Source organism: Bacillus sp. FSL K6-2865 (assembly GCF_040311405.1).
Classification (GTDB): Bacteria; Bacillota; Bacilli; order Bacillales; family Bacillaceae; genus Bacillus; species Bacillus velezensis.
Genome location: NZ_CP152036.1, coordinates 4090418 through 4136039 on the forward strand (window position 1 = coordinate 4090418; position 45622 = coordinate 4136039).

At 44.4% G+C, this 45622-nt stretch carries 48 protein-coding genes; 14 read left to right on the plus strand and 34 right to left on the minus strand.

Annotation, left to right across the window (positions count from 1 at the left end):
• The first annotated feature begins 128 nt into the window (after positions 1 to 128).
• The 5 genes from NYE42_RS20175 (at position 129) to NYE42_RS20195 (ending at position 6288) form a co-directional block, all read left to right on the plus strand.
• Positions 129 to 1058, plus strand: coding sequence for a manganese-dependent inorganic pyrophosphatase (locus NYE42_RS20175; protein WP_004393053.1), 930 nt, complete (start codon positions 129 to 131; stop codon positions 1056 to 1058).
• A gap of 183 nt (positions 1059 to 1241) precedes the next feature.
• Entirely contained in the window at positions 1242 to 2159 is a 918-nt protein-coding gene (locus NYE42_RS20180; protein ID WP_332888649.1) for an EamA family transporter, read from the plus strand.
• A gap of 347 nt (positions 2160 to 2506) precedes the next feature.
• A complete protein-coding gene (locus NYE42_RS20185) occupies positions 2507 to 3928 on the plus strand; it encodes a glycoside hydrolase family 68 protein (protein ID WP_015240964.1) in 1422 nt (473 codons plus the stop codon).
• Between the two features lie 61 nt (positions 3929 to 3989).
• On the plus strand, positions 3990 to 5546 hold the full coding sequence (locus NYE42_RS20190) for a glycoside hydrolase family 32 protein (protein ID WP_105322169.1): 1557 nt from the start codon (positions 3990 to 3992) through the stop codon (positions 5544 to 5546).
• 79 nt (positions 5547 to 5625) lie between these two features.
• Positions 5626 to 6288: a GntR family transcriptional regulator gene (locus NYE42_RS20195; RefSeq protein ID WP_007409865.1), complete on the plus strand. Its 663-nt coding sequence runs from the start codon at positions 5626 to 5628 to the stop codon at positions 6286 to 6288.
• 77 nt (positions 6289 to 6365) lie between these two features.
• On the opposite strand, the gene NYE42_RS20200 is transcribed toward NYE42_RS20195, so the two are convergent.
• From NYE42_RS20200 to NYE42_RS20210, 3 genes are all read right to left on the minus strand, one after another.
• Complete coding sequence (locus tag NYE42_RS20200) at positions 6366 to 6875, minus strand: DinB family protein (protein ID WP_015240966.1); 510 nt, start codon at positions 6873 to 6875, stop codon at positions 6366 to 6368.
• A 50-nt stretch (positions 6876 to 6925) separates the two neighbouring features.
• Complete coding sequence (locus NYE42_RS20205; RefSeq protein WP_327942052.1) at positions 6926 to 8143, minus strand: MFS transporter; 1218 nt, start codon at positions 8141 to 8143, stop codon at positions 6926 to 6928.
• A 158-nt stretch (positions 8144 to 8301) separates the two neighbouring features.
• Positions 8302 to 9174 (minus strand): LysR family transcriptional regulator, encoded by an 873-nt coding sequence (locus tag NYE42_RS20210; RefSeq protein WP_007409874.1) that lies wholly within the window; start codon positions 9172 to 9174, stop codon positions 8302 to 8304.
• A gap of 126 nt (positions 9175 to 9300) precedes the next feature.
• Here NYE42_RS20210 and NYE42_RS20215 point away from each other — a divergent pair, with 126 nt between their 5' ends.
• Positions 9301 to 9879, plus strand: coding sequence for a LysE family transporter (locus NYE42_RS20215; RefSeq protein ID WP_012118916.1), 579 nt, complete (start codon positions 9301 to 9303; stop codon positions 9877 to 9879).
• Positions 9880 to 9963: 84 nt separating this feature from the next.
• Here the strand turns inward: NYE42_RS20215 and NYE42_RS20220 are convergent, their stop codons facing one another.
• The 5 genes from NYE42_RS20220 to NYE42_RS20240 form a co-directional block, all read right to left on the minus strand.
• Entirely contained in the window at positions 9964 to 10332 is a 369-nt protein-coding gene (locus tag NYE42_RS20220; protein WP_033574272.1) for a DUF1304 domain-containing protein, read from the minus strand.
• Positions 10333 to 10362: 30 nt separating this feature from the next.
• A complete protein-coding gene (locus tag NYE42_RS20225) occupies positions 10363 to 11001 on the minus strand; it encodes a nitroreductase family protein (protein WP_004393039.1) in 639 nt (212 codons plus the stop codon).
• A gap of 13 nt (positions 11002 to 11014) precedes the next feature.
• Positions 11015 to 11476, minus strand: a complete 462-nt coding sequence (locus NYE42_RS20230; RefSeq protein WP_172437936.1) for a MarR family transcriptional regulator — start codon at positions 11474 to 11476, stop codon at positions 11015 to 11017.
• A 111-nt stretch (positions 11477 to 11587) separates the two neighbouring features.
• Positions 11588 to 12466, minus strand: coding sequence for a YitT family protein (locus NYE42_RS20235; RefSeq protein ID WP_040238671.1), 879 nt, complete (start codon positions 12464 to 12466; stop codon positions 11588 to 11590).
• Positions 12467 to 12649: 183 nt separating this feature from the next.
• The gene (locus tag NYE42_RS20240) at positions 12650 to 13102 is read right to left on the minus strand and encodes a MarR family transcriptional regulator (RefSeq protein ID WP_007409879.1); all 453 of its coding nucleotides are present in this window, start codon (positions 13100 to 13102) and stop codon (positions 12650 to 12652) included.
• A 119-nt stretch (positions 13103 to 13221) separates the two neighbouring features.
• On the opposite strand from NYE42_RS20240, the gene NYE42_RS20245 reads away from it, so the two are divergent.
• Both NYE42_RS20245 and NYE42_RS20250 read left to right on the plus strand, forming a co-directional pair.
• On the plus strand, positions 13222 to 13653 hold the full coding sequence (locus NYE42_RS20245; protein WP_342497171.1) for a GNAT family N-acetyltransferase: 432 nt from the start codon (positions 13222 to 13224) through the stop codon (positions 13651 to 13653).
• 323 nt (positions 13654 to 13976) lie between these two features.
• Positions 13977 to 14843, plus strand: a complete 867-nt coding sequence (locus NYE42_RS20250) for a DUF1259 domain-containing protein (protein WP_352426681.1) — start codon at positions 13977 to 13979, stop codon at positions 14841 to 14843.
• Between the two features lie 209 nt (positions 14844 to 15052).
• Here NYE42_RS20250 and NYE42_RS20255 read toward each other — a convergent pair whose 3' ends face one another.
• Together NYE42_RS20255 and NYE42_RS20260 are read right to left on the minus strand one after the other, a co-directional pair.
• Positions 15053 to 15454 (minus strand): carboxymuconolactone decarboxylase family protein, encoded by a 402-nt coding sequence (locus NYE42_RS20255; RefSeq protein WP_007409882.1) that lies wholly within the window; start codon positions 15452 to 15454, stop codon positions 15053 to 15055.
• A 104-nt stretch (positions 15455 to 15558) separates the two neighbouring features.
• Positions 15559 to 16467 (minus strand): LysR family transcriptional regulator, encoded by a 909-nt coding sequence (locus tag NYE42_RS20260; RefSeq protein ID WP_015418635.1) that lies wholly within the window; start codon positions 16465 to 16467, stop codon positions 15559 to 15561.
• A gap of 118 nt (positions 16468 to 16585) precedes the next feature.
• Between NYE42_RS20260 and NYE42_RS20265 the strand changes: the two genes are divergently transcribed.
• The gene (locus tag NYE42_RS20265) at positions 16586 to 17371 is read left to right on the plus strand and encodes a 3-hydroxybutyrate dehydrogenase (RefSeq protein ID WP_007409884.1); all 786 of its coding nucleotides are present in this window, start codon (positions 16586 to 16588) and stop codon (positions 17369 to 17371) included.
• A gap of 254 nt (positions 17372 to 17625) precedes the next feature.
• On the opposite strand, the gene NYE42_RS20270 is transcribed toward NYE42_RS20265, so the two are convergent.
• Positions 17626 to 19074: a PLP-dependent aminotransferase family protein gene (locus NYE42_RS20270; RefSeq protein WP_352426682.1), complete on the minus strand. Its 1449-nt coding sequence runs from the start codon at positions 19072 to 19074 to the stop codon at positions 17626 to 17628.
• 135 nt (positions 19075 to 19209) lie between these two features.
• Between NYE42_RS20270 and NYE42_RS20275 the strand changes: the two genes are divergently transcribed.
• A complete protein-coding gene (locus NYE42_RS20275) occupies positions 19210 to 20121 on the plus strand; it encodes an EamA family transporter (RefSeq protein WP_352426683.1) in 912 nt (303 codons plus the stop codon).
• A 150-nt stretch (positions 20122 to 20271) separates the two neighbouring features.
• Positions 20272 to 22341, plus strand: coding sequence for a thioredoxin domain-containing protein (locus tag NYE42_RS20280; protein ID WP_352426684.1), 2070 nt, complete (start codon positions 20272 to 20274; stop codon positions 22339 to 22341).
• Here the strand turns inward: NYE42_RS20280 and NYE42_RS20285 are convergent.
• Positions 22338 to 23234 carry a CPBP family intramembrane glutamic endopeptidase gene (locus NYE42_RS20285; RefSeq protein WP_064115180.1) on the minus strand — a complete coding sequence of 299 codons (897 nt, stop codon included), beginning with the start codon at positions 23232 to 23234 and terminating at the stop codon, positions 22338 to 22340. The two genes, NYE42_RS20280 and NYE42_RS20285, sit on opposite strands and share 4 nt — an antisense overlap.
• A 214-nt stretch (positions 23235 to 23448) precedes the next feature.
• On the opposite strand from NYE42_RS20285, the gene NYE42_RS20290 reads away from it, so the two are divergent.
• On the plus strand, positions 23449 to 24780 hold the full coding sequence (locus tag NYE42_RS20290; RefSeq protein WP_007615061.1) for an MFS transporter: 1332 nt from the start codon (positions 23449 to 23451) through the stop codon (positions 24778 to 24780).
• Positions 24781 to 24812: 32 nt separating this feature from the next.
• Here NYE42_RS20290 and NYE42_RS20295 read toward each other — a convergent pair whose 3' ends face one another.
• From NYE42_RS20295 to NYE42_RS20350, 12 genes are all read right to left on the minus strand, one after another.
• Positions 24813 to 25193 carry a VOC family protein gene (locus NYE42_RS20295; RefSeq protein WP_039253120.1) on the minus strand — a complete coding sequence of 127 codons (381 nt, stop codon included), beginning with the start codon at positions 25191 to 25193 and terminating at the stop codon, positions 24813 to 24815.
• Positions 25194 to 25249: 56 nt separating this feature from the next.
• A complete protein-coding gene (locus tag NYE42_RS20300) occupies positions 25250 to 26188 on the minus strand; it encodes a LacI family DNA-binding transcriptional regulator (protein ID WP_012118935.1) in 939 nt (312 codons plus the stop codon).
• 62 nt (positions 26189 to 26250) lie between these two features.
• Positions 26251 to 27009 carry an exodeoxyribonuclease III gene (gene xth / locus NYE42_RS20305; RefSeq protein WP_039253116.1) on the minus strand — a complete coding sequence of 253 codons (759 nt, stop codon included), beginning with the start codon at positions 27007 to 27009 and terminating at the stop codon, positions 26251 to 26253.
• Positions 27006 to 27563, minus strand: a complete 558-nt coding sequence (locus tag NYE42_RS20310; protein WP_342497175.1) for a methylated-DNA--[protein]-cysteine S-methyltransferase — start codon at positions 27561 to 27563, stop codon at positions 27006 to 27008. Before NYE42_RS20310 ends, xth begins: the two co-directional genes overlap by 4 nt.
• 11 nt (positions 27564 to 27574) lie before the next feature.
• Positions 27575 to 28141 (minus strand): bifunctional transcriptional activator/DNA repair enzyme AdaA, encoded by a 567-nt coding sequence (locus tag NYE42_RS20315; RefSeq protein ID WP_342497176.1) that lies wholly within the window; start codon positions 28139 to 28141, stop codon positions 27575 to 27577.
• A gap of 192 nt (positions 28142 to 28333) precedes the next feature.
• Complete coding sequence (gene rpsR / locus NYE42_RS20320) at positions 28334 to 28573, minus strand: 30S ribosomal protein S18 (RefSeq protein ID WP_004392983.1); 240 nt, start codon at positions 28571 to 28573, stop codon at positions 28334 to 28336.
• 43 nt (positions 28574 to 28616) lie between these two features.
• Complete coding sequence (gene ssbA, locus NYE42_RS20325; RefSeq protein WP_004392979.1) at positions 28617 to 29135, minus strand: single-stranded DNA-binding protein SsbA; 519 nt, start codon at positions 29133 to 29135, stop codon at positions 28617 to 28619.
• A gap of 39 nt (positions 29136 to 29174) precedes the next feature.
• Entirely contained in the window at positions 29175 to 29462 is a 288-nt protein-coding gene (gene rpsF, locus NYE42_RS20330) for a 30S ribosomal protein S6 (protein WP_004392977.1), read from the minus strand.
• A 111-nt stretch (positions 29463 to 29573) separates the two neighbouring features.
• Positions 29574 to 30674: a redox-regulated ATPase YchF gene (ychF, locus tag NYE42_RS20335; protein WP_004392975.1), complete on the minus strand. Its 1101-nt coding sequence runs from the start codon at positions 30672 to 30674 to the stop codon at positions 29574 to 29576.
• 126 nt (positions 30675 to 30800) lie between these two features.
• Complete coding sequence (locus NYE42_RS20340; protein ID WP_033574261.1) at positions 30801 to 32804, minus strand: molybdopterin-dependent oxidoreductase; 2004 nt, start codon at positions 32802 to 32804, stop codon at positions 30801 to 30803.
• A 46-nt stretch (positions 32805 to 32850) separates the two neighbouring features.
• Positions 32851 to 33057, minus strand: a complete 207-nt coding sequence (locus NYE42_RS20345) for a DUF951 domain-containing protein (RefSeq protein ID WP_004392973.1) — start codon at positions 33055 to 33057, stop codon at positions 32851 to 32853.
• Positions 33058 to 33142: 85 nt separating this feature from the next.
• Positions 33143 to 34168 (minus strand): hypothetical protein, encoded by a 1026-nt coding sequence (locus NYE42_RS20350; protein ID WP_088005468.1) that lies wholly within the window; start codon positions 34166 to 34168, stop codon positions 33143 to 33145.
• Between the two features lie 143 nt (positions 34169 to 34311).
• On the opposite strand from NYE42_RS20350, the gene NYE42_RS20355 reads away from it, so the two are divergent.
• Both NYE42_RS20355 and yyaC read left to right on the plus strand, forming a co-directional pair.
• Positions 34312 to 34815, plus strand: a complete 504-nt coding sequence (locus NYE42_RS20355; RefSeq protein WP_039253102.1) for a GNAT family N-acetyltransferase — start codon at positions 34312 to 34314, stop codon at positions 34813 to 34815.
• Between the two features lie 174 nt (positions 34816 to 34989).
• Entirely contained in the window at positions 34990 to 35604 is a 615-nt protein-coding gene (gene yyaC, locus NYE42_RS20360; protein ID WP_004392969.1) for a spore protease YyaC, read from the plus strand.
• A 29-nt stretch (positions 35605 to 35633) separates the two neighbouring features.
• On the opposite strand, the gene NYE42_RS20365 is transcribed toward yyaC, so the two are convergent.
• The 10 genes from NYE42_RS20365 to rpmH form a co-directional block, all read right to left on the minus strand.
• Entirely contained in the window at positions 35634 to 36485 is an 852-nt protein-coding gene (locus NYE42_RS20365; RefSeq protein ID WP_004392966.1) for a ParB/RepB/Spo0J family partition protein, read from the minus strand.
• On the minus strand, positions 36478 to 37239 hold the full coding sequence (soj, locus tag NYE42_RS20370) for a sporulation initiation inhibitor protein Soj (protein WP_007409899.1): 762 nt from the start codon (positions 37237 to 37239) through the stop codon (positions 36478 to 36480). The genes NYE42_RS20365 and soj overlap by 8 nt, the downstream gene beginning before the upstream one ends.
• A gap of 298 nt (positions 37240 to 37537) precedes the next feature.
• The gene (gene noc / locus NYE42_RS20375) at positions 37538 to 38389 is read right to left on the minus strand and encodes a nucleoid occlusion protein (protein ID WP_007409900.1); all 852 of its coding nucleotides are present in this window, start codon (positions 38387 to 38389) and stop codon (positions 37538 to 37540) included.
• A gap of 121 nt (positions 38390 to 38510) precedes the next feature.
• Positions 38511 to 39230 (minus strand): 16S rRNA (guanine(527)-N(7))-methyltransferase RsmG, encoded by a 720-nt coding sequence (gene rsmG / locus NYE42_RS20380; RefSeq protein ID WP_007409901.1) that lies wholly within the window; start codon positions 39228 to 39230, stop codon positions 38511 to 38513.
• Positions 39231 to 39243: 13 nt separating this feature from the next.
• Positions 39244 to 41130, minus strand: a complete 1887-nt coding sequence (mnmG, locus tag NYE42_RS20385) for a tRNA uridine-5-carboxymethylaminomethyl(34) synthesis enzyme MnmG (RefSeq protein ID WP_007615086.1) — start codon at positions 41128 to 41130, stop codon at positions 39244 to 39246.
• A 16-nt stretch (positions 41131 to 41146) separates the two neighbouring features.
• Positions 41147 to 42526, minus strand: a complete 1380-nt coding sequence (mnmE, locus tag NYE42_RS20390) for a tRNA uridine-5-carboxymethylaminomethyl(34) synthesis GTPase MnmE (protein ID WP_007409903.1) — start codon at positions 42524 to 42526, stop codon at positions 41147 to 41149.
• Positions 42527 to 42815: 289 nt separating this feature from the next.
• Entirely contained in the window at positions 42816 to 43457 is a 642-nt protein-coding gene (jag, locus tag NYE42_RS20395) for an RNA-binding cell elongation regulator Jag/EloR (RefSeq protein ID WP_052828068.1), read from the minus strand.
• On the minus strand, positions 43454 to 44203 hold the full coding sequence (gene spoIIIJ, locus NYE42_RS20400; RefSeq protein ID WP_007409906.1) for a YidC family membrane integrase SpoIIIJ: 750 nt from the start codon (positions 44201 to 44203) through the stop codon (positions 43454 to 43456). The genes jag and spoIIIJ overlap by 4 nt, the downstream gene beginning before the upstream one ends.
• 160 nt (positions 44204 to 44363) lie before the next feature.
• Complete coding sequence (rnpA, locus tag NYE42_RS20405) at positions 44364 to 44714, minus strand: ribonuclease P protein component (RefSeq protein WP_004392944.1); 351 nt, start codon at positions 44712 to 44714, stop codon at positions 44364 to 44366.
• A 153-nt stretch (positions 44715 to 44867) separates the two neighbouring features.
• On the minus strand, positions 44868 to 45002 hold the full coding sequence (rpmH, locus tag NYE42_RS20410; RefSeq protein ID WP_003178075.1) for a 50S ribosomal protein L34: 135 nt from the start codon (positions 45000 to 45002) through the stop codon (positions 44868 to 44870).
• Positions 45003 to 45622: the final 620 nt, after the last annotated feature.

The following is a 45622-nucleotide window of genomic DNA, read 5'->3' on the forward strand; positions in this document are numbered from 1 at the left end:
TCCCCACCTCTCAACAAAAATGCTTCTTTTTCACATCAATTTTTAAGGTTTTGAAGATTACACCCTCCTCAAGACGTGTTAAACTATAAAAAGATTGTTTACACTACAAAAAAGGACAAGGAGTTATTATGGAAAAAATTCTTATTTTCGGACATCAAAACCCAGACACAGATACCATTTGCTCTGCCATTGCCTACGCTGATCTAAAAAATAAACTCGGCTTCAATGCTGAGCCCGTCCGCCTCGGACAAGTCAACGGCGAAACACAATACGCGCTTGATTATTTCAAGCAGGAAAGCCCGCGTTTGGTGGAAACAGCCGCAAACGAAGTAAACGGCGTCATCCTTGTTGACCACAATGAACGCCAGCAAAGCATCAAGGATATCGAAGACGTTCAGGTTCTTGAAGTTATCGACCACCACCGTATCGCCAACTTCGAAACAGCGGAACCTCTTTACTACCGTGCTGAGCCGGTCGGCTGTACGGCTACGATCTTAAACAAAATGTACAAAGAAAATAACGTGAAAATCGAGAAAGAAATTGCGGGCCTCATGCTGTCAGCAATCATTTCCGACTCTCTGTTATTTAAATCTCCGACTTGCACGGAGCAAGATATCGCAGCGGCAAAAGAGCTTGCTGAAATTGCCGGCGTAGATGCGGAAGAGTACGGCTTAAACATGCTGAAAGCGGGCGCCGACTTAAGCAAAAAAACTGTGGAAGAACTGATTTCTCTTGATGCGAAAGAGTTCACGCTCGGCAGCAAAAAAGTCGAAATCGCCCAAGTCAACACAGTTGATATTGAAGATGTTAAAAAGCGGCAGCCGGAATTAGAAGCGGCTCTTTCAAAAGTAATTGCTGAGAAGAACCTTGACCTGTTCCTTCTCGTGATTACGGATATTCTGGAAAACGATTCCCTTGCGCTTGCCATCGGTGATCAAGCGTCAAAAGTGGAAAAAGCATTCAACGTGACTTTAGAAAACAACACGGCTCTTTTAAAAGGCGTCGTATCCAGAAAGAAACAAGTCGTTCCTGTTTTAACAGACGCGATTGCAGAATAACCAACACACCCCGGAAACCCGCCGGGGTGTTTTTTTATTGCTCATTCATCAGACGGCCGTTTCGTAAGCGCTTTCCCCCGAAAATCATTTTGACGGAATTTAATATACAATATATAATATATCACATGGAGGACGTTCATTTCCTAATTATTGTTAGTTACTATCACAACGTCAGAATCGGGGGTGTCTATCCTGGAAAAACACGCTGCTCTTTCTTATTCACGAACAACAGGCATTTGGCTTGTGCTGACAGGAGCTATCTTATGGGGGGTCTCGGGAACGGTTGCCCAGTATCTGTTCCAGCACCGCCATTTTAATACAGAATGGCTGACTTCGGTGCGCCTTCTGGTGTCAGGGGCGCTTCTGCTCGGCATCGCGTACCGCAAAGAAAAAGGACGGATATGGGCTGTCTGGAAAGACAGACGGGACAGAATTCCCCTTCTTTTATTCGGGATTTTCGGAATGTTAGGCGTTCAATACACCTACTTCGCGGCAATTGAGTACGGCAACGCAGCCGCTGCTACCGTTCTTCAGTATTTAGGGCCAGCGATCATTACATGCTTTTTAGCGATTCGCGCAAAGAGAATTCCTTCAGCAAAAGAGCTCCTCGCCGTCTTATTGGCGGTTGCCGGCACATTCATTTTGGTCACGCACGGGAATGTCGGAAGCCTGTCCATATCCGGTCTGGCCGTCTTTTGGGGCATCAGTTCGGCGTTTGCACTGGCGTTTTACACCCTTCAGCCGCATCGTCTGCTGAAGAAATGGGGATCGGCCATTATTGTCGGATGGGGCATGCTGATCGGCGGAGCCGCCCTCAGCTTGATCCGCCCGCCCTGGAAATTTGAAGGCGAGTGGTCCTTTCCTGCATATGCCGCGATCGTGTTTATCATCATTTTCGGAACGCTCATCGCTTTTTATTGCTACTTGGAAAGCCTGAAATATCTGAGTGCCTCTGAAACCAGCCTGCTCGCCTGTGCAGAGCCGCTGTCGGCAGCTTTTTTAGCTGTGATCTGGCTGCATGTTCCCTTCGGAATATCAGAATGGCTGGGTACTTTGCTGATTTTAGCCACCATCGCTTTATTATCTATCAAGCAAAAATAACCTCTCTTTTTTAGAGAGGTTTTTTCCTAGGCCCAGAGCACCCCATAGTCTCAATTACCCATATATTAAAAGGCCTTTTTTCATTTTACTATCATCCAAAAGAGGAAAATAGACCAGTTGTCAATAGAATCAGAGTCTAATAGAATGATGTCGACAAGTAAATCATGCAGGATTGTTACTGATAAAGCAGGCAAGACCTAAAATGTGTTAAGGGCAAAGTGTATTCTTTGGCGTCACCCCATACATATTTTAGGTCTTTTTTTCTGTAACAAACCTGCCATCCATGAATGCAGGAGGATCGAATCGGCAGGTCGCAAAAAAAGGTACATACAAAAGGAGACATGAACATGAACATCAAAAAATTTGCAAAACGAGCCACAGTTCTAACTTTTACGACTGCACTTCTGGCAGGGGGAGCGACTCAAGCCTTCGCGAAAGAAAATACCCAAAAACCTTACAAAGAAACGTACGGCGTCTCTCACATCACACGCCATGATATGCTGCAGATCCCTAAACAGCAGCAAAGTGAAAAATACCAAGTGCCTCAATTCGACCAATCAACAATTAAAAATATCGAGTCCGCAAAAGGACTGGATGTGTGGGACAGCTGGCCGCTCCAAAACGCTGACGGAACAGTAGCTGAATACAACGGCTATCACGTCGTGTTTGCTCTTGCCGGAAGCCCGAAAGACGCTGATGACACATCCATCTACATGTTTTATCAAAAAGTCGGCGACAACTCGATCGACAGCTGGAAAAACGCGGGCCGTGTCTTTAAAGACAGCGATAAGTTCGACGCCAATGATGAAATCCTGAAAGAACAGACACAAGAATGGTCCGGTTCTGCAACCTTTACATCTGACGGAAAAATCCGTTTATTCTACACTGACTTTTCCGGTAAACATTACGGCAAACAAAGCCTGACAACGGCGCAGGTAAATGTGTCAAAATCTGATGACACGCTCAAGATCAACGGAGTGGAAGATCATAAAACGATTTTTGACGGTGACGGAAAAACATATCAAAACGTTCAGCAGTTTATCGATGAAGGGAACTATACATCCGGCGACAACCATACGCTGAGAGACCCTCACTACGTTGAAGACAAAGGCCATAAATACCTTGTATTCGAAGCCAACACGGGAACAGATAACGGATACCAAGGCGAAGAATCTTTATTTAACAAAGCGTACTACGGCGGCAGCACAAACTTCTTCCGTAAAGAAAGTCAGAAGCTTCAGCAAAGTGCTAAAAAACGCGATGCTGAATTAGCGAACGGCGCCCTCGGCATCGTAGAATTAAACAATGACTACACATTGAAAAAAGTCATGAAGCCGTTGATCACTTCAAACACGGTAACTGATGAAATCGAGCGCGCGAATGTTTTCAAAATGAACGGCAAATGGTACCTGTTCACTGATTCACGCGGTTCAAAAATGACGATCGACGGTATTAACTCCAACGATATCTACATGCTTGGTTATGTATCAAACTCTTTAACAGGTCCTTACAAGCCGCTGAACAAAACTGGTCTTGTACTGCAAATGGGTCTTGATCCTAACGATGTAACGTTCACTTACTCTCACTTCGCAGTGCCGCAAGCCAAAGGCAACAATGTCGTGATCACAAGCTACATGACAAACAGAGGCTTCTTTGAGGATAAAAAGGCAACATTTGCGCCAAGCTTCTTAATGAACATCAAAGGCAAGAAAACATCCGTTGTTAAAAACAGCATCCTTGAACAAGGACAGCTTACGGTTAACAACTAATAACAACAAAAAGAAAATGCCGATACTTCATTGGCATTTTCTTTTATTTCTCAACAAGATGGTGAATTCAATCATGGCACGAAAATGGCCCGTTGTAATATTGATCTTTTTGGGTGCGTTCCTGTTTGTCGGCTTACTGCCGAACAAAAACCACAATTCCTCTGACACAAACACGGAGCATAAGAAAGATTACCGGGCGGCGTATCATTTTACGACCCCGGACAAATGGAAAAACGACCCTCAAAAGCCCATTTTTTTCGAGGGGAAATATCATTACTACTATCTTTATAATCGGGATTACCCGAACGGCAACGGCACAGAATGGCGGCACGCCGTATCAGAGGACTTGGTGCACTGGACAGACGAAGGCACGGCTATTCCGAAATACACCAACGAAAACGGCGATATATGGTCCGGTTCTGTCGTCATTGATAAACACAACACCGCGGGCTTCGGCAAAAACGCGCTGGTCGCCGTCACAACGCAGCCGACAGCCAAAACAAAAGCCCAGGAACAATATTTATGGTACAGCACGGACAAAGGAAAAACGTTTACTTCCTATAGTGATCAGCCCGTGATGAAAAATCCGGGAACTAAGGATTTCCGGGACCCGAAAGTGATCTGGGATGAACAGGATGACAAATGGGTGATGGCCATGGCCGAAGGCGAAAAAATCGGTTTTTATGAATCACTCGATTTAAAAAATTGGACATACACGGGCGGTTTTATCACTCAGCAGATCGGCCTCATCGAATGCCCCGACCTTTATATGATGCGTGCAGATGACGGAACACCCAAGTGGGTTCTGGGCGCAAGCGCAAACGGCAAACCCGCAGGCAAACCGAATACGTACGCGTATTGGACCGGAAACTTTGACGGGAAGGAATTTTCCGCCGATCAAGAAGAACCGCAATGGCTCGATTACGGCTTTGACTGGTACGGCGGCGTCACATTTGAGGACGGTAATAGCGAAGATCCGCTGACAAAACGCTATGCGCTGGCATGGATGAACAATTGGGATTATCCGAATGAAACACCGACACTAAAAAACGGCTTTAACGGCACGGATTCTATCGTCCGTGAAATCCGCCTTCAGCAGCAGGACGGCGGCACATACAGCCTTGTGTCAGAGCCGGTTGAAGCATTGAACCAATTAACCTCTTCAACTGACAGCATAGAACACAAACAGGTGAACGGTTCAGAGACACTGCCGATCAAAGGTGATACATATCAGCTTGATATGGATATCGCTTGGTCAGATATCAAAAATGCAGGCGTCAGACTCAGAGAATCAGCAGACCAAAGTCGGCATATTGATGTCGGTATTTCGGCAGAAGACGGCTATGCCTATGTGAACAGATCGTTTACAGACCAGCCTGATAAAACCGGTGCATACGCCGAAAGCAAAGCCCCATTTGACGGAAACAAAGGGCGCGTCCATCTGAAAATTCTCGTGGATAAAACAAGTATTGAAGTATTTGCAGACGACGGAAAAACCGTTTTGACAAATGAAGTGTTCCCAAAACACGAAGATCAGGGAATCACGCTCTTTTCTGAAGGCGGCTCCGCTGACTTTCAGCATATTGAGATGAAGCATCTCGGTTCGATTCATTCTTAGACGTCCCTCTTCATTTCTAACCAGCGCCCGGACTGTGGTAAAATGCAAATATGTATACTACGATTCATGAGGTGTTCCATTGGATAATCAAAACAAAGAACCTGTGCTGAAAAGAACCATCATGCGGGACGAAGTGTATCGCACACTCAGAAACTGGATCATAACGGGCAAGCTCAAACCGGAAACAAAGTTAAAGGACAAGGATTTGTCGGAAACATTGGGAATCAGCCGCACCCCGATACGGGAAGCCTTATTGCGGCTGGAAGATGACGGCTTGGTGATAACAAAAGCGAACAGATGGACGCTTGTCGCTCCGATTGAGTTAAAAGAAGCGGAAAACTTGTATTCCATCGTCTGGACGCTTGAAAAACTCGCATTGCAGCAAGCTCTCCCGCATGTGGACGATGCCGTGATTCAGGAATTGAAACAGCTGAATGAAAATCTTCTTCAAACAATGAAAGACGGCGATAAACTGGCCATCCTGGAAGCGGACAATGCATTTCACCATCGCATCATTCTGCTTGCGGACAACGCCGAACTTCACAAATTGCTAGTAAGCCTGAAAGTCAAAATTCAGAGAATGGAAATCCGCTATTTCAGTGAAAACGGCGCTTTAAACAGATCATATAATGAACACTCTGATATCATTCACGCATTAGAACAGCAAGATGCCGCCGCTGCTTTTACAGCGCTTGAAGCGAATTGGAAAAACAGTTTAGAACGGCTGCAGAACATGGCATAGCAAATAAAAAAGCCAAATCACTCATATGATTTGGCTTTTTTACGGATATCACAAGACAGCCGCGTTGGCTGTCTTGTTTACTTATTGTTTATATATAAATACATACCGTAATCCGTCGGCACAGAAGCATACCCCATCTGTCTGAGCATGGCTGTTATATTCCCGCGATGATACGTTCCGTGGTTCACAACATGGAGGATCATATCGGCCGCTGCGGTTTTCATGATGTCACCTGACGGATGCTCTATTTCAAGAGGGAGACTGATATTTTCTTCCTTTTGCAAAAATAATTGATACCGGTCTGATAATTCCGAGAACATATCTTCCAGCTCTTCTATCTCTTTAGACAAGATGTCCTCTTTTTGCTGTTCAGCTGATTTCAGGGTATCCTCCAGACGCTCTCCGGAGAACACATCAAACCACCCCTTATCCGACAGATACACATGAGTCAATACACCGGCTATCGACGGAAAGACACTTTGAATCTCCTTACGATACACATCCTCCGGAAGCTCTTTAAGCCGGGTGAATATTTGCTGATTTGCCCAAAGATGATAATCATACAATTGCAGTGCCAGATGTCCCACATTACCCTCTCCTCTCTCGATATAGAACGTACGTTCTTCATTATACTACACTACATGCGGCTTTGTACCATCTTCTTCATTCGCAGCTGAGAAAATCCGATAAAAGCCGAAATTAATAAGAGGAGGCCTGCGCCAATATAAATAAACCGCACGCCGAATACATCCGAGATAACCCCCGTTCCGATAATAGAAAACATAAAAATGAACTGAACTAAAGCTGATCTCGCCGCTAATATATTGACCCGTGTCTTTTCGGTCGTGATGTTTTGAAGGAATGTTTCCTGCGTGAGATCTCGTAATACACAAGCCGGCCCCATACACAGCACCAGAAAAAGGGCCGTAACGGCGCTTGTGATCAACCCATAAATAAACGTGAACATTCCATATGCCAAGGCTCCCGTCAGCATAAGCGGAATGAGATGATGCTGAAACTTACCGGATAACTTATAGATGATCAGTCCGCCGATCATCGTCCCTGCATAATAGACTCCGTTGACATACCCCCACCAAGCCTCTCCTTTATGAAGGACGTCATGCACATAAGTCAAGGACACAGACCCAATCCATATCATGCCTGCCCACGATTCGATCACATCCATCACAATGAGAACCCTGAGCTGTTTTTGCTGAAATAAATACACCCAGCCGCTTGCCGCATCTGCAAAAAGGGAACGTTCCCTGACTGCTGCCGGCGCACACAAGCGTACTTGAAGAAACAGAATGATGCCCAAAACCGAAGAAACCAATAACATGACAGTGACGATCATTGTATCGCTCTCTCCCAAGAACGCTATGATGACGCCGCCCAGAGACCACCCCGCAAACTGAACGGTCTGATCCGCCGCAGATAATAAACCGTTCGCTTTCGCCCTTCGATCAGGAGGAATGATTTCCCCAATCAGTGCGCTTTTTATCGGAGCAAACCATCCGTTGCAAAAAGAAATGCCTCCGATCAGACAAAACAGCAGTAAAAAGAATGCGGTCGAACCGGTTTGGATGACAAAAAACAAACAGACTAACAGTGTGATCTGTATCAATTGAGAACTGATTAACAAAGACCGAAGCGTGAACCGGCCGGTGACCAGCGGCAAAACGGCGCTGCCCAATACGCGACATACAATGCTGACGAACGTCATAAGAGAGGCCATCGCCGTCGAACCGGTTTTTGTAAACAAAAACAAGATGACAGCCATCGTATAAAGTGAAAACCCCAAGTTGATAGCGGTCTGGCTGTATAAAATAGCGTAATACGCTCTCTTCATATTCATCTTCTCACTCCCTGATTATGTAAATCATACCATATTTGCTGATCAGCTCTCTTTTTTTAAAAAAGGTAGGTATGGAGTCAAAGCTGGCTGACATCGAAAATGTCATTAAGATTCCGGACAAAAACAAAAGCCGATGCGCGCAGGCATCGGCTTTCAAATTAACCTATCATCTCAAGAACAAGCGACACAAAAGCTTCAGCGGCCGGAAGCTGCCATTTTTTCTTTTTGACCAGCATATGAGAATAAAGCCGCTCGAACGGCTCAGACTGCTGAAGAATTTTCAGCTTCCCCGCTTTTACCTCTTCTTTTACCGTAATATAAGGTAAAACGGAGAAACCGAGTCCGCTCATCACCGTCTGCTTAATGGCCTCTATGCTCCACAGTTCCATTGTTTGTAAATGACTGATATCATGCTTGACGAGAAATCGTTCAAACATAGTCCGATAGCTGCATCCTTCTTCATTTGTAATAAAAAAGTGCTTGCCGCTTTGTTGATAGTCGTCAAAATGTTCCGGTGCGTCACTGCCCGCCACGAGGACGATGCGTTCCTCCAATAAAGAATGATGTATGCATTTTTCCATTTGTATCTCCGGATACACCATAAATGCGATATCCACGCGGCCGCTTACTAATTCCACCTGATTCTGCCCGCATGTTCCGTTGCTCAATATGATATTGACGTTCGGATACTTCATTGAATATTCTCTGATAATCGGCCCCAGTCTGGAAATGGTCAAAGACTCCGGCGCCGCAATTTTTAAAACGCCCTTCACCTCGTGAATGCTTTGCATATTTTTGATCTTGTCATGGGCGGAAAGTAAATCCTCGGCCAACGGTATCAGCTCTCTCCCTAAAGGCGTCAGTTTCAGACGCCTTTTTTCGTACGTAAATAATGCGCCGCCGATCTCCTGTTCAAGCGCCTGAATATGAGTCGTAATCGTCGACTGCGTGTATCCCAGCTTCGCCGCGGCCCCTGTATAGCTTCCCTTATCTACAATGGCCTGAAATGTAATAAGATGTCTGATCTCCATATGAATTCACCTCTAAGATGCATCGAAAAAATCAATAATGCGATTTTATTTTTCAATTTTATTTATACCTATTCTTATCATACAATAAAAAACGGCTCCATCACATTAGCAAATGAAGGTGATTTAATGAGTATCATAGCTTTTCTTTCTTATGTCCTGATGACATCTATTACGCCCGGGCCGAGCAATATTTTAATGATGAATGAAGCGCGCAGAGCCGGCTTTATCGGTTCATGGCGTTTTAACGGCGGAATCCTGACGGGATTTGCAGTGCTCGGCATTCTCAGCGGTCTGTTTACCATGAGTGTCTATCATTGGATTCCCGTCGTGGAACCTTACTTTAAAATTGCCGGAGCCGTCTATTTGCTCTATTTGGCTTGGCAGATCTCGCTGCCCAAAACATCAAAAGGCGATTCTGAAAAAACCCGATCGTCTTTTCTATCGGGATTTCTGTTTCAAATGATCAATATAAAGAGTATTTTATTCTTTTTAACCTTAATGAGCGCTTTTATATTGCCATTTCAGCACACGTATCCATTGATTGCGTTCTGGCTCGCGTCGGCTATTCTCCTGGGCTGGGCGGCTTTACTGCTGTGGTCGGCGTTCGGCTCTGTTTTTAAACATCTCTTTGAGAAACACGATAAAGCGTTTCGCATCGTGATGTGTCTGCTGCTCATCTATTCTGCGGTAAGCATTTATCTGTAATTCAAAAAAGATCCGCCTAAAGAATGATTTTCAAAACAGAATAAAAAAAGAGGGCTCCCATTCCGGAAGCCCTCACTCCGTCTGCTACGCCGCTAAAAGAAAAATAAGCGCTAAAACAGCCGGAAGTCCTTGTTTTACGATAATTGATTTGTTTGAAGTAAAGCCTCCGAAAATTGCCGCGATGACCACACAGATGACGAAAAACATTTGAATCATATGGCCAATCGGATCAGCTCCGAGGATCAGCCCCCAAATGAGGCCGGCAGCCAGAAATCCATTATACAGACCCTGATTTGCAAACATGACCGCTACATTCCGATCACCTTCTAAATGCTTCGGCAATTTGAAGGACCGCTTAGCTGCCTTCGAATTGATAAAAAACATTTCAAGTATCATGATAAATACATGTTCTAAAGCTACAATTCCGACGAAAACAGCTGCAATCATGTCCACTGTCCCTCTCCCCTCAGCTTCACTTCAACCTTATTTCCATTGTGCGATTGTTTCGATAGGAAGACGGTAGGAAGCATATCCTTCGTCTGCCGCTTTTCCGATTGATAGCAGCATGACCGGTACATAACGCTCTTTATCCATTCCGAAAACCTCGGCAATCTTTTCTTTATCGTAGCCGCCGATCGGGTTTGTGTCATAGCCGTGCGCGCGTGCCGTAAGCATCAGCTGCATGGAAACGAGTCCTCCGTCAATCAGAATCGTTTCACGGTTCACTTGCTCCGGCAGTTTTTCAAAATGCGCCGTCAACGCAGCGATTTGTCTGTCTTTTACTTCCTGCGGCATGTAGCCCAGTTCGACCGCTTTTGAATAAATTTCTTCTAAATAGTCATCACTGTTCATATCTGCGAAAACCGCGATCACCGCAGATGATGTGCTGACTTGTGTTTGGTTAAAGCTGGCAAGCGGCGCGAGTTTTTCTTTTCCTTCAGGGCTGTCAATGACGAGAAAACGCCACGGCTGCGCGTTGACTGAAGACGGTGCTGTCGTTGCTTCTTCCAGGATTTGAGTCATTTCTTCTTTGCTGATTTTCACAGCCGGATCGTAATTCCGAATGGAACGGCGGCCTTTCATAATGTCCATAAAGTCGTTTGTTTTCAGTTCTGTTTTCATGTGTAAAACACTCCTATGCTTTCATATTTTCTATATTATTCTGCATCTGTGACAATACGTTTTTTAACATACTGCGTTCTTCCGCGCTGACACCGGCAAGCATTTCCTTTATGAAACGCTCCTTCTCCTTTTTGGAAGCCTCAATTCTCTCCCGCCCCTGTTCAGTAAGCCGGACAAGTATAATTCGGTTGTCCTCGGGCTTCCGCCTTCTCGTAACCATTTCTTTGGCTTCAAGCTGTTTCAAGTGTCGCGTAACAGCTGCACCATCAATATTCACCTTTTTCTGAAGATCGCTTTGGCTGATCTCGTCGACGTAAAAAAGCACGGCGAGAAGCTCAAGGCGGGATTGGCTGATTCCGGTGCACGCTTCAAACTTCGTGCCGATCACTTTATGCAGTGATTGGAGCTGATATAAAATCTCGCCTTCCTCTGAACAACATGCTGTCAAAACCCATCCCCACTTTCTTTTGCGCAATTAATTGACTAGTCAATGTTTGATATATCAATAATATACAGCCGTCATTCTATTTTTGCAAGTTTTTTCTCCTTTTTAAAAAAAAGCTGCCGATTAACGGCAGCTCGCTTCTTAATGATTATGGACTTTTCTGAAATTACTGCCTTTTACTTCTGCGACATCATATACCGTCACAAAGGCTTGTTTATCAATGTCATTAATAATTTCTTTCAGTTTGGTTTCTTCTAAACGGTTGATGACACATGTGATTTCTTTGAATTTTTCATGGGAAAAACCGCCGTATGCTTCTTTATAAGTGGCACTCCGGCCTAATTCCTCACGAATGGTCTCTACCATTAATGCAGGCTCATTGGTGATAATCTGAAATGTTTTAGAACCGCTTAAACCTTCCTCAACCACATGAATGACCTTAGACGCAATGTAGTAAGCAATGACGGAAAGCAATGCGCCTTGCAGCCCGAATACAAAAGAAACAAAAATAAACACAAACATGTTTAAAAATAAAATGAGGTCGCTCGTGCCAAACGGCAATTTCCGTGACAGAAGCACAGCCAGCATATCAATTCCGTCTAATGCGCCGCCGTTGCGCAATGCCAATCCCATTCCAAAGCCGATAATAATCCCGCCGACAACGGTGATTAACAGGGTGTCTCCCTCGATGATAGCAGGAGTGTGATGGAAAAAACTCGTGCCTGCGGCAAGTGAGATAATGCCGATAATGGATAGAAACGCAAAACCTTTCCCGATTTGCTTATATCCCAACCAGACAAACGGTATATTGATCACCGCAATTAAGATCCCAAGAGGCAAATGAAACAGCTGTGAACAGACAATGCTGAGTCCGGTTACACCGCCGTCAGATACACTATTCGGAATCAATACGGTTTCCAGTCCATACGCGGCAATAATTCCGCCGATGATGACCATGATGGCCCGTACGATTGATTTCGCTCTGATTTTCTTACGTCTTTGTTTTTCGATTGTACTCATATCATTCCCCGCTTCAATTATTTTTTCTTATTTAAATATACCATAATTGATACTTTTCGTTAAAAATAAGCCTATCGGCTATGTTGAAGCAGGAACCGAGGAAGGAGATGTCACAGATAACGTATCCATTTATGACTTTAATCATTCACAACGCAATCATTCACCAAAAGGAATTAATGACCATTAATAATCTCTTTTATTCCCCTTCTTCACAAATTCCCAATCATGTTCTATATTTTTTCTCACCCGCTGAAGAAGGCTGAAAATGGTTTCTTTTTCCTCAGATGTAAAGCCGGACAGGGCTACCTCCGCAGAATGCTCTCCTTCTCTTTGCAATAACGGATAAACCTTTCTCCCTTTTTCAGTCGGAAACAGTTTTTTTATTTTTTTATTTTGATCATCAGGACGCTTTTCAATAAACCCTTGTATTTCCAATTTTTTGATTGCTCTCGCCGCTGTTGTTCGGTCAACTTTAATCATTTCCGCCACTTTTTCCTGTATCACTCCCGGGTTTTCACATATCCGCACAAGATAGAGATACTGCCCTTTTGTTAAGTCTAATTCCTTAAATTCAATATTGCTGATGGAATCCAGTGCCCGTGCGATCATGCCGATTTCCCGCAAAATATCAGTCATATCTTTTCAAACCCTTCATTTTTTGTTGCATTTGCAATATAATTATTTTATCGTTACTTCTATAAGACCACAAGCAAGCCGTGCAGTCCAGACTAACATGTGAAAAGGATTGGTTGATTATGATGATAAAAAGAATAACAACGGAAATTGATTTGCAAGCAGCGTTTGAGATTAGAAAAGCAGTATTCATTGAGGAACAGCAAGTACCTGAATCCGATGAATTTGATCAGTTCGATACGCTTGAGGATCAGTGCGGGCATGTCTTGGTTTATCATGAAAATCAGCCTGCCGGCACAGGACGCGTCCGCATTGTAAACCATACAGGCAAGCTCGAACGAATCTGCATCCTGAAGCCTTACCGTAAATACGGGTTGGGCAAAGTAATCATAAGCGAATTAGAAAACATGGTAAAAGAAAAAGGCATCACCCAATGTAAACTGCATGGACAAACACATGCGGAAGGCTTTTATCACAAACTGGGCTATCAGACAGATTCACCGGAATTTATGGAAGACGGCATCCCGCATGTCTTGATGACAAAAGAGCTGTGAGCTGTCACTGAATGAGCAGCCAAACGGCTGTATGAATTATTTACCGAAAGCCTTGTATAAAGGCTTTTTTTCATATTCTGAAACTCACAACTCAAAGGTATGTGTGCTCAGCCGGTGCTTGCACAAATGACCGCCACAAAAAAATCAAAGCTGGAATAAAATTACTAATTTAAGCTTTTAATCTATTAAAAATTAACAGTTAAAGAGATTACATAAAAGGCTGATTCTCTCTAATGTGGACTGCTGACGCGTTACATTTTTTCTATCTTCACATATCTTTAATACTACGTACGTTATAAATAGATTCCAGGAGGAGATATGAAGTGGAAGAAACGAGTATGGAGCCATCACGGCTCTGCAAAGAATTTGCTAGAATTCTCAATTCAACGCCCAGTGTCGTAAACGGCGTATGTACGGCGACAAGAACTCGAAGCAACATTCATCCGGTGGTACTCGGAAGAAGAGCCGAGGCATTTCCTTTTATTCCTCAGGCCTTTTCATTTGAAAGCATGGATCGGGAAGGCAGAGCTTTATGTTTAGGTGAGACTGTTTTACTGCAAGAAGAAGTGAACCCGTTAATGAGTGAGCTGCGCAAATTCGGTATCATCGTAACTGCCGTTCATAACCATTGGCTGTTTGATAAACCGCGTCTGATGTTTATGCATTTTGAATCAATTGATAAACCTCTCAATTTTGCAAGAAAAGTGAGAGAGGCCCTGAGGGTTTTAACTACTAAAACTGTGCGTGCGGTACCAAAAACTGACGGGGAAATGATTGAACGGCATGGTCTTTGTGACGAATTCAACGATATTCTAGGCGGAACCATGCATACGTTTGAAAATGGTATTTGTACAGTAATGAGATCACGAACGAATATAAAACCAGTAGTACTGGGACGGCCCGGAAGATCATTCTTGCTCATTCCGCAAATGTTTTCATTTGAATCAATGACAAAAGACGGCCGTGCTCTCTGCAGCGGAGAAACTGTCATTCTGCAAAAAGAAATCAATCCATTTATCAGCGTTCTTCGGAAACATGATCTGATTGTAACGTCACTTCACAATCACTGGCTGTTTGATAAACCGAGACTGATGTATATTCATTTCGAAGCGATTGATAAACCTGTCAACTTCGCCTTAAAGGTGAGAAATGCTTTAAAAGTGCTTACTGATAAAGAGGTCAAAGCTTAGCATGTTTTGAAGTATCAAAAAGCGATTAAAATGATCGCTTTTACATATGATCAACCGAAAACAAAAAAGAGACCATATATAGGCCTGGCACGACATTTTTTATGATAAGCGAGACTATTAAAAAACAGCCTTATAGGCTGTCGTTTTGTGTATATTCTATTGATGAGTTTATACTAATTCATCCCGCATCCATACAAGCTCTTTATTTCTCAATGGTTTTCTACATGTCGTTGTGCAAACACCTTCTTAGCCACTGAAAGAGCATTAAGTACACGCGGGAATCCTGTATAAGGAACCAATTGGGTGATACTCTCTACAATCTCAGTCGGTGTTAATCCGGAAGTAAGCCCTGTATTGATATGAAGTTCAAGCTGCGGCTCGGTTCCTTGCGTTACAAGGGATGAAATGGTAACAAGCGCACGTTGTTGATTGGTTAATCCCGGTCGTGAATATATATCTCCATAAGCAAATTCTATCATATACTTACTTACATCTGGGGCGATATCTTTCAAGTCTTCAGAAATCTTTAAATGCGTAGAGATTTTATCATCGCTTGTTAAAGTGTACTCCATTAATTTGTCTAAACCTTGTTGGTAACGGCTTTGATCCATTTGAATTTCCTCCTGAAAGGTACTTATTTTCTGACATAAGATAATATATCGCAGCCCTCTCTAACCGTAAAATACATAAAAACTATAAAAACCATTCATTTTTTTCATGAGTTATCTTGATCTGCGTAATTACTCTTACAAAAAAATGAAATATACCGGATAAATTCGCGTACTGCGTGTGAAACATATTTGCCTTTTTTTAAAATAATCGCCACTTTCCAAGGAATTGATGGATTAACAATGGAAATTGCCTTAACTAAACTTTGATCAGTCTTTTTCACTATAGACTGAGGGAAAATGGAAATACCTAGTTCTTCTCCAATCATTTCGCTGATAAAATCCCATTGAGAACTTTCATAAACGATATTTGGACGAAAACCGGCTCTAATACACTCTTGAATAATCCGATCGTGAAGAGAGAAGTCTTCACTAAACAGGATGAAAGGTTCATTTTTCAAGTCTTGCATTTCCACAATCTCTTTATGAACAAGCGGGTGAGCGGAATGAACGAAGAGCATCAGTTCTTCATTAAGCAATGGAATGATATCAAACTGCTCTTCGTCCACTGGTTCAATAACCACGCCAAGATCCAGTACCCCATCTTCAACCTCCTGTTTCACCTTGTTTCCCCCATGTTCTATCAGCTTGATGTTCACATCAGGATACAATTGTTTAAATCCTTTAATGATTTTAGGAAAAAACAAGACACCGATAAGCGGCGGTATTCCAATTTTCACTTTTCCTTTTTTTAAATGTAAAAGATCGTATAAGTTCGTCGACAAGTCATCTATTGACTTCATAATCATTTGGCCTTGCTCAAATACAATTTCGCCTGCATCTGTCAAAGCGATTTGTCTAGCTGAACGATCAATGAGCTCAACCTTTAATTCCTCTTCCAAACTTTTCACCATCTTACTTAAGGCAGGCTGTGACAAATGCAAATTTTCTGATGCCTTAGTAAAACTGTTGGATTTAGCAACTTCAAGAAAGTATGTGATTTGGCGTATATCCATCGTATGATCTCCATTCCATAAGTTTAACGAATACATTATATTCTTTTTATTCATTTTACTTATACAACTGCTGGGTGTAAACTTTTAGGAGACCAAAATGAATTCTGGAGGGGTTACTATGAGTAAATTATTGGAAAGTAAAGTTGCTCTTGTTACAGGCGCGGCTAGCGGAATTGGTTTAGAAATTGCACGTGAATTCGCTAAAGAAGGCGCAAAAGTTGTGATTTCCGATTTGAACGAAAAAGCCGTGCAACATGCAGCTGAGGAACTTACGGAACAAGGATACGAAGTCCTCTCTGCGGTTTGTGATGTAACAAACGAAGAACAAGTAGAAAAAAGTGTCTCTAAGACACTTGAAACCTTTGGACGATTGGATATTCTGGTAAACAATGCGGGGATTCAGCATGTGTCGGATATAGAAAACTTCCCGACTGATAAGTTTGAATTTATGCTGAAATTAATGCTTACTGCTCCTTTTAGTGCGACAAAAAGAGTATTCCCTTTGATGAAAAAACAAAAATTTGGCCGCATCATCAATATGGCTTCCATAAATGGTTTAATTGGTTTTGCAGGGAAAGCGGCTTATTGCAGCGCCAAACACGGTCTGATCGGTTTAACTAAAGTATCAGCATTGGAAGGAGCGGAATACGGAATTACCGTCAACGCCTTGTGTCCGGGATATATCGACACTCCATTGGTGCAAAACCAGTTAAACGATATTGCAGAGACTAGAGGCATTTCTAAAGAAAAGGTGTTTGAAGAAGTCATTTACCCCTTGGTTCCTCAAAAACGTTTGTTAGCCGTGCAAGAAATCGCTGATTACGCAGTATTCCTCGCCAGTGACAAAGCGAAAGGCGTTACAGGGCAGGCAGTCGTAATGGATGGCGGTTATACGGCCCAATGATCTGAATTTCATCCGCAGGAGTCATAGCGCTTTGGATTAAATGATTTACTCTTCAAGAACCAAGCCGATGGTTTTTTAGGAAAGACATAGCTATACAGATTGAAGTTTGATATATATTTGGTATATTAACTTAAGAAAAGCCGCCCTGTTGGCGGCTTTTTTACTGGTTTTCATGAGGGGGGAAAGAAGCATTTGAAAAAGCGAAACGCGAAAACAAGCCGATTCTTGTCATTGATAGCATGTCTCTTATATATTTATCTGCTTGCCAATTCCTTAATCATCAAACCCAATTCATAAATTCCCTTTTGAAGATCTTCAAGAGATGCATAAGCATATGATAAGCGAATATAATTCCCTTTTTCTTGAGCATAGATACTGCCGAGATTGAGAAGTATCCCTTTTGTCAAAGCTTTTGTATAAAGTAATTTCATAGACAGTGGAGGCAATATTTTTACCCAGACAAAGAATCCTCCCTTCGGCATATTCCATGCAGCGACATTCTTCAAATTGGTTTCTAAGAGACTCATGACCAATTGCCTTCTCACCTTTAATTGACTTCTCACCTGTTCTAGATGCTGCTGGTATTCACCGGATGTAAACCACTCTGCCGCTACTCTCTGAGATAACGAACTGGAGCCGTAATCTGTTTGCATTTTTATGTCGGATAAACGTTCAATCACTGGTTCCGGACCGACGATCCATCCAATTCTCAAACCCGGACTTAACGTTTTCGATAAACTGCCTATGTAAAGCACATGCCCATTTTTATCTATTGTTTTAATAGGATCTGGAGGAATCTCATCTATCCATAACTCACGATAAATGTCATCTTCAATAATGGGAAGCTGTGCATTCTCACTTGCCGCAAGGATTTCTTCCCGTCTCTTTTTTGTCATTAAAATACCTGTCGGATTATGAAAACAAGGATTTGTATATAATATAGCCCTCCCCCGCTCCCCCCTTGCCATGTGGATATGTTCCGGCAAAAGCCCATCGTTATCCATAGGAACTCCAGTCAGCTTCATACCGGCTGATTGAAATACGTGTAATGAATAAAGATAGGAAGGCTGATCGAGAAATACGGTCGATCCCCTTTGTAACAGCCCCATTGATATCAGCTGCAAGGCTTGCAGTGCGCCCGAAACAATAAGAATGGAAGAAGGAGAAGCTTGAATCCCGATTGTTCTTAAATAGCCGCTTAATGCCTCTCTCAAAGGCAAATAGCCTTTTGGTTCCTCATACCCGAATGCCTCTATGTTTTGAGATACCTTTCCCATGATCTCTTTCATAACAGCTAAAGGAAAAATCTCATGTGAAAGTTCTCCTTTACTGAGCTGTATAAGATCAGAATTCGATTCTGATTTATTGATCTCTTGAACGATTTTTTGGCTTGGCTGCTGGATTCCGGAGGTTACATACTGATCCCAATCGGGGGCGGAATTCTTAGCCAAAAGTGTCCATGTATTGTTCGTAACAACTGTCCCTTTGCCCATTCTGCCTTCGATTAATCCATCCGCCGTCAATTCCTCTAAAGCTGTAATGACTGTGCTCCTGTTCACCTCAAAGTGTTTAGCAAGCGTGCGCTGGCTTGGAATCTTACTTCCAATCGGCCATTCTCCATTTCCTATTTTCTCTTTTATAAATTGAATGATTTGTATGTACTTAGGAAGCTTTTTCATCTTTTTTTCTTCTGGAGCGCTCATAAAAAGGATCCTCCTTAAAAACTAAAGTGGTTGGGTCAAAATCTATTTAACTGGTTGAAGTCATATCATCAAATCTTTATTAATATAGAAACACATTAAATAACTGGTTGGTTTTTGTAAAGAGGAGTGAGAAAGATGAGAAAGAAAACAGTTCGAATCGGTATATCTTACAGTCTGATGATTGGGTTGTGGGCATCAGCTTTCCCGGGAATTCGAGCGGGTTTGGAGAGTTACACGCCGGAACACCTCGCTTTGTTTCGCTTGTTGATTGGGTCAATGGCACTGTTGGTTTTTGCTGTTTTGACTCATATGCGTTTGCCTGACATGAAGGATATCCCTGCTATTTTATCGTTAGGATTTTTAGGTTTTGCACTATATCACATTTTGCTGAATATCGGAGAAAAAACAGTCAGCGCAGGGACAGCAAGCTTACTCGTGACCATGACACCTATTTTTTCTGCAATGTTATCTCGTCTGTTTTTTGGTGAACATTTTGGGCTTTATAAATGGATTGGCTCTATCATAAGTCTATTGGGTGTGTCGATCATTTCATTTGGGGCAGGAAACTATACAAATTCAGTGAACGGCATTTTGTTAATCCTGCTGGCAGCTTTTTCGGAGAGTATTTATTTCGTTTTTCAAGCTCGCTATATAAAAAAATATGGATTTATTCCATTTGTTACATTCACTATTTGGGGCGGGACAATACCTATGCTTGTATTTCTGCCTGGCTTAGGGGAAGAGTTTTTGAACGCTTCAATGAACTCAACATTGTCAATCGTTTACTTAGGTTTATTACCAACGGTTGTGCCTTACTTTGCACTTGCGTATGTAACTTCACTCGTCGGTGCTTCAGAAGCAGCCATTTCACTTTATTTAACACCAGCCGTAGCCTTGGCCATTTCTTGGGTGTGGTTAGGTGAGGTACCTGCGTTTATTGCACTGACAGGCGGGATGGTTACAGTCGCCGGGGTGTGTTTCACCTATCTAACAGTAAATAAAATGATAAAGGTTTTAAATCCTTATTTCTTATCTAAAAAGCAATAAGGTGGATGAAGTTTAACCCTGAAAATAGAGTCATAAGCAGTTCTCCTTTTTTAATGAATTGGGTTTGGTTCACAAAGTTGAGTGTATGAATTTTTTTAGAGGATTGTGGTATGTTAAACATACAAATATTAATAGAAAGAAGGTGAGCCCATGCCAAACAATAGCAAACCCAACAGTTTAATCACGGAGAAGTCCCCCTATCTGCTCCAACACGCCCACAACCCCGTAAACTGGCATCCTTGGGGAAAAGAAGCCTTCGAAAAAGCAAAACGCGAAAACAAGCCGGTTCTTATCAGCATCGGCTATTCGACGTGTCACTGGTGCCACGTAATGGCCCACGAATCCTTTGAGGACGAAGAGATCGCCGGTATGTTAAACGATAAATTCATAGCCATCAAGGTTGACCGCGAGGAGCGGCCTGATGTGGATTCCGTGTATATGAGAATCTGCCAGCTGATGACGGGGCAGGGCGGGTGGCCGCTGAACGTGTTCGTCACACCAGATCAGAAGCCGTTTTATGCGGGGACATATTTTCCGAAGACGAGCAAATTTAACCGCCCGGGCTTTATCGATGTGCTTGAACATCTGTCCGAAACGTTTGCGAATGACCGGCAGCATGTCGAGGATATCGCCGAAAACGCCGCCGCTCATCTTGAAGTCAAGGTTCACCCGGCTGAGGGCATGCTTGGCGAACAGGCGGTTCATGACACGTATCGCCAGCTGGCCGGCGGGTTTGATACGGTGTACGGAGGGTTCGGCCAGGCTCCGAAATTTCCGATGCCGCATATGCTCATGTTTCTGCTTCGCTACTACAGCTATACGGGCAAGGAACAGGCTTTGGCCGGCGTAACCAAGACACTTGACGGCATGGCGAACGGCGGAATTTTTGACCACATCGGGTTCGGCTTTGCCCGCTACTCGACTGATAATGAATGGCTCGTGCCGCATTTTGAGAAAATGCTGTATGACAACGCCCTTCTCCTGACCGCCTATACGGAAGCCTATCAAGTCACGGGTAATGAGCGCTACAAACAGATTGCGATGCAGATCGTAACGTTTATTCAGCGGGAAATGATGCATGAAGACGGCAGCTTTTTCTCAGCTTTAGACGCTGATACCGAAGGCCGTGAGGGGAAATATTACATATGGTCCAAAAAAGAAATTATGAACCTTCTCGGTGATGAACTCGGCCCGCTTTACTGCAAGGTGTATAACATCACAGATCAAGGCAATTTTGAAGGCGAAAACATCCCGCACCTCATTTTTACGCGGCGTGAGGCCATCCTCGAAGAGACCGGCCTCACAGGACATGAGCTGGCCGAACGCCTTGAAGAGGCAAGAACAAAATTGCTGGAGGCCCGTGAAAAAAGAAGCTATCCGCATACAGATGACAAAGTGCTGACCTCATGGAACGCGCTCATGATTGCCGGGCTGGCAAAAGCCGCAAAGGTATTTCACGAGCCTGACTTTCTCAGCATGGCGGAAACAGCGATCCGCTTTCTCGAACGGCACCTCATGCCGGACGGGCGCGTCATGGTCCGCTATCGCGAGGGCGAAGTGAAAAACAAAGGGTTTATCGATGATTACGCTTTTCTCATCTGGGCTTACCTTGAACTGTATGAAGCGGGTTTTAATCCGTCTTATCTGCAGAAAGCGAAAACGTTATGTACAAGCATGCTGGAGCTGTTCTGGGATGAACGGCACGGAGGTTTCTTCTTTACGGGGAATGATGCTGAGACCCTTCTTGTCAGGGAAAAAGAGGTTTATGACGGAGCCGTGCCTTCCGGAAACAGCGCGACTGCCGTACAGCTGCTTCGTCTCGGCCGCCTGACGGGTGATATATCACTGATTGAAAAAGCCGAAGCGATGTTTTCTGTGTTCAAACGGGAAATAGAGGCCTATCCGAGCAGCAACACTTTCTTCATGCAAAGCGTACTGGCACATACAATGCCCCAAAAAGAAATCGTTGTTTTCGGAAGGACAGATGACCCGGACAGAAAACGTTTCATTGAGGCGCTTCAGGAGCATTTCACTCCCGCCTATACGATTCTCGCCGCAGAACATCCGGAAGAGCTTGCCGGCATTTCTGACTTTGCCGCGGGTTATCAAATGATCGACGGGAAGACAACGGTCTACATTTGCGAGAATTTCGCCTGCCGGAGGCCGACGACGGATATTGATGAAGCGATGAACACCTTACAAATCAGCAGCAGAGCCTAGGCGGCCTGCTGCTTTTCTTTTTTCACAAAACGGAATGCGAGCCATGCGAAGATGATATTGATCACCAGAGTCGATATGCAATCATATATTTCATAACCGCCGGCTGCTGTTGTAAATATCGACGGAATGCCGCCGTACACCGAATGATCCTCTGTGAGAAAGATAAATAAAAACATATTATTGGCAGCGTGACCGCCAAGAGACATCTCCAGACTGCCCGTTTTAATCGTGATAAAGGTCCAGATCATGCCAATGGTGACATATCCGATTCCCGCCCAGAGAGCTCCATTTTCCATCTCCGGATTCCCGAAATGAAGTGCGCCGAATAATCCGCCGATAATGACTGTCAGAACCACCGCGTTTGCCGTCAATTTTCCGGCGAACTGAAGCAGAAAACCGCGAAAGAGAAATTCCTCCGCAGAGGTTTGAATCGGCACCAACAAGACGGCCGCCGCTAACAGCAGCAGAAAACGTGAAGCATGGAATTCCTGAAGCATGAAACGATCCGGATGAATTGTAAAATCAATCAGCCCCGCGACAAACATCAGCACAACATATGTGCCGAATCCAAAGAAAATCCTCTTCCAGTTCAGCGACTGATTCGGTGTGATGATGGATAAAAACCGCCGTTTCATAATGAAACGAACCGCTATCCAAATGCCCGGAATCGCTATGAAATAGACGATATGCTGTAAATAAATATCCGCCAGCGGGTCACTTAATGCCCCCTCATCCCAATTTATCGTCAGTGAAGGATTGAAAGCGGACGTGAGAAACATATAAAACACGGTCAGTATGCTTCCGAAAAAGAACAAACCCACAATGACCAACAGAGAAAGAAGATATCTCGATACACTATTTCTTCCCTCTGCTGGGCGTACAAACGTATTCATATTTATGCATCAACTTCCTTTCCTTCAACATTTTACAATATAAACAGAAACAGATATAGGAAATGTTATATATTTTAAGAAGAAAGCGCTATGCCGTTTCCTTTGGCTCTGGTTATTTACACTCTGTTTTTGCCAAAAAAAGACCTTTATAATGTATTCGTCAGATAAATTTACAGTATTTTCTGATTACAATTGCTAAGTCAGGGGGTTTTTTATGAAACATCAGACATTCTCAAATGTAGCGAATCGATTAGACCGTCTCCCCATTTCGCGTGTGCATTATCAAGTATTAACCGCTCTCGGAATCATCTATTTTTTTGATCTCGCTGATCTGTTTACACTCAGCAACGTGGCTCCGGCGCTGATTGAGCATTGGGGCGTGAAGCTGTCCACCATTGCCGACATCACGGCCGCATCCTTCCTGGGCATGTTTTTAGGCGCGTCCATCGGCGGAAGGCTGTCCGATCGGATCGGCAGGAAAAAAGCGCTGAATTGTTTTGTCCTTGTCTTTTCGATCTCATCTTTTCTGAATGCGCTGGCATGGGACATTCCGTCCTTAATGATTTTCCGCTTCTTGACCGGGCTCGGCGTCGCGGCCGCCATGATTGTGACGAACAGCTATTTGGCGGAATTTTTTCCATCCTCCGTACGAGGAAAATACATCTCCCTTTGCGCCATGATCGGACTGATCGGCGTTCCCGTCACAAACGTTGTTTCCGCTTTTGTCATTCCTTTAGGCTCATGGGGGTGGCGGCTCGTATTCGTATGGGGGGCGGCCGGTCTCATTTATTTCTTTTTTATCCGCCGGCTTGAGGAATCGCCGCGCTGGCACGAAAATCGGGGCGCATATGATCAGGCAAACGCCATTATGAACCGTCTTGAAGCACGTGCAGAGAAAGAAAAAGGCCCGCTTCCCGCGCCAAAAGAGGCGGCAGAAGTACATACAGTGAAGCACGCAGGCTACTTAGGGCTGTTTCAGGGCAGGAATTTAAAGATCACCATCATCCTGTCAGCGGTATGGATTCTTGAAACCTTTGGCTTTTACGGCTTTGCTTCATGGGTGCCCAGCCTGCTGAAAAGCAACGGCATCACCATGGAAAAAACGCTGTGGTACAATGTGCTTCACTCTGTCGGCGCACCGCTTGGCGCATTGCTCGGTTCCATGATATCCGAGACGTTCCAAAGGAAATGGATTCTGGCCGCAAGCGCTTTTCTGACCGCCATTGCCGGACTGTTATATGGCATGACGTTTATTCCCGTCATGATTATTGTGTTTGGGTTTGTCGTCAACGTCACGGAACGGATCTTCACCTCAAACTTATACGCCTACACATCGGAGCCGTATCCTACGGAATATCGCTCGGCCGGGAGCGGGCTGGCGTACGGGCTCGGCCGTTTTTCCAATATATTCGGCTCCCTGCTCGTCGGATTTATTGCCGTTAAGCTCGGCTACATCAGCGTCTTTTTGTTCATCGGCGGCTGCTGGCTTCTATGTTCCGTTTTGTTAATCCTCTTCGGTCCGAAAACAAATGCACAGCAAATTTAATCAATAAAACAGTGCGGAACCACTCCGCACTGTTACACTGTGATTTCTATCAAATTGCCTTCCCCATCCTCTATCACGCTCTCATAATATCCGTCACCCGTCACGCGCGGGCCGCTTACAACCTGAAATCCATCATTTTTAAACGTCTCCGTCAATTCATTCACCCGCTCCTTGCTGCCTGTAGAAAATGCGAGATGCGCCCATCCGGTCATATTCTGTGCCGGAGCTTCATCAATGCCGCCTTTTTTCATAAGTTCCAGCCTGCATCCGGAGTCAAATGTCAGAAAATACGATTTGAAATCTTTTTTCTCATTATGATAAAGGTCATTGGCCTTGGCGCCGAAGTATGTCTCATAAAACTCTTTCATCCGTTCTAAATCTTTCACCCATATCGCTGCATGTTCAATTCGCATATGTCCGCCTCCCTTTTTTTCTCAATCTATTTATAAAGCATGAAACCCATTTCAGCTCAAGACTTTTTCCGCTGAAATTGATGCATAATTTGTTTTTTAGCCGTTTCTTCGTGAAAAAACAATAAAAATGCTTCCTTTCCGACCCGTTCCAAATGAAGTTCCAGGGATGGAATATTCAATGCCCGGCTGACGCTCAGATTTCCCTCGCCGATGATCTCCGCGTCCCATTTCTGTTCTTTCGCAAACTGGTACAAGCCGGCAGCCACGTCATCACTGTGCGCATAGATGGCCGTCGGCGCCTTGTCGAAACCCCAGAAGTGCTCACCCGCACGCTTTCCATCGTCCATATCATGGCATCCGACCAGAATGCGGGTTTCATCAAGAGAGCCGAAAACCGCCTTATATGCGGTTACCTTGTCGGCCGTACTCGGGCTTTTTTCCGCTTCCCGCACACATGTAAAAGCAACGTCTTGATGCCCGCGGTTTTTCAAATACAAAAAGCTTTCTCTGTATGCTGCCTGCCTGTCATTATAAGCGCAGGGAATCTCTTGATGCTGTGTATATTCACAAGCGACAATGGGACCGTATTCCAGGTAAGGCACGGCGGTCTCCCATTCATTCGCGCGGGACGTGACAATCAGTCCGTCAATCTTTTTCATTTTCAGCAGTTCGAAATATGTCATCTCTATAGCGGGGTCATAGTTGGTGGGGAGAAGGGTTGTCACGTAATCATGGGCAAACGCTTCCTTCGTGATACCGTTTACAATTTTGTCAAAGCAGGGATGGTCGCTGTACGGCAAAATCACACCGATTGTATTGGTCTTTCCGCGAATCAGATCAATGGCGGTTCGATTAGGGGTATAATCCAGCTCCTTCATCACTTGATTCACAAGACGCCTTTTCTCCTCAGATACATACGGATGTCGGTTTAATACGCGTGATACGGTGGCCACCGACACATTCGCCAGTTTCGCAATCTCTTTTATATTTGCCATGTGCTCCTCCATTTTCGGTGATAAAAAAGCAGCAAGAGTGGATTTCTCTTACTGCTATCTCATCATAAATCCACTGTCATTTCAACAGGACAATGGTCAGAACCCATGATATCGGCACAAATGGCCGCTTGGCTGATCCGCTGCTTCAGTCTGTCTGAAACAATGACGTAATCAAGCCGCCAGCCGATGTTTTTCTCACGTGCGTTCGTCCTGTAAGACCACCAGGAATAGGCGCCTTCCCGATCAGGATATAAATAGCGGAATGAGTCGGTAAATCCGGCGCTCAGCAGGGCGCTGAACGCTTCCCGCTCCTGCTCCGAGAAACCGGCGTTCTTCCGGTTGGCTTTCGGATTTTTTAAGTCTATCTCCCTGTGTGCGACATTCAGATCGCCGCATAAGATCACAGGCTTCTTCCGGTCAAGCTTCTGCAGATAATCCTTAAAATCGGCTTCCCATTGAAGACGGTAATCAATTCGCTCTAATCCGCGTTTGGCATTCGGCGTATAACAGTTGACGACAAACACATGCTCAAATTTAAGCGTGATCACCCGTCCTTCTTGATCATGTTCGTCAATCCCCAGTCCATAGAACACGTGCAGCGGCTTTTCTTTCGAAAAAACAGCCGTGCCTGAGTAGCCTTTTTTCACCGCATAGTTCCAATAGGCGTGATATCCTTCAGGTTGTAATGATACTTGTCCGTCCTGTACTTTTGTTTCTTGCAGACATAGAATATCGGCTTCCGTTTCTTGAACGTAAGTATTGATATCTATCTTTTTCATCACGGCACGCAAGCCGTTTACATTCCAAGACATCAGTTTCATGTGATCCCTCCTGTCCGGCTCAGCCGGTATTCCAGTGTTTCAATGTTTCCGCCCTCTAATGCCAGCAGCTGCTTTTTCATTTCTAAACCGCCTCTGAATCCGGTCAGTTTCCCGTTTTTTCCGATGACGCGATGGCACGGAACCGTAATCAGTACCGGATTTTTTCCAATCGCGGCGCCCACGGCTCTTACGGCTGCCGGTTTCTGAATCATTTTTGCTATATCCGAATAGGAGTATATCTCGCCGTACGGTATGTCCATAAGCACTTTCCATACAGCAAGCTGAAATTCTGTCCCGTAAAGATCCACCGACACTGAAAAAGCTGATCTGCCATTTTCAATGTACTCGGACAGCTCTGCCGTGTAAGGCGCCAGCTTTTCATCATCACGTGCCAATCGGTATTGCGGTATTGCTTTTTTTGCCCACTGCTCAAGCTCTTCAAAGCTTCCATAATTTGAACCTATAAAGCAAAGCCCCTTAGATGTGGCGGCTGTATACAGGCTCCAATCATTCCGTGTGAAAAGTGTCCAATAGACCATAGGCTCTTTACTCATATTGAACCTCCCTATCCCATTTTGGCGGTTTTTCTGTATTCTGTGGGCGAACTCCCGGTTCCCTTTTTAAAAAGGGTCGCGAAATGCGCTGTGTTTGGAATTCCGACAGTCAGAGCGATCTCCATGACTGTCATATCAGTATGCTTTAAAAGGTGTTCCGCCTTCGACAATCTTATTTTCTGTATATACGCAATCGGGGATATTCCCCTGATTTTTTTAAATGTCCGCTGTAAATGATAGGGGCTGCCGTGACACATTTCGGCCAGTACACTCAGAGTCAGGGATTCGTGATAATGGCGTTCAATGTATTCAATGATTTGAGCAATCCATTCTTCATCAGGAAGACGAAGACCGTTCGGCCGGCACCTTTTACAGGGACGAAATTGTTTCTCGAGCGCTGCATCAGCCGTATCAAACACCAGCACGTTTTCTTTATTCGGAACTCTCGATTTACAAGAAGGCCGGCAGAAAATCCCTGTCGTTTTTACTGCATAATAAAATGCCCCGTCATAAGAAGCATCATTGTGTATGATTGCGCTCCACTTTTCATCAGTCAGGATATTTCTGTCTGTCTCCATCTCAGCCACCCCCTGTTTTTCAGTATAAACAAATTCATTGGATAAGTACGCGTTTTTGAATAGAGGAGCAAGATAACAAAGATAGGTGTCAGGAGCACTTCCATGTTTCATGTGAAACATTTCGGCAGGATGGAGAGGGACTGATATAAAAAAAGAGCAGGAGCCCGCAGGCTCTTGCTCTTTTCTTTCGGTTTACTCGCCAGTTACGTATGGAAGTAAAGCCATTTGACGTGCGCGTTTGATCGCGATAGTCAATTTACGTTGGTATTTCGCGTTTGTTCCAGTTACACGGCGAGGTAAGATTTTACCACGCTCAGAAACAAACTTTCTAAGAAGATCTACATCTTTGTAATCGATGTGCGTAATGCCGTTAGAAGTGAAGTAACAAACCTTACGGCGTTTCGCACGACCGCCTCTGCGTCCTCCTGCCATTGTCATTTCCCACCTTTCTCGTTATGAATATAGCGATAATCTATTAGAACGGAAGATCATCATCCGAGATGTCAATCGGCTTGCCGTCGTTGGCAAATGGATCATCATTAAAGCTGTTCCCTTGATTTCGTCTCTGGTTGTTCTGATTTCCGCCGAACGGATTATCATTTTGGCCTCCGCCAAAGTATTGGCCTCCGCCGCTGTTTCCTTCGTTGTATCCGCCTGATCCAGAACCGCCGCTGTTTTTAGGCTCAAGAAATTGAACACTTTCAGCTTGGACTTCTGTCACGAAGACACGCTGTCCCTGCTGGTTTTCATAATTTCTTGTCTGGAGTCGGCCGTCTACGCCGGCAAGGCTTCCTTTTTTAAGAAAGTTTGCAACGTTTTCGGCTTGTCTTCTCCAAGTGACACAATTAATGAAATCGGCTTCACGTTCTCCGGACTGGTTCGTGAATGTACGATTCACAGCAAGAGTAAACGTGGCGACAGCCGCACCGCTTGGCGTATAACGAAGCTCTGGGTCTTTTGTCAGTCTTCCGACTAATACAACTCGGTTAAGCATATGAAAGACCACCTTTTAACATTATATATTTCAAATTGCTTATTCTTCTTCTTTAACAACGATGTGGCGAATGATATCGTCACTGATCTTAGCTAAACGGTCGAATTCAGCAACCGCTGCAGCTTCAGACTGAACGTTTAAGATTTGGTAGAAACCGTCACGGAAATCGTTGATTTCGTAAGCAAGACGACGTTTACCCCAATCTTTTGTTCCAGTGATCTCCGCTCCGTTAGAAGTCAATACGTTGTTGAAACGCTCGATAACTGCCTTCTTTGACTCTTCGTCAATGTTCGGACGGATAATGTACATAACTTCGTACTTTTTCATCTGTTTGCACCTCCTTTTGGTCTAAGCGGCCCTATAATGGGCAAGGAGCAATAATTCTATTACTCACAAGTTTATATTATACCAAAGCTCTTGTCCCTTTACAACTGTGTCCTATACATTAAATCGGAAATGAATGACATCTCCGTCTTGGACTACATATTCTTTACCTTCCAGACGCACTTTTCCGGCTTCTTTCGCTCCGGACATTCCGCCGCCTGCCAAAAGGTCTTCATAAGCAACCGTTTCAGCGCGGATAAAGCCGCGTTCAAAGTCAGTGTGGATGATACCCGCACACTCAGGAGCTTTCATGCCTTTTCTGAATGTCCATGCGCGCACTTCCTGTTCGCCCGCCGTAAAGTAAGTCGCAAGGCCGAGGAGAGAGTATGACGCTTTAATCAGCTGATCAAGACCTGATTCTTCGATGCCGAGCTCCTCAAGGAACATTTGCTTTTCTTCGCCTTCCAATTCAGCAATTTCAGACTCAATTTTCGCACAGACGACGATAACTTCGGCGTTTTCACCCGCGGCGTACTCCCGGATTTTCGCAACATATTCATTATCTGAAGGATCAGCCACTTCATCCTCGCTTACATTTGCTACATAAAGCACGGGTTTTGACGTAAGCAAATGAAGCTGCTTCACAAGCTTTTGCTGTTCTTCCGTAAATTCAACGGAACGGGCAGGCTTTTCTTGTTCGAAAGCTTCTTTTAATTTAGACAGAATGTCAAATTCAAAAACCGCTTCTTTGTCTTTTTGCTTAGCAAGCTTGCTTACACGCGTGATGCGTTTTTCGACTGTCTCCATGTCGGCAAGAATCAATTCAAGATTGATCGTTTCAATATCGTCAATCGGATCGACTTTCCCTGACACGTGCGTAATATTGTCATCAGCGAATGCGCGTACAACGTGGCAGATCGCATCAACCTGACGGATATGAGAAAGAAACTTATTTCCGAGTCCTTCACCTTTTGATGCGCCTTTTACGATCCCCGCGATATCAGTGAATTCAAACGCAGTCGGCACCGTTTTTTTCGGGTTCACCAATTCAGTCAGCTTTTGCAGACGTTCATCCGGCACTTCCACGATTCCCACGTTCGGATCAATTGTACAGAACGGGTAGTTGGCTGATTCGGCACCAGCCTGGGTAATTGCATTAAATAACGTCGATTTTCCGACATTCGGCAAACCGACAATTCCAGCAGTTAAAGCCATTCTTTCATCTCCTCTATATCAAACCATCATCGTATAAACGTATTGTAAACCTAGAGCAATTATAAGGAGGTTCATAGGAAAAGACAAGCTGAGAAAAAAGCATTTCCCGCCCTCTCTCTCCTTAGATTATCCTTTTTTAACCGCTACCAGACAGTCAAAAAGCGTACTTCCCATTCCATTATCGGAATTTGAATCCTTTGTGAGCATATTGACGGAGCCTCCGAATGCCGCCCACATGCCTTCATCTATATTCACCGTCTTCAGGTGAGCCTGCTTCATGATTTTCACCCTGCCGCGCAGACTGCCGCGGTCATTGTACACCTCTGCCGTATCTCCGTCTTGAAGTGAAAGCTCCTCGGCGATATCCGGCGACAGGTCCACCTGAATCTGCTGAAGCTTTTCAATAAACGGCACGTGCTGTGAATGATTGGAGCGCTGCGGGTGAATGGACAGCAGCGTATACGGATATTTCCCGGCCAGTCCGGCGTCATGATAAACAGACTCCTCCGGCACTTCCAATTGAGGGAGGCCGCTGTATCCTTTCTCTTCTGCCAGTGACGAGACGAATTCAAATTTTCCGCTCGGGGTTAAAAATTGAAAATCACTCCACGGAACCTGTTTGACCGGAAGCGGCATATGTCCTTTTTCCTTTAATTGCTCAAGGGTGATTCCTTCTTTCTCCAAAGAAGAGAGCCCCATTTTCAAGAAATCTTCCGTACTGTAATCAAAGAGCTCCCCGAATCCGAGACGCTTTGCGAGCTCCGTCCAGATCCAGCGGTCTGATTTTGCCTCTCCCTGCGGTTCCGCAAGCTTCTTGCCATATTGAACATAGTGATGATACATGCTGGAATAATAAATATCTTCCTCTTCGAAAACAACGGCTGTCGGCAGCACATAGTCACAGAGCTTCGCCGTATCGGTCATGACCGAATCAATGGCCACTGTGACCGGTGTTTTTTCAAATGCTTCCTTCACTTTTTTTGTATTCGGCACCTGTGTCAGCGGATTGCCGCACGTCACGATGATCATCTCAATCGGCGGATCGGCTGCATTCAGCGCCTCTTCGGCTTGAGTCATCATCGAAAACGTTCTCGAACTTTTCTTCAGATCAGGACGGGTGAGCTCGGCCTTTGCAAAGCTTTCACCGACTTGCACATTTCCGAAGTTTGCGCCGCCTCCTTTGATACCGACATTTCCGCTCGCCGCAGCTAAAGCGTCAATCCACCGTATCGTCCCGCCCCCGTTTTTATATCTCTGCATCCCAAGACCCATAAAAGTGGAGGCGGGACCGTCAGCATATAAATCAGCAAGATATTCAATCACTTCTAAAGACGTTTCTGTTTTCTCAATGATCTCCTCAATAGAAATCGTCTGCAGAAGCTTTTCTATTTCTTCAAAACCGACCGAATGCCTTTGAATGAAATCGGAATCGGTTCTGCCGGTTTGGCATAATATTTTTAAAACACCCGCCGCAAGCCAGCCATCCATGCCGGGTTTAACGGATATATAACGATCGGCAAGCTTGGCAGTCGGGTTAAAAATAGGATCAATGACCGTCAGTGTCGCTCCTTTTTTCTTCACCTGCTGCAGATGATGATAGAGGTGCATATTCGTCCGGGACACGTTTCTGCCCCATACGATCACATGCTTGCTGTGATAAATATCAAGCGGTCCATGCCCGTAAGAACGCCCGAAATCCCAGCGCTGCGCTTCAATGCCGGAACCCCAGCAAATGCTGCCCGCAATCTCCGTCACACCGCCGTATCCATTGAAAAAACGCTGGTCGAGCGCCTTCAAAAGACCGTTATTGGCGTAATCATGACTGTGCAGCACTGCGGCAGTGCCCAACGTCTCCTTAATCACCGCCATTTTTTCAGCAATTTCATCTAACGCCTGCTCCCAGGAAACGCGGACAAATTCGCCGTCTATCTTTTTTAAAGGAAAACGAAGCCGTTCCGGCGCATTCGTTTTCGCCTCCAGCATTCTGCCACGGCCGCAAATTTTCCCTTCTGTAATGGGATGATTCGGGTCTCCGTCTACTTTCGTCACCTTTCCATCCTCAACTGTCACCAAAAAGCCGCAGCTGTCCCAGCAATTCAGCGGGCACGCTGACTGATGCACTTTGCTCATCGGGCCTCTTCCTCTCCTCTATATGAAAAAGCATGAGCGCCAGCCCTTATGATGTAGGCTCCTCATGCTTGACGAGTACTTTTTTCAGCTTTCTCTCAAAATCTCTTCTCGGAATCATGACACTGTGGGAACAACCCGTGCATTTAATCCGAATATCCATTCCCATCCGAATGATTTTCCACCTGTTTTCACCGCAAGGATGCGGTTTCTTCATTTCAACAATATCATTCAGGCCAAAGTCTTTATCCGCCAAGACCCTTCACCTCTCTCCATAGACTGCTTTATTTATTGTACAAAAAAAAACAGGATAAGAGCAACGGCCGCACTCAAAATGAGCATTATACTTTTTTCCATCTCCCTAAAATAGGGTAAAGAAGAAGACATACCAGCAAATAAAGACTTAAAAGCCCGTAAATAGGATATAAAATGGCGATCAAATCTGAAAAACCGATTGTCGTAAAAGGCACCATCACAGCTAACAGAAGAGATACGAGCGTCCATCTCGGCAATTTCACAAATGCAAGCATGCGGCTGGACAGCCCGAACAGACCGGTCACGGTTGTCGTATAGATGGCTAAAAAAAGCACGGCGGCCATACAAAGAAATAACGGATAAGGAGCGCCTTCAAGGACGGCGAAAAGAGGAATCTCATATTGTGTAAGACTGCCTGAAAGCTGTACAAGCGTTTCATTGTAAACAAATGAAATCATACCGAAAATCAGCCCACTTGCAACGCTTGCGATTTTCGCTTCTCCCAGTCCCTTCATATCTTTTCCGATTGAAGAAAGAACAGCGACAACAGAAAGGATGTTTAAGGACGTGAAGGTAATGCTTGCCGGCCAATTATACTGGCGGGTCAAATCTATCGTCCACGTGTAATGATGGGTTGTCTGAAAAAAGACCAATGCATATAACAGCCCCGCTACAAGAATCGGTATCAAAATACTATTCAGAGATAATATTCCTTTTATATCCCAAAAGAATAAACCGACGGTCACAATGCAAAGAAGAAAAATACCGATCCAAAACGGCAGTTTGTACATTTGCAGCGTCACACCGCCGCCGGCAATCATAACCATCGTCATTGAAAACAAATAAAACATAATAAGCACATCATAGACTTTAGCAAGAGCCGGCCCCATCAGATGCTCAAGCACAGGTAAAAAGTGCGTTGATTGAACCCGATAGCTGATCTTCAACACAATATAAGCCGAAATCGTAAACATGACTGTAAACAATACAATAGCCAGTCCGCTTTCGACACCGAAAAACTGCCATATTTCCTGCCCGCTTGCATACCCAGCCCCAATCTGGCTGCTTAATATGAGCAGCATCCACTTCATCCCGGCTCTCCACACCCTCATCACCTCATAAAATTTCTGATCATCTCCGCATATTGCTACTATATTGAGTGACAGCGGCAATCATTCATACAAATGGGACAAATATGGTATGTTAATACAGATTGACTATTCAGAAAAATTCACTTATGCAAGGAGCTCAAACCATGTACATCAGGCATTTAACCGCAAATGATACCCAGCCTTATTCCGATATCAGGCTCAAAGCTTTAAAAGATTACCCGGACGCATTTGCCGTCAGCTATGATGAGGAGAAAGAATGGCCGTCCGAAAAATTTAAAGCCAGGCTTGAAGCCGACAATGCCACCGTGCTTGGCGTCTTTGAAAAAGACAGACTGATAGGAATCCTCAAGATCTCCAAGCATCCGCTGTTTAAACTAAGACACATTGCGGTTATCGGTTCTATGTATATTTCCCCCAAACACCGAGGGTCAGGCGCGGGAAAAGCTTTAATGACGGAAGCCATCAGCCGAGCAAAAAAGATGAAGGACACAGAACAGCTTCATCTCTCTGTTACCTCAACAAATGAACCCGCAAAAAAACTCTACGCCCAGTTAGGATTTATTCTCTTCTCTACAGAAAAAAGAGCGCTGAAATTAGATCATCAGCGATATGTCGATGTAGATCAAATGGTCTTATTTCTTTCATGAACTTAGAGAACAATCGCTCTGGGTTCTTTTTTCTATCCCGCTCTTTTCAAACAACCGGCATGCTGATCACGACATAAGCATAAAAAAAGGAAGCGCTGGATATACTGTAAACAACCATACAACACCAAAAACAACAATGTAATACTCGTATGACATGACAAGGAAGTGAACCTTATGAATCGAAAAGGCGGGCTTTTTTCTCAAGAACGGGCAAAACAATATGTATCTCATACGGATTCTTCTGCTGCGAATCAAATACAAGCGATCCTTACTTCATCTTTACGTAAAGCAGCCGGCAGACCGTTAGTCACCGTGTGTATCGGCACAGATCGGTCGACCGGAGATTCATTAGGTCCGCTCGTAGGAACAAAGTTAGAAAAAATGAATTTAGGCAGATTGCACGTTTACGGCACGCTGTCAGATCCTGTTCACGCCGTCAATATGAAAGACAAGCTGAAAGATATTCAACATCTACATAAAAATCCGTTTATTATAGCGGTTGATGCTTGTTTAGGCCGCGTCAAAAGCGTAGGGTCATTTCAAATCGGCGATGGGCCGCTGAAGCCCGGAGCAGGTGTTCAAAAAGATCTTCCTGAAATCGGTGACGTCCATATCAATGGAATCGTCAATGTCAGCGGGTTTATGGAGTATTTTGTCCTGCAGAATACGAGGCTTCATCTTGTTATGAGCATGGCAAATGTTTTAGCAGAGGGGTTACAGCTGACAGATAAATCAGAAGGCCGGCAGGAACGGCTCAGTCCGTTTCATAAGCTGACAAGACGTATATAAAAAACCATCTTTTTTTAAAAAGATGGTTTTTACGCTTCTCTTTCAGACAATAGTTCTAGGATACGTTCAAGATCTTCATTTGAGAAAAACTCAATCTCAATCTTCCCTTTTTTCTTTTGTCTCTTAATATTTACTGTTGTTCCGAAGTAATTTTGCAAATACGATTCCCGCTCTTTTAACACCACATCTTGAACAGGTTCTTTTTTCTTTGTTTCACGTGGAACATTGTTATTTAACTGCTGAATCAGCTGCTCAAGCTGACGGACGTTCAGCTGTTCTTCAACCACTTTCTTCACAAGCGGTTCAAGCTTGTTTTTATTTTTCAAACCAAGCAAGGTTCTGCCGTGTCCCATGGATAACGTACCTTCTGCAATGAGGTTCTGGATGCTTTCCGGCAGTGTCAGCAGTCTTAAATGGTTGGCAATATGAGGCCTGCTTTTTCCGAGCCGTTTAGCGAGCTGTTCCTGGGTTAAATCCAAATGCTTCAGCAGTGAGTCATATGCCAGAGCTTCTTCAAGCGGTGATAAGTCTTCACGCTGAAGGTTTTCCAAAAGAGCGATTTCCCGCATCAGCGATTCAGATAAATCCCGCACGATAGCCGGCACTGTCTCTTTACCGGCAAGTTTTGCGGCGCGGTAACGGCGTTCGCCGGCTACAATATCATAGCCCTTCAATGATTTTCTCACGATAATGGGCTGAAGAATGCCATGCTGAATGATGGATTCCTTCAGTTCAGCTAATGACTCATCGTCAAATTGTTTTCTTGGCTGATAAGGATTGGGACGTAAATCACTGATTTTAATCTCTTCCACTGTCTCTTCAGACAAATCAACCTGATTAAACAACGCGTTAATCCCTTTTCCGAGCCCGCCTTTAGCCATTCGCTGCCACTTCCTTTGCTAAATCTAAATATACTTCCGCACCTCTCGAACGCGGATCGTATAATATGATCGGCTTGCCGTGACTCGGCGCCTCACTTAAACGGACATTTCGAGGAATAATGGTTTGATACACTTTATCTCTAAAGTATTTCTTTACCTCTTCTATCACTTGAATGCCGAGATTCGTTCTGGCATCAAGCATCGTCAGAAGCACTCCTTCTATCATTAAGTCGGTATTTAAATGTTTTTGCACAAGCCGAACTGTATTTAATAATTGACTCAATCCTTCAAGAGCGTAGTATTCGCACTGAACCGGGATAACGACTGAATCTGAAGCGGTAAGCGCATTAATCGTTAATAACCCGAGAGACGGAGGACAATCAATAATCATGTAATCGTAATTTTGTTTCACTGATTCTAATGCTCTTTTCAGCCTGACCTCCCGTGAGATCGTCGGAACCAATTCGATTTCCGCTCCCGCAAGCTGGATCGTGGCCGGAATGACATCTAAGTTCTCTACTGAAGTCGGTTTAATAATATCTGTAACATCTGCATCATCTACTAAAATGTCGTACACACAATGATCCACATCGGCTTTTTCAATCCCTAATCCGCTCGTTGCATTGCCCTGCGGATCAATATCAACAAGAAGAACCCTTTTACCTATGTAAGCCAAGCAAGCCCCCAGATTAACAGAAGTCGTCGTCTTCCCGACTCCGCCTTTTTGGTTCGTAATTGCTATGATTTTTCCCACGATGTCACCTACCTTCACATGAACATATACTGTCTTGTTTCTATCTTATCAAAAAAAGAGTAAAGCGTTTTATTTTTTTCATAATTTGTTTATCAGCAAGTGAAAAAAATGTAAACGAAAAAGACACTTTCTAATATAAGTTCTCCGATAAAGTGACTTTTTTGACTGTAAAAAGACAATTCACGACAAAAAAAGATAAAATTTTACATTTATAATACATAGTGCAGAATACATCTATTATTATCTCAAAATAGTTTTTTGACCTAAATAAAAACTCCCCTGCTGATCAGGAGAGTTTTTATTTAGGTATCCGAATGGTAAGCTGAATGTACTCTTCGAATTCTTCTTCCTCAGTATTCAGTCTGACGCCGCTGTCTTCCACCATGGACAAGGACTGGCGAATCGTATTCATCGCAATTCTTGTATCCCTGCTGAACGCTTTGCGTCTCGGCTTTGGTTTCTGCTTATTCTGTTCAAGCATTTTCACCACTCTGTCTTCCGTCTGCTTGACGTTTAAGCTTTTCTCAATGATTTCCGCAAGCAATGTGACCTGAAACTCCGGCTGTTTGAGCGGAATCAGTGCTCTTGCATGACGTTCCGTAATTTTTTTCTCCATAATCGCATCCTGGACGGGTTCCGGGAGCTTTAACAATCGGAGCTTGTTCGCAATCGTTGACTGGCCTTTTCCTAAGCGCTGCGCCAAGGCTTCCTGTGTTAAATCATGAAGTTCTAACAGCCTTGCGTACGCATGAGCTTCCTCAATGGAGGACAATTCTTCCCTTTGCAGGTTTTCAATCAAAGCGACAGATGCTGTTTCCGTATCAGAAAAATCTTTAATAATTGCGGGAATCTTCTCCCATTCAAGCGTCTGTACCGCTCTCCAGCGCCTTTCACCCGCAATGAGCTCATATTGTCCTTCATCTTCTGTATGTCTGACAACAATCGGCTGAATGATGCCGTGTGTATGGATAGTCATTGCTAACTCTTTGATTTTTTCATCTGAGAAAATGGTGCGTGGCTGAAAACGGTTGGGAACGATAGCATGTACCGGTATTTCGAGTATCTCTTCTTTGTTTGTATCATGCTCAGCTATCTCCGGTTCCTCTTCCTTCTCACCAAACCCGAAGAAACGAGAGAATGAATGCTTCATGTACCTACACCACCTTTAAAAACTGCCATTTTTATAATTCTATTTTCTCATGGTTTTTCCTGCTGTATCTTCATCAATTTTGCAGAAAATATGATGGAATTGTCACATCAGGCTGTCTAAATTACCCTTCAATTGGCGATTTATTTGGAGTACCCGGTTTTCTCGGATATTTTTTCGGAGTGCTTTTCGTCTTACGAATGATCATGATGTTCCGTTCACTTTCTTCAACAGGAAGTGTAAAGGAATGAACTTGTTCAAGCTCTCCTCCCAATACTTTAATCGCCTTTTGCCCCGCTTTCAGCTCTTCATCAGCTGCTGCTGCTTTTAGTGCCGCAAATACGCCGTTTTTCTTGGCCAGCGGCAGACAAAGCTCACTCAGGACCGACAGACGCGCCACCGCACGGGCCGTCACGAGATCGAAGCTTTCCCGTACGTCTTTCCGCTGTCCGAATGTCTCCGCTCTGTCATGGACAAATGTCGTATGCTCTAATTGTAAAGCATCAGAGAGAGTTTCCAAAAACGTAATCCGCTTATTCAGTGAATCGACGATGGTGACATGCAGATGCGGGAAGCAGATTTTGATGGGCAGGCTTGGGAAACCGGCGCCGGCGCCGACATCACAAAGAGTGGTAACCTTTTCAAAATCAATATAAAATGCCGCCGTTATCGAATCATAAAAATGCTTGAGATAAACTTCCTTTTTCTCAGTGATAGATGTCAGATTCATTTTTTCGTTCCATTCCACGAGCATCCGGTAATACAACTCGAATTGCTCCAGCTGGCGGTCAGAAAGGGAAATCCCTTTCTCCGCTAAACTGGATGTAAATTCCTCTATATTCATGCCGTCATCCTTTCTATTCAGCTACCTTGGCAATACGGCCCTGCTCCAGGTATACCAGCAGGATTGAAATGTCTGCCGGATTGACGCCGGAAATACGGGACGCTTGAGCAACTGATAAAGGACGCACTTCTTTCAGCTTTTGACGGGCTTCAGTAGCAATTCCTTTAATGGCGTCATAATCAATCCGATCAGGGATTTTTTTATTTTCCATTTTCTTCAGCTTTTCCACTTGCTGCAAGGATTTTTCGATATATCCTTCATATTTCACCTGAATTTCCACTTGTTCCGCCACATCTTGCGGCACCGGAGAATCTGCAGGCGCAAGTTTTGTCACTGTTTCATAATTCATTTCCGGACGTTTCATTAAATCTGTGCCGCGCACTCCGTCTTTCAGCTCGCTTCCGCCGAGTGAACGGATATATTCCTGATTCTCAGGAGACGGCTTGATAATAACAGACCAGAGACGTTTTTTCTCCGCCTCGATCGCCGCTTTTTTCTTCTCAAACGCTTCATAGCGCTCATCAGAAATTAAGCCGATATCGTGGCCGATTTCCGTCAGACGAAGATCCGCGTTGTCGTGACGGAGCAGCAGTCTGTATTCCGCCCGTGAAGTCAGCAGACGGTACGGTTCATTGGTTCCTTTCGTTACCAAATCATCAATCAATACACCGATATAAGCATCGGAACGGCTGAGGATCACTTCTTCTTTTCCAAGCGCTTTGCGGCCTGCGTTGATCCCTGCCATAATTCCTTGCCCGGCTGCTTCCTCATAACCTGATGTACCGTTAATTTGACCGGCCGTGTACAGGTTAGGGATTTTTTTCGTCTCCAGTGTAGGCCAGAGCTGCGTCGGTACAATCGCGTCATACTCAATCGCGTATCCGGCTCTCATCATCTGCACCTTTTCCAGTCCCGGAATGGTCGCCAGCATCCGCTGCTGCACGTCCTCAGGAAGACTCGTGGATAAACCTTGAACGTATACTTCCTGCGTATTTCTGCCTTCTGGCTCAAGGAAAATCTGATGACGCGGTTTATCATTAAACCGAACGACTTTATCTTCAATCGAAGGGCAGTATCTCGGTCCCGTTCCTTTAATCATACCGGAATACATTGGCGAACGATGCAGGTTGCTGTCGATGATCTCATGAGTCTCAGGACTCGTGTAAGTCAGCCAGCAAGGCAGCTGATCGGTAATGTATTCAACCGTTTCATATGAGAAAGCGCGCGGAACCGGGTCCCCCGGCTGGATTTCTGTTTTGCTGTAATCAATGGAATCGCTTGAGACACGAGGAGGCGTACCCGTTTTAAAACGGACGAGATCAAAACCGAGCTCCTCTAAGTGCTCAGAAAGTTTAATAGACGGCTGCTGGTTATTCGGACCGCTTGAGTAAGACAGATCACCGAGAATGATCCGCCCTCTTAAATACGTTCCGGTTGTCAGCACGACCGTTTTTGCCTTATATTCAGCACCGGTTTGCGTAATGACACCGCGGCACTCTCCGTCTTCAATGATTAAACGCTCGGCAATCCCTTGAAGAAGTGTCAAATTCGGTGTTTTTTCCAGCGTATGCTTCATTTCGTGCTGATATTGGAATTTATCCGCCTGCGCACGCAGCGCCCGTACGGCCGGACCTTTTCCTGTATTCAGCATTCTCATTTGAATATGCGTTTTATCTATATTTCTAGCCATTTCTCCGCCGAGCGCATCAATTTCGCGGACGACAATCCCTTTCGCGGGGCCGCCGACAGACGGATTACATGGCATAAACGCAACCATATCAAGATTGATCGTCAAAACAAGCGTTTTGGCTCCCTGGCGCGCGGATGCGAGGGCAGCCTCAACACCGGCATGCCCGGCGCCGATGACAATCACGTCGTATTGGCCTGCTTCATACCCCATGGTTTTTTCCTCCCTTTTATTTACCTAAACAAAATTGTGAAAAGAGCTGATCAATTAAGCTTTCGTGGACGGCATCACCGATGATTTCGCCCAGCAGCTCCCAGCACCTTGTCAAATCAATTTGCACCATATCAATCGGAACATCCTGTTCAATTCCGTTCAGCGCATCATCAATCGCTTGCTTTGCCTGATGCAGTATCGAGATATGACGGGTGTTGCTGACATAGGTGAGATCTCCGCTTTCGATCGCTCCTGTATAAAATAGCGACTGAATCGCTTCCTCTAAATCTTGAATGCCTTCTTCTTTCAGCAATGAGGTCGTGACGACAGGCCGGCCTTTCGCCAGTTCCTTGACGCGCTCAGCGTCAATCTTAGCCTCAAGATCCGTCTTATTCATAATGACAATGACGTCCATTCCCTCAACCGCTTCAAACAATTTCACATCTTCTTCAGAAAGCTCTTCGCTGTGGTTAAGCACAAGCAAAATGAGATCCGCTTCCTTCAGAACCTGCCGTGACCGTTCCACACCGATTCTTTCGACGATGTCTTCTGTCTCACGGATTCCGGCGGTATCGACAAGCCGAAGCGGCACGCCTCGGACATTGACATATTCCTCAATCACATCACGCGTCGTTCCCGGAATATCGGTTACGATCGCCTTCGTTTCATGGACAAGGCTGTTAAGCAGAGAGGATTTTCCGACGTTCGGACGGCCGATGATCACGGTAGACAGTCCCTCACGCAAAATTTTCCCCTGCTCAGACGTACGGAGCAGCGCCTCGATTTCTTTCTTCACGCCGCTTGCCTTCTCCACTAAAAGCTGATGCGTCATTTCTTCGACGTCATCATATTCCGGATAATCTATATTAACCTCAACATGGGCAAGTGTTTCTAACAACTCATCACGCAGACGGCGGACAAGCGCGGAAAGCCGTCCTTCCATCTGGTTCATGGCGACATTCATGGCACGGTCCGTTTTGGCCCTGATCAGATCCATCACCGCTTCCGCCTGTGAAAGGTCAATCCGTCCGTTTAAAAATGCGCGCTTCGTAAACTCACCGGGTTCTGCCAGTCTCGCACCTTCTCTTAAAGCAAGCTGGAGCACCTGATTAACCGTCACAATACCCCCGTGACAGTTGATTTCAATGACATCTTCCCTTGTGAATGTTCTGGGCGCTCTTAAAACAGACACCATGACTTCCTCAATAATCCGTCCCGTCGTGCTGTCCGCGATATGCCCGTAATGAATGGTATGCGATTCTGCCGAACTGAGCGTTTTGCCTTTCGGACCCTTGTACATTTTGTCGGCGATCTTTACGGCTTCCGGGCCGCTCAGCCGAACGATCGCGATCGCGCCTTCACCCATCGGAGTTGAAATCGCTGCAATTGTATCCATGCTGTTCACCTCTCTTTATCTCTGTTTCCATCTATATAAAAAATTTTATTTACGCCAAAATTAAAAGATAACATAGTTTGGTTTGAAGTGGAAGATACGTTATCCACAAAGGCAGAAATTCATCCCTTATTACTTTAACTTATCCACATGTGAATAACAATTAATTTTATTTCCTAAAACCTTTTTTATCAACAGCATAGACCGAAAAAGAAAAAACTTAAACGCCAAAAATGCGATTCTCCTTAGGAATAGAGCCATTTTTACCAATAAAAAAACCGAAGTTCCGATTTTACCCGGACTTCGGTTTTCTGCTATCTTTATGGGAAATAACGAGATGGCGGTACCGGCCTTCACCGGTAGAAAACGTTTTGATATTTGGATGCTTTGACAGCGCGTCATGGATAATTTTTCTTTCACCTGACGGCATCGGTTCTAAATGCACATCTTTTTTCGTTTTCGACACTTGCTTGGCCAGCCTGTTTGCCAGCTGCTCCAGAATTTCTCTTCTTTTCCGCCGATAATTCTCAGCGTCGACAACGGCTTGGCGATACTGGCCGGAGCCGCGGTTCAAAACAAGCTGCGTCAATGTTTCCAGGGCATTGAGTGTTTGTCCTCTTTTGCCAATAAGCAGCGCCGCTTTTTCACCTTTAATGTGAAAACAGACTGTTTTCTTGTTTTCTTCCGTAACAATCTCAGAAGGTCCGGCAATGGAATGTATGATTTCTTCCAAATACGCTTTCGCTTCATGAACAGGATTTTTTTTCTCTTCCAGTTCTACGATCGCATTCTTTTTTCCGAAAATACCCAAAAACCCTTTGTATTCTTCTTGCACCACCGTTATTTCTACTTGATCTTTCGTCAGTTGAAGTTCCTGAAGGCCTGATTGAACTGCTTCTTCGACATTCCGTCCCGCAGCAGTCACCTTCTTCACTTTTTCTTTCCTCCCGCTTTCTGCGTTTCCGGATCATGTTTAATGTCAGGTCCTTTAATAAGGAATGTCTGAGCTATCATAAACAGGTTTCCGACTACCCAATACAGAGAAAGCGCGCTCGGGAAGTTGATCGCAAATACGATGATCATGATCGGCATAATCCATACCATCATTGCCATTTGAGGATTCTGAGTCGGATTTCCGGCCATCATCAGCTTCTGCTGGACAAAAGTGGCCACACCGGCAACGATAGGAAGAATATAGTAAGGATCCTTCTCTCCTAGGTCAAACCATAAAAAGCTGTGCTGTGAAATGGCTTGCGTACGCATAATGGCGTGGTAGAATCCGATCAAAATCGGCATTTGAATCAGGATCGGGAAACATCCCGCCAGCGGGTTTACCCCGTGCTTTGAAAACAGGGCCATCGTTTCCTGCTGAAGCTTCTGCTGCGTTTTTTGATCTTTAGAGCTGTATTTTTCTCTGAGCTTCTGCATTTCAGGCTGCAGCGCCTGCATCGCTTTTGAGCTTCGAAGCTGCTTGATCATCAGCGGCAGAATCAGCAGACGAATTAAAATCGTAACGATGATGATCGATAAACCATAGTTATCGCCCGTCAGTTTCGCTACGTACGTAATGACTTCTGACAATGGATACACAACATATTTGTCCCAGAAATGCGGACTATTCGCCGTAATCGGCTCTTTCACACTCGAGCACCCGGCCAGCAGCACGAGCATACCGACCATACTCAGTAGTAACCATATTCTCCTTTTCAAGAACGTTTCCTCCTATACCAATCTTTATGAACCTTGTATGTATTTTAGCATCTTTCAGTTTCAAATGGCGTTCATTTTTCGCCAAATAAAAGGAAGCGCTTTTAAAAACGTGAAGAAAACAAAATATGAGCTATTTTGACGAAGATTTCTTATATAATGAGGTTTTTCTGAATAAGTGCTGCAGACTCTTTTTCGTTTCTTCAAAACTGAGGTCGCCGGCGGGTTTTCTTGCGATAATAATAAAATCTTTCGGCTTGAGCAGCTCTTTTTCCTCCTGAACAGCCTGTCTGATTAACCGCTTCACCCGATTGCGCACGACGGCATTGCCGATTTTTTTACTGACAGAAAGCCCTACCCGGAGCTCTTCCTGTTTCGGCTGATCAAGCGTATACAGCACGAACTGGCGGTTTGCCATAGACGTTCCGCGTTTAAACACTTTTTGAAAATCTTCATTTTTCTTTAACCGATTTCGCTTCTTCACTTTAATTCACTCCGATATTCACTCGCAGAAACTTTTATTACTATCTAAAAAAAACGGGCCGCCGGAATACTGAAGAAATTTCTCCAGTACCGGGCGACGCATGACATCTCACTCTCTTAATGTGAAAAAAGACCACTGACATTATTCAGTGGCCTAAGCTGATAATACTTTTCTGCCTTTGCGGCGACGGCGTGCTAATACTAGACGACCGTTTTTTGAACTCATACGGCTTCTGAAGCCATGAACTTTACTGCGTTTACGGTTATTCGGTTGGAATGTTCTTTTCATTTATGACACCTCCCTCGAGGAATAGCTGTTAAAGACAGTCTTACTTATTATATTTGTGCTGCCTATTCATTGTCAACTTCAGCAGTGCTTTTATTTCTTACAACCATAATAGGATAACATACCTTAACCAGTTTAGAAACCTTATTTTTCATATTCCTTTTTTTAACGCAAAAAAAAGCCGCGCTCCCCCGGAAAAACGACATGTGGATAATTTTTTGGCCTTTTTTTAATATCCACAGTCGTTATCGACAACATTTTCACATTGCTAACCCCTGTGGACAAAGATTTTTCAACAAGTTGTCAGGTTTGTGGATAAGATTACGAGAACCATTGCAAGTCCTCGCTTAATTTGATATTATATTTGTGTTTTAACTCTTAATTACTTATCCAGCCCATTCTCTTTATCCACAAACTGTGGATAAGTTGTGGATTGTTTTCACACAGCTTGTGTAGATTGTTGTCCACAACTTGTGGAATTTGTCGAAAAGCTGTTTTTCTACTATACTATATGTTTTCAACATTTCGTGTGTACGAATGGTCAGAGCCATATGCTCTTTTTTTGTGTTCTATAACAGGAAAAGGGCGGGGATTTTTAAAGAAAAGGAGGGCTGTGCCGGATA

Excerpts from the sequence above, each read along its gene's own strand:
- NYE42_RS20350 (WP_088005468.1), bottom strand. The coding sequence starts at position 34,168 with ATGAGGGTGTGGAGAGCCGGGATGAAGTGGATGCTGCTCATATTAAGC.
- NYE42_RS20265 (WP_007409884.1), top strand. The coding sequence starts at position 16,586 with ATGAGTAAATTATTGGAAAGTAAAGTTGCTCTTGTTACAGGCGCGGCT.
- NYE42_RS20340 (WP_033574261.1), bottom strand. The coding sequence starts at position 32,804 with ATGAGCAAAGTGCATCAGTCAGCGTGCCCGCTGAATTGCTGGGACAGC.
- NYE42_RS20270 (WP_352426682.1), bottom strand. The coding sequence starts at position 19,074 with ATGAGCGCTCCAGAAGAAAAAAAGATGAAAAAGCTTCCTAAGTACATA.
- NYE42_RS20225 (WP_004393039.1), bottom strand. The coding sequence starts at position 11,001 with ATGAAAACAGAACTGAAAACAAACGACTTTATGGACATTATGAAAGGC.
- NYE42_RS20290 (WP_007615061.1), top strand. The coding sequence starts at position 23,449 with ATGAAACATCAGACATTCTCAAATGTAGCGAATCGATTAGACCGTCTC.
- NYE42_RS20285 (WP_064115180.1), bottom strand. The coding sequence starts at position 23,234 with ATGAATACGTTTGTACGCCCAGCAGAGGGAAGAAATAGTGTATCGAGA.
- yyaC (WP_004392969.1), top strand. The coding sequence starts at position 34,990 with ATGAATCGAAAAGGCGGGCTTTTTTCTCAAGAACGGGCAAAACAATAT.
- NYE42_RS20245 (WP_342497171.1), top strand. The coding sequence starts at position 13,222 with ATGATGATAAAAAGAATAACAACGGAAATTGATTTGCAAGCAGCGTTT.
- mnmE (WP_007409903.1), bottom strand. The coding sequence starts at position 42,526 with ATGGATACAATTGCAGCGATTTCAACTCCGATGGGTGAAGGCGCGATC.
- xth (WP_039253116.1), bottom strand. The coding sequence starts at position 27,009 with ATGAAACTGATGTCTTGGAATGTAAACGGCTTGCGTGCCGTGATGAAA.
- NYE42_RS20240 (WP_007409879.1), bottom strand. The coding sequence starts at position 13,102 with ATGACTGATATTTTGCGGGAAATCGGCATGATCGCACGGGCACTGGAT.
- rpsR (WP_004392983.1), bottom strand. The coding sequence starts at position 28,573 with ATGGCAGGAGGACGCAGAGGCGGTCGTGCGAAACGCCGTAAGGTTTGT.
- NYE42_RS20355 (WP_039253102.1), top strand. The coding sequence starts at position 34,312 with ATGTACATCAGGCATTTAACCGCAAATGATACCCAGCCTTATTCCGAT.
- NYE42_RS20235 (WP_040238671.1), bottom strand. The coding sequence starts at position 12,466 with ATGAGTACAATCGAAAAACAAAGACGTAAGAAAATCAGAGCGAAATCA.
- NYE42_RS20215 (WP_012118916.1), top strand. The coding sequence starts at position 9,301 with ATGAGTATCATAGCTTTTCTTTCTTATGTCCTGATGACATCTATTACG.
- NYE42_RS20310 (WP_342497175.1), bottom strand. The coding sequence starts at position 27,563 with ATGAGTAAAGAGCCTATGGTCTATTGGACACTTTTCACACGGAATGAT.
- NYE42_RS20300 (WP_012118935.1), bottom strand. The coding sequence starts at position 26,188 with ATGGCAAATATAAAAGAGATTGCGAAACTGGCGAATGTGTCGGTGGCC.
- rpmH (WP_003178075.1), bottom strand. The coding sequence starts at position 45,002 with ATGAAAAGAACATTCCAACCGAATAACCGTAAACGCAGTAAAGTTCAT.
- rpsF (WP_004392977.1), bottom strand. The coding sequence starts at position 29,462 with ATGAAAAAGTACGAAGTTATGTACATTATCCGTCCGAACATTGACGAA.
- NYE42_RS20205 (WP_327942052.1), bottom strand. The coding sequence starts at position 8,143 with ATGAATATGAAGAGAGCGTATTACGCTATTTTATACAGCCAGACCGCT.
- NYE42_RS20185 (WP_015240964.1), top strand. The coding sequence starts at position 2,507 with ATGAACATCAAAAAATTTGCAAAACGAGCCACAGTTCTAACTTTTACG.
- ychF (WP_004392975.1), bottom strand. The coding sequence starts at position 30,674 with ATGGCTTTAACTGCTGGAATTGTCGGTTTGCCGAATGTCGGAAAATCG.
- NYE42_RS20280 (WP_352426684.1), top strand. The coding sequence starts at position 20,272 with ATGCCAAACAATAGCAAACCCAACAGTTTAATCACGGAGAAGTCCCCC.
- NYE42_RS20255 (WP_007409882.1), bottom strand. The coding sequence starts at position 15,454 with ATGGATCAAAGCCGTTACCAACAAGGTTTAGACAAATTAATGGAGTAC.
- ssbA (WP_004392979.1), bottom strand. The coding sequence starts at position 29,135 with ATGCTTAACCGAGTTGTATTAGTCGGAAGACTGACAAAAGACCCAGAG.
- NYE42_RS20295 (WP_039253120.1), bottom strand. The coding sequence starts at position 25,193 with ATGCGAATTGAACATGCAGCGATATGGGTGAAAGATTTAGAACGGATG.
- NYE42_RS20175 (WP_004393053.1), top strand. The coding sequence starts at position 129 with ATGGAAAAAATTCTTATTTTCGGACATCAAAACCCAGACACAGATACC.
- spoIIIJ (WP_007409906.1), bottom strand. The coding sequence starts at position 44,203 with ATGGTCGGTATGCTCGTGCTGCTGGCCGGGTGCTCGAGTGTGAAAGAG.
- NYE42_RS20210 (WP_007409874.1), bottom strand. The coding sequence starts at position 9,174 with ATGGAGATCAGACATCTTATTACATTTCAGGCCATTGTAGATAAGGGA.
- NYE42_RS20365 (WP_004392966.1), bottom strand. The coding sequence starts at position 36,485 with ATGGCTAAAGGCGGGCTCGGAAAAGGGATTAACGCGTTGTTTAATCAG.
- mnmG (WP_007615086.1), bottom strand. The coding sequence starts at position 41,130 with ATGGGGTATGAAGCAGGCCAATACGACGTGATTGTCATCGGCGCCGGG.
- NYE42_RS20260 (WP_015418635.1), bottom strand. The coding sequence starts at position 16,467 with ATGGATATACGCCAAATCACATACTTTCTTGAAGTTGCTAAATCCAAC.
- NYE42_RS20315 (WP_342497176.1), bottom strand. The coding sequence starts at position 28,141 with ATGGAGACAGACAGAAATATCCTGACTGATGAAAAGTGGAGCGCAATC.
- rsmG (WP_007409901.1), bottom strand. The coding sequence starts at position 39,230 with ATGAATATAGAGGAATTTACATCCAGTTTAGCGGAGAAAGGGATTTCC.
- NYE42_RS20275 (WP_352426683.1), top strand. The coding sequence starts at position 19,210 with ATGAGAAAGAAAACAGTTCGAATCGGTATATCTTACAGTCTGATGATT.
- noc (WP_007409900.1), bottom strand. The coding sequence starts at position 38,389 with ATGAAGCATTCATTCTCTCGTTTCTTCGGGTTTGGTGAGAAGGAAGAG.